This window comes from Spirosoma aureum, from assembly GCF_011604685.1.
Classification (GTDB): domain Bacteria; phylum Bacteroidota; class Bacteroidia; order Cytophagales; family Spirosomataceae; genus Spirosoma; species Spirosoma aureum.
The window spans coordinates 8,823,235-8,880,905 of the sequence record NZ_CP050063.1 but is presented as its reverse complement, the minus strand read 5'-3'; the positions used below and the strand labels follow the sequence as shown (position 1 = coordinate 8,880,905).

The window sequence follows — 57,671 nt, the reverse complement described above, 5'->3', positions numbered from 1 at the left end:
TATGATCGAATTCCTGGTAAATATATTGCCGGAAAAACGGTAGATAGTGGGGCCGTTCCGGTTAATTACCTGCACCGTGACGATGCAGTTGGTATCTTAAACGCGTTAATTCTGCAAAAAAACACTGGGATTTTTAACGCCGTCGCTCCAATACATCCTACACGCGAGGCAATCTACCGCAAAAGTTGCGCAGATTTTGGGTATGATCTGCCAACGTTTGTTGAGCCTGAAAAACCGGTCGATTACAAAATTATCAGCCCGGACAAATTGCTGAACGCTATAGAATATCCCTTCCTTTATCCAGACCCTTTGTTATTTCTGTATAAGTAGGCCTTTCGCCAGGAGCCGTGCCATGGTTATCACATTAGTAGCAGTAACCGTGGCACGGCTCCTGGCGAAAGGCCTGATAAGGCATGAGCGGTTATGACCGTAAAATATGCCTGACCCGCGTCCGGAAGAACCCTCCGTGCGATTTGCGTTTAGGTGCTATAGCCCGGTTCAATGCCGCTAGAAATAGAAAATAGCCTTGCGCGTGCCACGCCCGAAAACGCTCACTGACCTGAGCATCATAACGGGGCAAATAATCTAATAACTGGTCGAGGTCAAATCGGTCAGAAGCAATGCCAACACCTGCCCGCTGTCCATCGATTGCGTTACAGGACTGCTCGAAATGATTTGGTTGAGGAATCATAAGTGCGGGCTTACCCAGGTAAGCCGCTTCACATACTGACTCAAAACCTGCTGTTGTCACAATGGCCTTACAGCGCGACATAAAATCCAGAAACCGTTTTCCGTCAATTGCATGGTAGGTTAATGTATCATCAATCACTTCGTCAGGAACGGTCACACCCGAATGAAAGCCGTCCATCCTGACTTCAGGATGTTGCTGATGTGCTTTCATCAGTTCAACTTTCAAACCGGGCTGTGTTACATAGGCCAATAAAAAATCGCCCGTTGATGGCTTCATATCCGTGATTTCCTGGCGGAGCAGTGGCGGAACAACGCGAATACGCTGGCTCGGTTCATCGGCCTGTTTATCGAACGATAACGCTAGTAATTCATGCGCTCTGAAACAGGTTAGTCGAGTGTTTAATTTGAACGCCTGCCGGTAGAACCACTGACCTTTTGGCCGCTGAAAATTGGAATGGAAAGCGAAGTACTGATGAGCAATACAAATCATCGGCACCGAGGGGCGAAGGAATGCATAGGTTAAGCCTCCCAGCATTTCATAGAAATTGACAACTACGTCTGGTCGTTGTGTTTCAATCGTATCCCGGACCTGCTTTAGGCTACGCCAGAAAGGGCGGGCATACCGAATTGCCTGAATTGTTGTCTTACCGGGTTCGAGTTCATTCGTACCCGCATTATAAACCAGCCCAGGACTGAATATTGGTGTGATTGGTGCCGTAAATTTATCACTAAAAAACGCTGGAACACCTCTTTCGGCTGTGACGCCCACGAGCGCTCCTATGACTTCATGGCCGGCTATATTCAGGATCTGTGCCAGTGATAATGCCTGGGTTAAATGGCCTCGTCCTTCTCCCTGTACTAAAAATAAAACGCGCATGAGTATGATGTTAATCGGCCTGAACACTCAGTACTGGATCAATTCTTGTTTTGGCGCCATTCGTAAGAGTCTTTTCTTCTTCGTCTTCATCCACATCCGACGTGTAGTAGAGTAAGCTCCAGTTACCATCGTGATCTTCAACGAGGGCGCTAAGGGATTCGACCCAGTCGCCGGAGTTCATATAAATGATACCATCGAAGTTGTGGATGGCTGGCTGGTGAATGTGTCCGCAGATAATGCCATCGCAGTTTCGGGCCCGAGCTAATTCGGTGAGTTTTTGTTCGTAATCGGAGATATAGCTGACAGCCTGTTTAATTCGTCCTTTAATCTGTTGGGAAAGAGAGTAATACGGCAAGCCACGCCAGGAGCGATATTGATTATAAAATTTATTGACCCAAAGCAAAAATGTATAGCCCAGATCGCCCAGATAAGCCAGCCATTTCATTTGCGACGTAATGGAGTCAAAAACATCACCATGAGTGACGTAAAACTTTTTGGTTCCGGAAGCGAGCGTGTAATCTTTGCGTATCGAAAAATTCTTACCCACTTTAAGCGGCATTATCTGGTCCAGAAAGTCGTCATGATTACCGCGTAGATAAATGACTTTTGTATCGTAGTGAACGATTTGCTTTAAAACCGTTTTAAAAAAAGCAGTATGTTTCTTTTTCCAGGTACCATACTGTTTCAGTTGCCAGCCATCAATGATATCACCATTGAGAATAAGCTTCTGACAGGAGTAATTTCGCAGAAATTCGGTAGCCTCTTTAGCTTTCGATCCAGCGGTGCCAAGATGAATGTCAGAGAGCACGATTGTGCGAAACTGCGTACTTGATTTCATGGACGAATTTACCTTTCATGTATGAAGTAAGATTTATCCAAATGTTACCAAATTGCCAACATTAATGTCCTTATTGGATAGTTCTTTACATTGACTTAATACAATACGATAAATGGAGAATCCAGTGCTTATTTTCGGAGCCGGGAGCCTAGGCCTGACCGCTTTAGATCTATTCCAGCGTAATAACGTGGTCGTATACGGCCTTCTGGATGACAATAAAGAATTGCATGGCAAAGAATTCGGAGAAGTCTCTGTATTAGGCGAAACCGACGACGATGGCTTTCTAAAGCTTATTGGTCAGAAATGCGAAGCGTTCGTTGCGATTGGTGACGGACGTGTTCGTAAACGGCTAGTCAAGATGCTGAACGAACGGCGTAAGGTTCAGCCTGTTAATGCCATTCATGAAAGTGCAGTTGTATCACGAATGGCAACAATTGGTCACGGAAACCTGATTGCTGCCCGAGCTGTCGTAAACCCATTTGCCAGCGTTGGCCAGCATTGTATCATTCAATCGGGGGCCGTTATCGAGAGCCAGGCTAAACTTGGCGACTACGTTCAGGTTGGAACGGGAAGTATAATAAACAGCGGTGTGATCGTTGAAGAAGGGGCTTTTATTGGCACAGGAGCGACGATCATTGCCGGGGTGACCATCGGGAAGAATGCCCGCATTGGAGCGGGCTCAGTGGTCGTAGAGAACGTTGGGGCCAACACGACCGTATTCGGTAATCCGGCCAGCAAGCTGTAGCAATACTTAGTAGCCGGTTTGAGACATCAGACCGGCTACTAAATATAAATTAGTCTACTCGACGTACAGAACCTCGTTCGCCAGAAAATCCTGATAGGTACGCTCTATTCCTTCGCGAAGCTCGGTTGTATGTTTCCAGCCCATCGCGTGAAGCCGCGAAACATCCATGAGTTTACGTGGAGTGCCATCCGGTTTATCAGTATTCCAGCGTAACTCGCCTTCAAAGCCAACCGTTTCTTTGACCATTTCGGCCAGTTCACGGATGGTTACGTCTTCGCCCGTACCTATGTTCACAAACAGCTCATCGTTATAATGCTCCATCAGGTAAAAGCAAGCGTCGGCAAGGTCATCGGCATGGAGGAATTCACGTTTTGGTGAGCCTGTACCCCAAACTTCGACCGATGGCTGATCATTGATTTTGGCTTCATGGAACTTACGAATCAGAGCTGGCAATACGTGCGATCCCTGTAAGTCGTAGTTATCATTGGGGCCATATAAATTTGTTGGCATAGCTGAAATAAAATTACAGCCATACTGACTTCTGTAAGCTTCACAGAGTTTAATACCTGTAATTTTGGCGATGGCATAAGGTTCATTGGTCGGTTCCAGAAAACCGCTCAGCAAATACTCTTCTTTGAGTGGTTGCGGAGCCATTTTGGGGTAGATACACGACGAACCCAGAAATAGCAACTTGGTAACCCCTGTTTCGTAGGCACTATGAATAATGTTCGACTCAATTAACAGGTTATCGTAAAGAAACTCAGCACGATAAATGTTATTGGCCATAATGCCCCCAACTTTGGCAGCTGCCAGAAACACGAAATCGGGCTTTTCTTCGGCGAAAAAACTGGCTACAGCCGCCTGATTTCGTAGATCTAATTGAGATGACGTGCGGGTAATTATATTTTCATACCCTTCGGCATGTAACTTGCGAACAATAGCTGAACCGACCATCCCCCGGTGTCCGGCAACGTAAATGCGAGCCTTTTTTTCCACGATCTTTGTTTATATACGAATGCCGGATAGTCCGGTAATGGATTTACAAAATAATACTATATAACCAAGCGTTGCAAACTTAACAAACTTAAGGCATCAATCGTTTGTCCTGATTATGTTCGTTTTATTATTTAAACGTTTTCTTGTTGTTGTCTTATTTTTTAAAATAGGAACATCGTTTGCGCAGGTTCAAACTTCGCAACCGGCTTCACTGACAACGGCTGCGAAACCAGTACTGGCTCCTTCAGGATCGCCAGGTACGTCGTTTTCGTCAGTCACTTCATCACTTGGCCTGCCATCCATGTCGGCGCTCAAAGAGAAGAAAGAAGAATATCTATCTAAACTGAAGGGTGATAAAGAAGCACTGGTTTCTGATGCCATGCCTGACCTTGGCTTAAAAATAAAACAGTTAAAGAAGCTAAAGTCGGAGAAAAAAGACAAGAAAAAGGTATCGAAAAATGAATATGAAGGCTTAACCATGATTAAAGCCTATACTAAAATCGGGAGTGGCGACCGGACTATTGTTGAGGAGTTTCACATACTGAAAGATAATGATGCTGCCAAACCGCTGCCCTATGTGCGCGATGTATACCGCTATTATCAGCGGAGTGGCCGGGTTTCGAGCTCAATAATAAAGGATGAAGGCAACGGGTTGTTATTGCATGGCCCCTATAAGCGATACCAGAACGGCGATTTGATAGAAGAGGGTTACTATTATGCTGGCATGAAAAACGGCCGATGGGAAAAATATGATTCCCACTTTATGCTTACTGATAAAAGTCACTGGGACAAAGGCATTCCTGCTGAATCGAGAATAACATTTTACGACTCGACTCACAGGAAGGTGAAAGAAATTATACCCGTCGAGTATGGTAAAATTAAGGGCACCTACATGGCTTTTCACGAGAACGGGTTACTCGCTGAAGAAGGCAAATATGACAACGGTGTAAAAATTGGCCGCTGGACGGAGTTTTATCCAATTAGTCCAAGCGGACGCCGAATGCGCAAAAAGCTTTCTCAATATGCCAGCGATCAGTGGGATACTGATTTTGAGCCGTATACAATCAGCGAGTGGGACGAAAAAGGGAAAGTAACCTTCGAGCGTGCCAAGGAAAAAGTAATCCAGGAAGAAGAAACGGAAAATTAGGGGCGGGTAATTGCTACTTAAATACGCCTTTTGGGTCAGGACGTTTGGTCAGCAGTTCGTTTAAAAAATTAAGATCCAGCACAGAAAGATCAAGACTACGTGCCTGATGAAAATATTCCCAGGCCTTTTCGTAATCGGCTTTCAGGAAGTTCACTAAAGAAAGCTTCTGGAAAGATACCGCATTGGCCGGCCCGATCGCCAGTGATTTTTGCAGATTCTGTTCAGCTTCCATCAGAACATCCTGTTCAGCTTTTTCCTGAAACTGTTTAATCTGCACAGTTGCCAGGTCGGTCATCAGCACTGTATTCGTATCTTCTACAGCTAAGCCTTTCTTAAGCATTCGAATGGCATCAGTGAGATTTTCCTTCTGATAGCAGACGACACCCAGTCCCCAATAGGCATCCGCATTTCGGTCATTGAGCAACCAGGACAAATTGAAGCGATGGGCAGCCGTATCCAGTTGACCACTGGTGATGTAGTCCCAGCCACGGGCAGCAAAAAAATCACTGGCTTCGGACCGACTGGCAAAATTTCGGTCACAATCGTTCAGAAAGTGAATTTCCTGATCGATCTGCACGGCTGTTTTAGCCCGTTCGCCGAAAAGAGGCAACGTATTCACATCGCCAGTTGCTTCTGACGCGGCATTATCCGTAGTAATTTCAGCTTTTGACTGCTGCCGTTCAGTTACAGTTGCTGTGCTGCTTACCGTACGGGCAGTATTGGGCCGCGCCGACGTTATAAGCTGTTTGGGTTGAGCCAACGATATAAATGGCACCATTACCAAACTCCACTGCACCAGATTCATCCGGACGTTCATACTAACTAACACACTGCTGGTATTACGGTAAAACGAATGGGGAATCCAAGTTAGTACATTGTTTTGATACTACCGACGGCCTCCCCGTGCCCCCGGGCGTTTTGTTCCACCAGTTGCCCCCCCTGATTTACGCACCGATGCGCCAGAACGTGGCCCTGCGGCTCGTGATGCGGGTTTCTTGGCACCCGTCATTTTAGATTTTGCCTTTAATCGATCTTTTCCACTAGGCGTATTTTTCCCTTTTTTTTCGTGGAAGGCGCCCAAAAAGGTTGGATCTTCTTTCCGACGTTGCTCGTCAATTTCGCGCAACATAGCCTGCTGTTCGTCGAAAGGCGTTTCAACAACCTCAACCAGGCCCGGTAAAGGTTGCCGGGGAATGGTCATACGAATGATCTTTTCAATCTTCTGTATGTGATATTCCTCCGCAATTGTCATAAATGTGATCGCTTCACCGGTATGATTCGCGCGCCCTGTTCGTCCAATTCGGTGAACGTAATCTTCGTAAATAAGTGGAACATCGAAATTAATAACGTGACTTACTTCGATTACATCAATTCCCCTTGAAGCCACATCCGTGGCAACCAGCACCTGAATATTTCCTTCTTTGAAGGCCTCCATCGAATTAATTCGTGTATTCTGGCCCTTGTTAGCGTGAATGACCCGAATCTTATCAGTTTCGACCACTTTCCGTGCCAGAAACTTATAAATATTTTCAGCGGTAGTTTTTGAGCGGGCGAAGATGATAACCCGTTGAAAAGCATCTTTATTGATCAGATAATCAAGCAGGTTGATCTTCGTCCGGAAGTTTGGCACTTCATAGAGTACCTGATTCACCATTTCGGCCGTTGAAGCCTGAGGTGTTACTTCTATCTTGATCGGAGCTTCCAGAAATTCTGACGAAAGCCGTTCTACGCGCCCGCCGAATGTAGCTGAAAATAAGAGGTTTTGGCGCTTTGTTGGTATCACTTCGAGAATGGATCGAATTTGGGGCATAAAGCCCATATCCATCATCTTGTCAGCTTCATCGAGAATCATTGTCCGAATATCTTTCGTGACAATTTCGCCCATTCGGTACAGGTCCATAAAGCGACCAGGAGTTGCTACAAGCAAATCGACCCCTTTGCGAAGGGTCTCAATCTGCGTTTTAGGGCCAAGCCCGCCATACAAAGCAAGGTGCCGCAAGTCAGTGTACTTTCCCAATTCGCTTACTGCTTCGTTGATCTGCATCACGAGTTCGCGGGTAGGGGCCAGAATGAGCGCACGCGGAACTGTACCTTGTGCGTATTTTATTTTCATGAGCAGGGGTAACAGGTAAGCTGCTGTTTTGCCGGTACCCGTCTGCGCAATGCCCAGTACATCATGATTGCCCAAACTCAGCGGAATGGTCTTCTGCTGAATGGGTGTTGGTTCTGTATAACCGAGATCGGCAATCGCATTGAGCAACTGTCGGTTAAGCTCAAATTGCTCGAAAGACGTAATTTCCATGTAGTATAGCCAACAGCAAGGTGCTATCGGTGTTATGATCGCCAAACTAGTGAATGACGACTGTGTAGTTAACCAGCGCCTAGAGGCCACTGGTGCGGAGACATGCAATTGAGTAAGTTTAAAACTGATTTAACACACGCTCCACACCGCTAACGTATCCGGAGCCAAACAGATTCACATGGACCAGCAATGGATAAAGATTATAGATAGCCACCCGGTCATTGAAACCGTCCAAAAGTGGGAAAGCCTCGTCATATGCTTCGTAGAAGCGTTGGGCAAATCCGCCAAATAATTTAGTAAAAGCCAACTCGGCTTCGCGGAAACCATAGTAGACCGATGGGTCAATTAATGCGGGTTGACCGGCCTCGGTCACCATCACATTTCCCGACCATAAATCGCCATGAAGGAGGGCAGGGCGCTCATTAGGAATTAATTCGGGCAAACGAGCCTGCAATCGAAATAGAGCGTCGTAGGCCGTTTTTGATAGTAAGCCTTTATACAGCGCCAGACCGGCCTGAGGGAGCAAGCGTTGCTCAAAAAAGAAATCGGCCCCATTAACCGTAAGTGTGTTGGTCTGGGGTAGTGAGCCAATGTAGTTACTGAAATTTAAGCCGAATTTGGTTTGTGTATGAGAATGCATCACCGCCAATGCCTGACCCAGCGATTCCCAATAATTTTTAGCGGGTGAGCCTGGATCGATGTATTCAAGAATCAGGTACGATTTATCGAGCTGTTGACCATACCCAATTACCTGCGGTATGTGCAGGGCGTCGGTTTGGCGGAGTAAATCAAGACCACGGGCTTCAGTTTCGAACATATCCTGCTGGTCGGTATGATTCCATTTAATGAAAAAAACACCTTCCGAAGAAAATACCTGCGCAGCCGTGTTGATATCACCCCCAGACAAAAATTGGGTTTCTATGACCTCTACCGGCTGGCCAAGCGCCGAAAACAGAATGCTTTCAAAAAAGGAAAATTGTTCGTCACCCCAGAAATTCATGCTTACTTTCGGTTTCCGGTTAATGGTTTTCGGATTTTCGCTGTAATCAGTAAAAAAACTGGTACGCTACAAGATCCGGGCAATTACAACCATAAACTATAGATTATAAATCACAAACTTGTATGAACCCGCAGATTCAACATCTCTATGATATTGCTACAAAACCCGAACGTCGGATTATTGGTTTAATGTCTGGTACTTCGCTCGACGGACTCGATATTGCTCTGTGCCGAATTTCAGGTAGTGGACCCGCTACAGCAGTTGTGCTCGACCGTTTTACGACCATACCCTATAACGACGATTTTAAAGAGGAGATTCGAACCATCTTTGCCAAACGTGAAATTGACTTCGAGCGGTTGTGTTTATTGAACCCTTATATCGGTCGGCTACACGGCCAACTGATTCTTGATTGCCTGCATGCGTGGGAAATTGAACCAGATGCCGTTGATATCGTCGCCAGTCATGGCCAAACAGTTTATCATGCCCCCAGAAGTCAGCACCGGCATGATAGGTTTCCCAATGCCACGCTTCAGATTGGTGATGGAGACCATATAGCGGCTACTACGGGTATTATCACATTTAGCGACTTTCGACAGAAGCACGTAGCAATGGGCGGAGAAGGAGCGCCATTGGCTGTTTACGGCGATTATTTTATGTTTTCTAAAAAGGGTGAGAACCGAATCCTGCTCAACATGGGCGGTATTGCTAATTTTACCTACCTACCTGCTGATGAGGATGCCAGTAAAGTATTCACGACCGATACAGGGCCTGGTAATACGCTTCTGGATGCCTACGCCCGACGGTTGTTGAATAAGCCATACGATGAAGACGGCCAGCTTGCTGCCAGTGGCAAGGTGAATGATGCTTTACTCAATTCGCTCAAAAATAATCCATTTTTTGACGCACCTTTTCCTAAAACCACTGGTCCGGAAGTCTTCAATGTGGCTTACGTGCAAGAAGCACAGACCAGAAGTCAGACGTCCGATCTGTCATCTGCCGACCTGATGGCAACACTTGTTCAGTTTAGTGCCATCACGATTGGCAGTGCCATCCGACGCGTTATACACGAAGACGAAACGCACATCTATATGAGTGGTGGAGGTATGCATAACCCGATGCTAACCGGAGCGATCCAAAAATTGTTGCCGGGTTGCCAGTTCGACTCGACTAACAAGCTAGGCATCAATGGCGATGCTAAAGAAGCCGTATTGTTTGCCGTACTGGCGAATGAGAGTCTTGCTGGGGGGACAACCTCCTTTGGCGACCGGCAGGGCGTGCCAACCGTGTCGATGGGGAAAGTAAGTTTTCCGAGGTGAATTCGTCTGTCAAGCAGGTGATCCAGTGACGTAGCATTGGTTTCTAAAAACCGACACGGTGAGGACGAAAACGGGCAATACGAATCCACCATGGCGCGGCTATTTTCATGTTGATTCAGTCCGAGGAAAGCCATTGGATAACCGCACACGGTGGCTCAATAAACACCAAAGCTATCAATAAGGCCGTGTTTACTCTGGCCTTATTGATAGCTTTGGTGTTTATTGATTAATAAGTTGATTACTACGATTTTAATTGAATTTTTCGGCCGGTTTCTGCTGCCTGATAAATGGCCTCTAACAACTTGACATCCCGCAGTCCCTCTTCACCAGTAATGTGATCGGGTAGGTTTTTGCCATCCAGTAAATCTTTACACACACCATCCATATGTGCAGCCTGATGATTGACAACGGGTTGCTCAATGGGGCCTTTACTTGTGCGGCCTTTGAGTGGTCCGTAACCAAACGCAGGGGCTAATTCAAACCATCCTTTTTCGCAGGAAGCGTAAAGCCGTTCCACACCGGCTGCATAGCTGGTTGTCGAATTGGACATTGCCCCACTTGGAAATTGAAACTGCCAGAACATTGCTTCTTCAACATCCTTAAACTTTTGTGGATCCGTTTTAGGCGCAAACTGGGCTGTCACTGAAATTGGTTCCTCACCCGTTACGTAGCGCGCTCCTTGTATGGCGTAGATGCCTACATCCATCAGAGGACCACCACCAGCCATACTTTTCTTTAAACGCCACTGATTGGGGTCACCACTCCGAAAACCATCGCTACTTTCCACGAATTTGACAGGACCAAAAACTTTCTCCTGGCCAAGTCGCATTACTTCTTTTGTAAATGGTTCATAGTGAAGGCGATAACCGATGGCCAGTTGCTTATTTGCCTTTTTACAGGCGTCTATCATGTTCTGACACGCTTTGGGCGTAATGGCCATAGGCTTCTCACAAATGACGTGTTTGCCCGCCTGAGCTGCCCGAACAACAAATTCCTCGTGCATTGAATTAGGCAACACAACATACACGACATCGATGTCTTTGTTGTCGGCGATGCGATCGAATGTTTTATAGTCGTACACATTCGCTTGTGGAATGTTATACTTCTGTTTCCATTCTTCAACTTTTGAAGGAGTACCTGTTACAATACCTGCCAGCCGACAATTTTGGGTTTGCTGCAACGCTGGCGCTAATAGGTTTTTGCTATAATACCCCAGTCCAACTAAGGCAATGCCTAATTTTCTGCCCTGATTTGGTGAATCAGACTGAATCGGATTGCCGAACACATCGGTCAGAGCGGGTAGTGCAAGAGCCGATGCGCCGAGGCCCGCCAGGAAGTTTCTACGCGAAAGGGAGGTTGGTTGCATAACTGAGTTGATTTTATGTAACTCAATTAGAAAAGACACCCTCGAAAGTTATCTACCTAAACAAAAGAACCTCACTTATTTCGAAGTGAGGTTCTTTACCCATCAAATCTGACAGTTGGTTTCCCGATCAGAAAATATATTTGTTCTGGGCAATGATCGCATCGGCAATCTGACGACGGGCATCCTTGAGATTCATCGGCTCGATTTTAGTGAACCGTTTCAATCCCATCAACATTCCACGTAGTTCATCGCCTTCAGCAAAGGAAGTGATCGCTGCTCGTCCGGCATTATTTACTTTCTCGACAGCTTCGTGCAAATAGATCGTTGCCATTTGCTTTTGTAAGGCAACTGCATCTTCACCTTTGATGCCAATGAGCTTTTCAACGCGTAGCAGTACCGATTCGGCCACATAAATTTCGATGGCCATATCGGCAACATTCATCAGAATTTCCTGCTCGTTCGATAGGTTCATCATGAATTTCTGTACGGCAGCACCAGCTACCATGAGGGCTGCTTTTTTCAGATTTCGAAGTACTTTTTTCTCGGCAACGAAAAGTCCTTCTTCTTCCTCCGAGTTGAAATCCGGAATCGACATGATCTCTTTAGCTACAGCCATAGCCGGACCCATTAAATCAAGTTCACCTTTCATGGCACGCTTTAACAGCATGTCAACAACCAGCATCCGGTTAATCTCGTTGGTTCCTTCGAAGATTCGATTGATACGAGCATCGCGGTAGGAGCGATCCATCGGCGCATCGGCTGAATAGCCCATCCCGCCATATACCTGTACTCCTTCATCGACAACGTAGTCGAGTACTTCGGAGCCGTGTACTTTCATGATGGCACATTCGATGGCAAATTGTTCCAGGGCTTTCAACTTAGCCGGACCATCTTCCAGACCCTGACTTTTAAAATCTTCGATCAGGTCATCAATATTCTGTCCGGCACGATAACTGGCTGTCTCGGAAGCATATACTTTCAGTGCCATTTCTGCCAATTTGTGCTTAATAGCCCCAAACTGCGAAATTGGCGTTTTGAATTGCTTCCGCTCGTTTGCGTACCGAATGGCGTGATTAATGACTTCTTTTGAACCACCAACAGCGGCAATTCCCAGTTTAATCCGACCAATATTCAGAATATTTACGGCGATTTTGAAACCGTTACCACGTTCAGATAGCAGGTTTTCAACGGGCACTTTCACATCGTTGAAGAAGATCTGACGGGTGTCAGAACCTTTAATCCCCATCTTGTGCTCCGGTTCATTCATCGTAATGCCTTCATAGGCGCGCTCGACAATAAATGCGGACAGGTTTTTATCGGTTTGGCCACTGCCATCGTCTATTTTGGCGAAAACAATATACAGGTCCGCAAAACCTCCGTTGGTAATCCACATTTTCTGACCGTTCAGCACGTAGAATTTACCGTCTTCAGTCAACGTAGCTTTCATTTTACCCGAATTGGCGTCTGAGCCTGAGTCTGGTTCCGTCAGGCAGTAAGCCGCTTTCCATTCGCCCGTTGCCAGCTTGGGTAAATACTTCGATTTTTGATCGTCGTTGCCGTAGTAAACGATCGGCAAGGTACCAATACCGGTGTGGGCTGATAACGCGACCGAGAACGAATGACCTGCGCCCGTCACTTCGGCTACCAGCATAGACGTGTTAAAGTTCATGCCGAAACCACCAAACTCCTCAGGTACGGATGTTCCGAGTAAGCCCAGTTCACCTGCCTTGTCCATCAGCGATGAAATCAGCTCGGGCGACTTGGCATTATCAATTTCATTCAGGCGAGGCCAGATTTCGCGTTCCAGAAATTCGCGACTGCTGGCGGCAATCATCTGTTGTTCTTCAGTAAATTCTTCAGGAATAAAAACGTGTGCCGCTTCAGTTTCTTTGATCAGAAATTCGCCACCTTTAATGGAGGCTTTGGGTTCTGTCGAAATCATATCGAAAGGAGGTTATTATGCGTGCATACTAATTCTTAAACAAAGAAAATCATTTAAAAAGTAGTATGCAAGCATACTAATAATAATTTGCAAATAGAAATACGCTTAAACGAAAACATCCCGAAAGTTGTGAACTTTCGGGATGTTCATTGGCCAGGTTTCTAGCTATTTAGCGTAATATGACGAGTTAATTCAGGCGCTCGAAAATACCAGCAACCCCTTGTCCTCCGCCTACGCAGGCGGAGACCATACCGTATTTTTGATTGCGACGGCGCATTTCGTTCAGCAATTGCACGGATAGCCGGGCACCTGTCGAACCAAGTGCATGCCCAAGCGCAATGGCTCCGCCGTTCGGATTAATCTTACTTCGGTCCAGGCCTAATTCCTGAATAACTGCCAGAGACTGGGCTGCAAAAGCCTCATTTAGCTCAATCAGCTCAATGTCATCCTGCTTCAGCCCTGCCTTTTGCAAGGCGATCGGGATGGCCGCTACAGGACCAATACCCATAATGCGGGGCTCAACACCGGCCGTGGCATAGGAAACCATTCGGGCAATGGGTTGCAGGTTCAATTCATTGACAAGCCGCTCCGACATAACGATGACAAAAGCTGCTCCGTCTGAAGTCTGCGATGAATTACCCGCCGTTACCGATCCGCCTGCGGTGAAAACAGGTTTCAATCTCGCCAGTCCTTCGGCACTGGTATCCTTGCGTGGCCCTTCGTCCTGAGCAACGGTCCATTCGCGGGTTTTCTTTTTATTGCTTTCTGAGTCGAAATAGGTTTCGCTCACCTTAATTGGAACAATCTCATCCGCAAACTTTCCGTCTTTCTGAGCGGCCAGCGCTTTTTGATGGGATTCAAGGGCGAATTCATCCTGTGCGTCACGGCTAATCTTAAACTGCTGAGCAACCTGCTCGGCCGTTAAACCCATACCAATATAATAGTCAGGATGTGCCTTCGCGATTTCGTAATTCAAGGCTGTTTTCCAGCCCATTACCGGGACAAGTGACATTGACTCAGTACCACCGGCTATGATGCAGTCTGCCAGACCAGCATGAATCTTGGCGGATGCAATAGCGATGGCTTCAAGTCCAGAACCGCAATAGCGATTGATGGTCATACCCGGCACACTGTTTGGCAGCGATAATAAGGCAATATAACGGGCGATCTGCATGCCCTGCTCAGCTTCGGGTACGGCGTTTCCAACGATAAGGTCTTCAACGCGGGCAGGATCAAAATTAGGAACCTGACTGATTAAATGCTTAATGACTTCAGCCGCCAGATCGTCGGGGCGAGTGAAACGGAGACCTCCGCGTGGGGCTTTACTCACGGCAGTACGATATCCGGCTACAATGTATGCGTCCATAAAACAGACTGTTGATTACTGGTTAAGCAGGAAACTCACTGCAATAACTCAATTTTTACGGGAATAATTACAGCCTGAACAAAAATTATTATGCAAGCATACTACCTGATTGACTATAAATTAATGTTGCCGGTTAGACGGTTGGCCTGAACGCACTATTGTTTTCTGCTGCACACATTAGGTGGAGTTTTTTAGAAAATGCACTGGCCTGTTGAACTACGAAAAGTGGCCTCAGGGAATCAGTTGCCGTTTAAAGAAATTCCAGGATTCGAGATAAACATTTATATCGTTGGGGTAGTCATGTTTGCCTCCAAGGACTTTTAGCAGCGTGATTTCGGGTTTGCCCTTTAATTTGTAGGTATACCGCTCAATCGTTTTTCCATCGGCTGGGTCAGTGTCAGGAAGGGTTTCCTTTAGTGGTTTATTCTGATAGCCTGCGAGGGAGGCCCAGTAACTGAACGTGCGGTCGGTGGATCGAACGAGGCCCAGGCTAATCGTTCCGGTAATAACCTCTCCACCATTGTAGGGATTAACTTTGTCGTCGGTGCCGTTGACAATCATGACGGGAATCGGAACTCGTTTCTCGGGGCAATCCAGATTGTTTGTGTCCGGAAGGTTCGCGATCAGCGCGGATATGGCCCGAAACTTTTCGGGCATGGTTAGAGCAAGCTTATAGGCCATATGGCCACCTCCCGATGTGCCTATGGCAAAAATCTGCTTTGCATTGATTTTGTATTTCGCATCGAAATAGGTGATCATTTCTCCGAAGAAAGTATTTTCGTCGATATTCTCCAGGTTAGCCGCCGAATTAGCCGTTTTTCTACATTCATTCCAGTAACGTTTGTAGCCGTCTGGATAGACAAGCAAGAGGTTTTCAGTATCTGATTTTTCCTCCAGTTTGCCGGCTCCTTTTTGAATGCCCAACCCGTCTCCTCCCGAACCATGCAGCACAAAAATTAATGTTGAATTGGGTTTCGGCGGTTTAAGGAAATGGAAGGTTCGATAATGACCTTCTACCAAAATGGAGTCGGTTAGTAGTGGCTTTTGGGCAAATGAAGTACCGATTCCGAAAAGAATAAAAAGGCAGCTGAAGCGAAGCATAGGTTAAAAGTATATAGTGAGCAATTGCCCGGCTTTGAAGTTAAGGAGCTATATGTGGCTATGTACGTTTCAGGAAGTTAAATGATCGAATAATATACTTTTTAAGCACACTTACCTTTCATAAAAATAGCCGCTTTCTAAGCGGCTATTAAAATCAAATTCGATAAATCGTATAAACCCTGAAAGTAGACCTGTAAGGCTAGAAATGTCGGTCGCCTGCTTCGCGCTTGCCCAGCATAACGGCGCCAACCATAGCGACCAGAAACAGGACCGACGCCAATTCGAAGGGCAGAATATAATCGCTATAAAGAAGGTTGCCCAAGTTCTCGACCAGGCCCGTTTTAGCACTAAATGACACCGGATTAACGGTAGGGACCTGTGCGCTTTTAGCCCGGAAAATAGTAATGAGCATCACCATTAGTAAACCGCCTACAACAACGGAAGCCATCTTAGTGAGATTCGTCTTCGATTCTTCGTCATCCTTCCGTAGGTTCAGGAACATGATGGTGAACAGAAACAAGACCATAATCGCACCCGCATACACGATAATGTTGACCGCTGCCAGAAATTGGGCATTCAACAAAATGTAATGGCCTGACAGGCAAAAAAACGTGGCAATCAGTGCCAGAACGCTGTAGATCGGATTCCGAGCTGTTACAACGCCAATTGCACTAAACAGTGTAATGGCTGTCAGAAGCAGGAACAGATAGCCAGTAGGAGTAAGGGCTTTAAAGAAATTTATAAATTCTGTCATAGTTCAGGTGAATGAAGAACGATGGTGGAGATGATTGGCTAGGTAGCAGCCCGCGTCAGGCTAGGTTCTGTTGGCGTGGCTTTCACTTCTGAGTTAGCAACCCGAATATAGCGGTCATCCATCTTTTCGACGAGCCGCTCTTTTCCATAAATCACTTCGTCGCGCTCCTGAAAAACAGGCACCATTCGATCGTGACGGAGGTAAACAGCCTGTTTGGGACACGCTTCTTCGCATAGGCCGCAGAAGATGCAACGTAGCATGTTGATTTCGTAAACAGCTGCGTATTTCTCTTCACGATACAGGTTTTCTTCTCCCTTTTTACGCTCGGCAGCTACCATCGAGATGGCTTCGGCTGGGCAGGCAACGGCGCATAAACCGCAAGCTGTACAGCGTTCACGGCCCTGCTCGTCGCGCTTCAGAATATGATGCCCGCGGTAAACGGGGCCGAGGTATTTTTTTACCTCCGGGTATTGAATCGTCGGCTTTTTCCGGAAAAAGTGACGAATTGTGATGGCCAGTCCACCAACAACGGCAGGCAGATACATCTTCTCCGCCAGCGTCATTTCCTTATTGCTGACTTGTTTGGAGCGATTGGTTAGTTGCATGTTTTGTCCGTTTTCGATTTTCAGTTTTCAGTGATGAACCATCGGCTACACTGAAAACTGAAAACCATAAACTATTAAGACCGTTGTGGAATAACTGCTTGTTTCGGCGCACGGGCAGTAGACATTACTGCCAAAACGATCATCACAATGGCGATAAGCCAGGTTGCATACTTAAAGTTATACAGCAAACCTGCGCCAGTTACGACAACATTCAGGATGGAGAGCGGAATGAATGTCTTCCAGCCCAGGTTCATCAGTTGGTCGTAACGGAACCGTGGTAGTGTCCAGCGAACCCACATGAAAAAGAAGATGAAGAAGAAGATCTTCCCGAAGAAAACAACAAACTGGATTGCCGTTGCCAGGTTATGACCAGCTATAGCTCCCAGTGATTTTTCTAACGCTGATCCTACTTCGTTCATAAATGGATAATGGAAACCACCGAAATAGAGCGCCGAGATGAACGCGGATGAAACGAACATGTTGATGTACTCAGCAAACAGATAAAAGCCAAGTTTCATGGAGCTATATTCAGTATGGTAGCCGCCAACAAGCTCCGTTTCGCACTCGGGCAGGTCGAATGGTGTACGGTTACATTCAGCAAAGGCGCAGGTCAGGAAGATAACAAAGCCGAGTGGCTGGGTAAACACGTTCCACTCGAAGAAACTGGCTTGCTCGGCAACGATCGCCCGAACCGACAATGAACCCGTCATCATCAAAATAGCAATCATCGACAGACCCAGCGCAATCTCGTAGCTAATGTTCTGAGAGGCTGCCCGAATAGCGCCCAATAGCGAAAACTTGTTGTTCGAAGCCCAGCCTCCAACCATAATGCCATAAACACCCAGCGACACGACGCCAAAAATGTACAACACACCAATGTTAATTTCGATGGCTTGTACCGGAATTTCGTAGTTTACTTTATTCCAGGCGAACCTGATACTATCGGCAAATGGAATAACCGAACTCGACATCAGGGCTGTTAACATAGCCAGGCATGGTCCCAGGATAAATAGCCATTTGCTAGCCTGCGATGGAATGAAATCTTCTTTGAAGAACATCTTTCCAGCATCGGCAATTGGCTGAAGCAGGCCCCAGGGTCCCGCACGATTGGGGCCGATGCGGTCTTGCAGAAATGCGGCCACCTTACGCTCGGCGTAAGTGGAGTAGGTCGCAATGAGGAGCGTTATCCCGAAAATAACGAGGATAATGATTCCTTTAACGATTAATATGGTTAGGTCCATTGGTGAACGTTTCGGTTTATAGTTTTCGGTTATACTTACTGGCAAATACCAATTAGGAGAACCGTAAACTAGTTAACTATAAACTACTCAAGGTTCGGGTTCCATTGCCGATGGCAACTTCGCAAAACGCTCGGGTGGTAATTGTTGAATTGTCAATTGCGACGTATCGCGCTCATCATCAATGGGCTTATACTCTGCCGCTGCCAGCCGTTGACCGAAACTTGGCTTTATGGTGTCAGCCCGGTACTTATTGGCCGAAATTACAGAACTGCGTGAGATTTTTGTCGGCCCTTCAATCGTCCAGTCGCTGGTTTTTTTGGTTTCGAAGCGGCAGGTATTGCAGATAAACTCCGTTACCTCGTTCCACTCGTTTTTGCGGGCCGTTACGCGAATCACCTCTTCACCCCGATACCAGAGCGTTACTTTCCCTGAGCAGGTTGGGCAGTCGCGGTGAGCATCGACAGGTTTCGAGAACCATACGCGATTCTTGAACCGGTACGTTTTATCCGTCAGCGCACCTACCGGGCAAACATCGATAACATTACCCGAGAAATCATTGTCAATGGCTTTCTCGATGTAAGTTCCAATTTCAGAAGCATCACCACGCCCTAATACACCATGAACGCGTTTTTCGGTAATCTGGTCGGCAGTATAAACACAACGGTAGCATAGAATGCAACGCGTCATGTGAAGCTGTATGAAGGGCCCAATGTCGTGTTTCTCGAACGTCCGGCGATCCTCTTCGTAACGTGTCGTAACCTTACCGTGATCGAAGGCAAAGTTCTGGAGATCACATTCGCCTGCCTGATCGCATACCGGACAGTCGAGCGGGTGGTTCAGGAGTAAAAACTCAACGATTCCGTTCCGCGCATCAATGACCTGCGGATTCGTGGTATTTTCAACAACCATTCCGTCCTGTACCGCCGTCAGACACGACGCCACTAGTTTAGGCATGGGTCGTGGATCTTTAGCAGAACCCGCTGCCACCCGAACCAGACAAGCCCGGCATTTACCGCCACTACCTTTCAATGGCTGATAGTAGCACATGGCAGGAGGAGCCACATCCGGGCCGATCTTGCGGGCGGCCTGCAAAATGGTCGTTCCCGGTTCCACCTCGACTTCGATTCCGTCGATAGTGACTTTCAACAGTTGCGGCTTTACGTCTTCCATATATCAGTATTGCGGCCGAAAACCGCTCAGTATTAATTGGTTTGCAGCTTTTCAGCCGCACTAGATTTATACCAGAGCCATATCGCCCCGATAAACAGCGCCGGGCTGAGTTGCTTCTGAAGGATTGTCAATATGCCATTGGAACTCATCACGGAAATGCCGGATCGCGCTGGCAACAGGCCAGGCGGCCGCATCGCCAAGCGGGCAAATGGTATTCCCTTCTATTTTCTTGGCTACATCGACCAGCAGGTCAATATCCTGCTGATGGCCGTGCCCATATTCAATCCGGTGCAGAACTTTCTCCATCCAGCCCGTACCCTCGCGGCAGGGACTACACTGACCGCAGGACTCGTGGTGATAGAAGCGGGAGAAATTCCAGGTATTACGAACAATGCAGGATGTTTCATCGAAGACGATAAAACCACCGGAACCCAGCATTGTACCCGTCGCAAATCCACCATCCGACAGCGACTCATAAGTCATCAGTCGCTTATCGCCGTTGGCGAGCGTTAGAGCCAGATTAGCGGGTAAAATGGGAACAGAAGAACCACCGGCTACCAGTGCTTTGAATTTATGGCCTGGCCGAATTCCACCACACCATTCATCGGCATAAATAAAATCCTCGACCGGAACACCCAATTCAATTTCGTAAACGCCCGGCTTGTTAATATGACCTGATGCTGAAATTAATTTTGTACCCGTACTTCTGCCAATGCCGATGGCGGCATAAGCATCCCCACCGTTATTGACAATCCACGCTGCGGTTGCAATCGATTCTACGTTATTGACTACGGTCGGGCATTGATATAAACCCTTGACCGCCGGAAAGGGCGGCTTGTTCCGCGGATTACCCCGTTTGCCTTCGAGCGATTCGAGCAGGGCTGTTTCTTCACCACAAATGTAGGCTCCACCACCTGGTTGTACGACCAGTTCGAGGTCATAGCCCGTACCTAAAATATTTTTACCCAAAAAACCTTTTGCTTTTGCTTCGGCAATGGCTTTTTCGAGAATGCGGATAACGTACATCAGTTCACCCCGAACATAGATGAACGACTTATTGGCTCCGAGCGCAAATGATGAAACAATCATTCCTTCAATCAATAAGTGAGGAATGTGTTTCATCAGGTAATGGTCTTTGAACGTTCCGGGCTCCGATTCGTCGGCGTTGCAGACAAGATACCGCGGAACGCCCTCCGGCTTGGCCAGAAAGCTCCATTTCATACCCATCGGGAAACCAGCGCCACCACGGCCACGTACGCCCGCTTTTTTCACTTCTTCAACAATGGCTTCGGGGGTCATTGTTTTAAGTGCTTTCTCAACGGCCGTATAGCCGCCCTGTTTCCGGTATACATCGAAGGTTTCGATGCCGGGAACGTTAATATGTTCGGTCAGTATTTTGGTAGCCATGGGTTACTTCGACAACTCGTCAATGATCTCGTCTACACGCTCGTTCGTCAAATTCATATAGTATTTTTCACGAATCTGAAACACTGGGCCCATTCCACAGGCGGCAAGGCACTCAACTTCTTTGAGCGTAAACTGTCCGTCGACGGTTGTCTGGCCAGTGTCGATACCAAGGCGTTGTTTCAGATGGGCATACACCTCTTCGCCACCCATCAGGCAACATGGACCTGTACGACAATACTCAATAACATGCTTACCGACCGGGTCAATGTGGTACATGGTGTAGAATGTTGCTACCTCATAAACCTCAATTGGCTGGATGCCAAGCAGCCGGGCTACGTAGTCCATACCTTCGGGACTGGTCCAGCCTTCCTGCTCCTGTAGCAGATGAAGCAGCGGCAATAGCGCTGACTTCTGCCGCCCTTCAGGATAATTGGCAATAATTTCCTGCGCTTTCGTTAAACGCTCTGGGGTAAAAACCACCGGTTTATTTTCAACAGTCGTGCTCATAAACTGAAAACTGTACTATGCATCTAACTCACCTGCAATGACATTCATACTACTCATAATGACAATGGCATCAGATAGCGTGAGGCCTTTACACATTTCCGGGTAAGCCTGGTAATAGATAAAACATGGACGACGGAAGTGTAGGCGGTATGGTGCGCGACCTCCATCGCTGATCAGATAGAAGCCAAGTTCGCCGTTACCGCCCTCAACAGCGTGATAAACTTCACCAACGGGTGCATCGATCTCGCCCATCACAATCTTGAAGTGATAGATGAGGGCTTCCATGTTTTTATAGACTTCCTGCTTTGGCGGTAAGTAATATTGAGGAGCGTCGGCATAATAAGGACCCTCAGGCAGGTTGTCCATCGCCTGCTGAATAATCCGAAGACTTTGCCACATTTCTTCATTCCGAACCATGAACCGGTCATAGGTATCGCCACTTTGTCCGACAGGAATGTCAAACTCAAAGTCCTGATAGGATGAATACGGGTTCATAACACGAACGTCGTAATCAACACCAGCGGCTCGTAGGTTTGGGCCAGTAAAGCCATAGCTGAGGGCGCGTTCTGCCGAAATTGACCCAACGTTTATGACGCGATCCATGAAAATCCGGTTGCGATTAAACAGATTTTCAAACTCGCGTAATATTTTGGGGAAACGTACCAGCAGCTCTTTAATCTTACGGATGGCAGTAGGAGAGAGGTCTCGCTCCATGCCACCAATTCGACCCATATTAGTTGTTAAACGAGCTCCACAGATCTCTTCGTAAATTTCGTAAATGTTTTCACGCTCCTGATAGATATACAAAAAGCCAGTAAAAGCTCCTGTATCAACACCTAAAATGCCATTACAAACGACGTGATCAGCAATCCGGGCCAATTCCATCAGAATGACGCGGATGTATTGGGCTCGTTTCGGTATGTCGATGCCCAGTAATTTTTCGACTGTCATGTGCCAACCCATGTTGTTAATGGGCGACGAACAGTAGTTCATCCGATCGGTAAGCGTTGTAATCTGGTAGAACGGGCGACGCTCGGCAATTTTCTCGAAAGCCCGGTGGATATACCCGATCGTCTGCTCGCTCGATACAATTTTCTCCCCGTCCATCTGAAGGACGTTCTGGAAAATACCATGCGTAGCTGGGTGGGTTGGACCGAGATTGAGCGTAGTCAGTTCATTAACATACTGAACCGGACCCTGTTCGGCAGGCAGGTTTTTGTTGGCTATATCGAGATCTTCAGAAACCATTTCTTAAAGAGTAAAAGAGAGAAAGAGTAAATGCGTATTTACGCATTCGCTCTTTCGCCAGTATTTATCGTCCAAACAATGCGTCAATTTTATCTTCGCGGGTGGCGTCTTCGAGTGGATATTCTTTGCGCATCGGGAAATAATCCATTTCCTCCATGTTCAGGATTCGGCGCAAATCAGGGTGTCCATCGAAAATAATCCCAAAAAAGTCGAAGGTTTCGCGTTCCATCCAGTTTGCACTAGCGAAAACGGGACTCGCAGTCGGAATGTGAAGATCATCTGCTGACAGAAAGACTTTGACACGCAACCGGAAGTTGTTGGTCAGACTGTGTAGATGATAGACTACACAAAACTCTTTACCCACTGAATCCGGGTAATGTATGCCGGTTATATCAGTCAAAAAACCAACCTGAAATGTCTGATGGTCTTTTAGGTAAGTGATCAGCGGGATAATCGTTTCCCGAGTAGTCGAAAAGGTTAGCAGGTCATACGGATCATCAAAATCACTGACAGCCTCGCCAAACTGATTAATAATGGTCTGCGCAACTTCTTCGTTGGTCAGCATCTTCAATTAGTGAATGAGTGAACGAGCGAATGAGTGAATGAGTAAAAAGAAGCTGGTTGCTTGTTCACCCATTCACTCATTTACTATTTATTGTATGCTATACGAATTCAGCAGTTTCTGATACTCTTCAGTATTTCGACGACGCAGCGATTCGTTCTTGGCGAGTTCCTGCACCTGCATCACGCCATCCAGAATCTGCTCGGGGCGAGGGGGACAACCCGGTACATACACATCGACAGGAATTATGCGGTCGATGCCTTGCAACACGCTATACGTATCGAAAATGCCACCACTTGACGCACAGGCTCCAATAGCAATTACCCAGCGTGGTTCGGCCATTTGCAGATACACCTGCTTAACAACCGGTCCCATCTTTTTAGCAATTGTTCCGGCTACCAATAGCATATCGGCCTGGCGAGGTGAAAAACTTGGTCGCTCCGACCCGAAGCGAGCCAGATCGAAGGTTGAGGCCATGGTTGACATGAACTCAATGCCACAACAGGAAGTTGCAAATGGAAGTGGCCAGAGTGAATTTGCCCGAGCCAATCCAATAATTTTATCGAATGAAGTGGCGGAAAATCCCGGTCCATCGTAACTCGCGGGTGCTTCGGCCAGCTTAATGTCAGTTGCCATAAGATACGTTGTATTTGCTTAGTATAACAACGAATAAATATGCTCGAAAATTCATTTGTTGAGGCCTATTCCCAATTCAGAACACCCTTACGGATGATGTAATAGAAACCCGCCAGTAATAAGCCCATAAACAGCACCATTTCGATAAAACCGGTTAAACCCAGTCCTTTAAAATTTACTGCCCATGGGTACAAAAAGATTACTTCCACATCGAACAATACGAACAGGATAGCAATCAGGAAATACTTGATGGAAATTGGGGTACGGGCATCACCATGAACAGGAATCCCACACTCAAAGGGATCGTCCTTTTTTTGACTATGACGCTTGGGGCCAATTGAGTGGGTTACAAGCATCGTTGTGACGATGAAACCAAGGGCCAAACCAAGCTGGATTAGCACCGGCAGATAGTCGGCCGGGAGGTAGGTTGCGTTCATACAATGAATTGAAAATATCGGCGCAAATGTAGCGATAAAACCAATAGACACATTTAGTTGCCATTGAACCTTAGCCCGAACATCTTCCAAAGATACAGAATAACCATCGTTTTTTCAAGATCAAGCAACTCTGCGTTTATCCTCAGCTGGGTGTAAAACAAAATAAGACCTTTTCCGGAAAAAGGTCTTATTTATGTATAAAAGAGTATTGCTTTACTTCTATCGGGCGATGATAATACGACGGGAGACGTTAAAACCCACCGATCGAACGCGTATAATATATTCACCCTGAGCAAGCCCCGATAAATTAAGCAATTTGCGCTCATCAAAAATTGGAACCACATATGATGAAAGTTGCTGCCCTGTTAATGAAAAAACGTCGACAAGGGCGTCTTTCAGGTTTTCAATCGTTTCGATTGTCACAACACCATCGTTTGACGGATTTGGATATACACTTACTCCGCCGGTGGTCTGATCGAACGTAAATTCTTTAGGCGCGCTGTAGTCGGAGTAACAAGTCAGATTTGAGCTATTATTCAAGGCGAATGTCGTTTTATCGCGAGCCGAATAACTACCGCTTACAATAACTTTTACGACTGGACCATTCTGTGGAATAACTTCGCCTGACCGACGCCAGTCAAACTGATCGATCTGTCCACCTGTTGGTGTGGGTAGCGTTGCCTGTAGCGAGTAAGTACCTACCTGTTCGACCGTAGGTGCCGGTAATTTAGGACGAGCCGTTAATGTGATGGTTGGTGATTGTGCCGATTTACAGCCATATACATTTACTGACTGAGCCGAATAAACCCCTGATGTTCCTACCGTAATTGATCTGCTGGCAATGCCTGTACTCCATACCGGAATACTGCCCGTGGAAGAAGAAGCTACCAGTGTTAACGTCGAATCTGCACAAATTTGTTGCTGAGAAGTGGCCGGTTGCCCTGGTTGTTTACTCAGCGAAATTGTTGGAACTGTTGGCTGGATTACGCCCTGGACGTCAATAGCGGGTGATAAATAGGTATTTCCATATTTATCTTTCAGGGTTGCGCGATAAACTCCTGACTTATTGATCGTAATAGCTTGCGTCGTTTGCCCACTGTTCCAAACATAAGATTTATACAGATCAGGCAATGTAACTGTCAAGGCGTTATTGGCTGCACAAGTTACCTTAATGGCGGGTGAAGGGAGTGGTGTTAATGGACGCGATGTTGCGAAGAAAATAGAATTCAGGCTGTTGAACCAGGCCTGCCCTAATTGCTTTAAGCCATCTCCACCAAAGTGAACATCGCCTTCATAACGGGGAATCTGAATATTATCGGTAAATGGGCCCGCAAAAACATTGTTGTTATAGGTGTTGATAACGTCATTTTGGGCTTGAATAATGTCTTCACTTACCTGGCCAGTGTTGTATGATGATCGTGCCAGAACCCAGGCCGGATAACGATCTGTATCTGAGCGCGTTTTGTTGATCAGATACTGCATGTCGTCAGCGTATACTTTGCGCGTGGAGTGTATAGGAAAGTTATCATTTTCGCCCTGTTGCCACAAAACAGCGCGTAATCCCTGAAGAGAGCAATAATAACGAAGGGCGATCAGTAAGTTGGCGTAAGGCATTCCAGCTGGAAACGGCTGGCTATTAAACCACTTGAGGGTTGTCTGGTTGTTTGAACTTTCTACCCAGTTTTTGATGATTGTAGCTTCCCAGGCTGTATTGATGAATAGGACGGGAACATTATATTGTTTCGCAATTAAATCGCCCAGTACACCCCAGCACCAGGCACTTTGGCCACGGGGGCCAATCAGTGAAGCAGCACCAAGCTGCTGAAAGGAAGGGGCTGGTGGATCGGCCAGCGAGTTTGCGGTCGAGTTATCATAGGTAACGCAGTTGACCCGGTCATCGGCTGCCCCTACTGCACCGAAGTTCTGAAAACCTTGTGCATTTGACTGACCCGTGATGATGAATACTTCGCCAACACCAATTTTGCGGATGACATCACTACCCACTATGGCTCCTCCCGAAAAGGCCTGGATCTCCAGGCGATACCAACCACCCTGTGCCCGGATAGAGCTTTGAAAGATTCCTCCCTGTGGATTTCGCTGGATGGTAGCCCACTCGGTGTTTATACCTTGCCCTGCAACCTCAGCAATAACACGAGCCTGGACGCTATCAACTGGCTGGTAGTAGTTACCCGATACGTAAATTGTACTCGTGTTATCAGCTCCCCGTTGGAAAATGGCCCGGCTTTCGGGATACGTGATCTTTATTGCCTGACCGGTAGTCTGCGCTTTAGCATTGGGAAGCATAGCCCTCTGACTAAACAGCAGAAAAATGTACAGGATATAATAGTTTTTCATGTGTCAGTTTTCTTCAGTCCTGTTGCTAGTAGGCATGCTGATCAAGGCGTAATTTATTTCTTATAGCAACAATCAGACCTTACTTATTAAATATACCGTTCAATCATAAAATCCCCGGCAAAATACAAATTTTGCCGGGGATTTTATGATTGAACGGTATATTTGGCAATAATATTACAAACCGAGCAAAATTCGTTTAGACCCGGCAAAGCCAGAAGCTTCAACTCGTAGAATATAAACACCAGCTGGTAAGTCGGTTAGGGTAAGTTGCTTCCGCTCATCAAATACTGCAATGTTTCGAACCAGAACTTTTTGGCCAGTCAACGTATATAACGTGAGCGTAGCGTTTGTTAGGTTTTGCTGGGTTTCAACAATGACAATTTTATTTGGATTTGGGTTTGGGTAAACGCTAAGTCCATTAAAACTTGGATCGATTGTAAGCAGATAGGCTGCCGAAGGTAACGAGAAACACGTGAGTGTATTTGAATAAACGATCGATGACCGGGCTGTATAGTTGCCTGATGTTCCTGCTTTAATAATGGCAGTTTGAACGGCTAAAGAATCATTATCCCGACGCCACAGAAAACGATCGCCATTGGTCGAACTAACTGCTTCAAGCGTATAAGTTCCAATCGAATTTATGGTTGGAGCAGGTGGTAGCGCTTTAACATCAACAACAGTAGGATTTGATTGTGTCGAAACACAACCATTTACATCGCGAACTCGTGCGGAGTAGTTACCTGCCTGCCCGGTTGTAATGCTTCGGGTGGAGTCGCCGGTTGACCAGAAGACTGTATAGGGGCCCTCTACGGTAAATGTTACTCTATCTCCCTGGCAGATTGTTGGAGAACGACTGGATAAGATGGTTGGAGCGTTAGGTAAAGGATTCACCCGTACATTGATAACCGACGAGAAGACAGATAAACAGCTATTCTGGTCACGAGCCTGTGCTGCATAATTGCCTGATTGACTTACCGTAATTGTTTTACTCGCCTGCCCGCTTGACCAGACTACGTCGAAAGGCGATGTTGCATTTAAAGCAACACTATTGCCTGCGCAGAAAGTTGTAGCTCCACCAGCCGATACGGAAGGTGTGGGAGGAAGCGGGTTTACCTTGACTGTAACAATATCGGATGGCACAGATGGGCAACCAAACTGATTCCTGGTGGTGAGGGAGTAATCGCCAGACTGAGTAATGGTCAGGCTCTGAACCGTCTGCCCATTTGTCCAGAAATAGGCCGCTTCAGTTGAAGCAGTCAATATAACATTCCTGTCTGCACAGAAAGTAGTAGCACCATTCGCCACAATGGTGGGTTTCGCAGGCAACGGATTGGATACTACCTGAAGCACATTAGATGGTTTTGATGTGCAACCGTTCTGATCGGTTACGGTAGCCGTATAGGAACCTGATGTAGTGACGGTAATTTGCTTAGTTTTCTGCCCATCACTCCAATTATAGACTACATTATCGCTGGAAGCCAGTAAAACAGTATTATCGCCCTGACAGAAGGTAGTTGGCTTACTGTTCGTTATAGTTGGCGTTGCCGGAAGAGGATTGAGTGTAAGCTGGAGGGTATTTGAAACAAAATCGCAGCCACTGACGTCCCGGTATCGAACCGAATAGGCACCTGCCGCGCTGGCATTGAATGTTTTCCCTGAAGCAACACTGGTATTGTTGGGCTGACTAAGCCAGGTTACATTATCGTAATTAGCCGTAAGAGCGAGCGTACTTCCATCACAGATCGCAGGTGGCCTATTGCTGACTATTGAGGCCACTGGAGTATCGGAAACGCGGAGGTAACTGGTAAAATGTGTATTCCCCAATGCATCTTTAACCTTGGCTCGGTATAGCGTACCGGGCCCTTTTGTTATGCTTTGGGTTGTTTCGCCTGATTCCCACTGAATGGACGAATAACTACCATTAATTGTGAACGTTAAGTTATTGCCTGCACACGCTACTGTAACCGTTGGGGCCAAAGCGGGGCCATGAGGAGTCGATGTCTGGAAGAAGGCATCACTTAAACTACTATTCCAAAGATTAGAGACTGAGATTAATCCATTAAAATCGAAATGAACACGATCAGGATCAAAAAGGGGCGCCCGATAACGTGGCACCTGAACGGTGTCTGTTGCGGGACCTGCAAATACATTGGGCGTTGTCGCAATAACCTGATCCTGGGCCGCGATTATTTTGCTGCTGGGCCCTAAAGGATCATAATGAGAAGCTCTGGCAACCACCCAGGAAACGTTTCTGCCAAAATCCTGTCGGGTTTGATTAATAACGAACTGAAGGTCGGTGACGTAGCTTTGGGTCGTTGTATTGAATAAATTGTCAGCTTCGCCCTGGTGCCATAAAACAGCCCGTATGCCAAGCATATTGCAATAATTCTGTAAGGCAATTTTGAGGTTTATATAAGGTTGCCGGGCCGGATAGGGTGATCCACCATACCCGTATGCCGCACCACCTGCTGGAGCACTATCACTCCAGTTTCGAACGGATGTTCCCGTAAAAGCTGCATTAAAAAACATAACCGGAACGTTCAGCCTACTGGCCAAAAGATCACCCAGGCGGCCCCAGCACCAACTTCCCATGCCACGAGGGGCAATCGTAAAACCAGCCCCATTGTCTAAGTGTGAGAATTGAGGTACGGGCGGATCGTTCGGGAAGCCGTTGTCAGGGTATCTATAGTTTACACAATTAACCCGGTCATCTGTTGAGACAGGTGCACTGTAGTGAACGCCCTGCGCGTTCGATTGGCCGGCTATGACAAATACTTCTCCAACACCAACGCGTTCAACCGTAATGACCTCACCTACTTGCTGACCGCCGTTCATACCTCGTACCTGAAGATCATACCAACCGCCCGATACAGTAAGATCGCCTGCATACGTTCCACCACTTGGCGTATTCTGGATTGGCTGCCAGTCTACCGTAGTGCCTTGACCGTTACGGGCCTGTACGCGGGCCTGTACCTGTGTGATCGCGGCCGAGTAGTAACCGGTGATCCTAATGATCGCCTGATTAGCATTATTACGCTGAAAAACAGCCCGGGTAGTAGGAAACGATACTTGAATCTGAGCCATCAATAGAGTTGGCAATAAAAGCCACACTGCCAGATAGCAGGCCAACGAAATATGTTTCATAGTGCGTATAGATGCGGCCAGGTTGTATTCTTGGCGGCCAGATTTACTAAATTCGAAACTATTTACTCGGCTGGCTCTGGATTTGCTGTTAAGCGCTGCCAGATGCTGTCCTTTAATTCATCTAACCCAAGTTGGCTGACCGCCGATATAAATGTTACTGGTAATTTCTTTGGTAATGTTTCTTTAATCCGTGCGATGTCACTCTGGTCAACCAGATCTATTTTTGAGATAGCCAGTAAGCGATCTTTATCCATCAATTCTGGATTATATTCACGTAATTCATTCAGTAGCGTATTATACTCCTGACGAATATCATCGCTATTGGCTGGTATTACGAACAAAAGGACCGAGTTTCGTTCAATATGTCGTAAAAAGCGTAAACCGAGCCCCTTCCCTTGAGACGCTCCTTCTATAATGCCCGGAATATCGGCCATTACGAACGATTTATAATCTCTATACGCTACGACACCTAAATTAGGTACAAGGGTTGTAAAGGGGTAATCAGCAATTTCGGGCCGGGCTGCCGATAATACAGATAACAGCGTGGACTTACCAGCATTAGGAAAGCCAACCAGGCCAACATCGGCCAGAAGTTTTAATTCCAGAACAACCCATTCTTCAAGGCCTGCTTCTCCTGGTTGAGCATAATCAGGTGCCTGCTGGGTGGCTGATTTAAAATGGTCGTTGCCTAAGCCACCTCTGCCGCCAGGAAACAGAATGATTTCTTGGCCGTCTTCTGTAATTTCAGCTAATTGCTTGCCTGTATCGGGATTCCGGGCAATAGTTCCCAGTGGTACTTCTAAAATAACGTCCTGCCCCTGCGCACCGCTCCGTCGGCCTCCTTCACCGGCTGTTCCGTTCTCTGCTTTGACGTGTTTGCGGTATTTTAAGTGAAGCAGCGTCCAGAGTTGAGCGTTTCCTTTTAAAATAATATGGCCTCCCCGACCACCATCACCGCCATCAGGGCCACCTTTAGGGGTATGCTTTTCGCGTCGGAAGTGAACAGATCCAGCTCCGCCCGCGCCCGAACGACAGTTTATTTTTACGTAGTCAATAAAATTGGATGAAGCCATATGTTATATACTCCCTATACCTACAGTTCAGGTATTCTTCTGGGTTAGTAACGAAAATCTAACTAACGGCCTGCTCAATCTTACTACAGATAAGACTGAAGATCGTTTCAATATCACCGATACCATCGATGGCGGCAAACTTTCCCTGCTGATTATAGTAATCGGCTACCGGGGTAGTTTTGTCGTTATATTCTTTAACACGCCGTCGAATGAGTTCTTCATTCTGATCATCTGGGCGGCCAGAGGTTTGCCCTCGCAACAATAAACGCCGGGTTAACTCTTCATCGTCTACAACGAGAGCAATCATGGTCGTAATCTGAGTATCGTGCTGATTCAGCAGTAGATCCAGCGCTTCTGCCTGAGGAACAGTTCGTGGAAATCCATCAAAAATGAATCCTGCGGCAGATTGATTCTCTTGTAACTTATTTTCAATCATGCCAATCACTACCTCATCTGGTACTAACAAGCCCTGATCCATTAATTGCTTTGCCCTCTGCCCTAATTCTGTACCAGCAGCAATTTGAGAACGTAATAAATCGCCAGTAGATAAATGAACCAGATTGTATTTGCGGATTAATTTCTCGCTCTGAGTTCCTTTGCCAGCACCTGGAGGGCCAAACAGTACAAGGTTAAGCATACGGCTTCTATAAGGTAGTGTCGTCTGGGTAAAAATTTGCGCCCGCAAAGTTACGATTCCGCCCGGAAAATAATATACGCACTGGAAACGGGTAACAGGTTTTTATTAACTGGAAATCAAATAAAAAGCGCAGACGGTCGCCTGCGCTTTTTATTTGATTCATTAGTCCGTGAAATTATTTACCGGCTGTACTCTTTTTGGCAGGAGTCTTGGGTTTAACGGCAGGCTTAGCCGGAGTAGCTGGTGCTGGTGCTTCTTTCGGGCCTTCCAGCGCTTTCTTCACACTTTCATCATTTGGATCAATGGCCAGCACCTTTTCGAAATACTCCTTCGCTTTGGCGTCGTCTTTCTTTAAAATACTGAATCCGGCCAAGGCTTTATAAGACGTTACTAAGTATCTCTTATAGTCCGTTTTATCCGAAGAATCCGGAGCCATTGCCTGCTCAATGAATTTTTCATAAAGCGGACCAGCTAAACTAGCAGCTTTCTCCTTATCGTTCGGGTAAGCATAGTAGTTAGCGCCGGCACGATAGTAGTAAGCTAATGGATACTTCTTACCATCTGCTTCAATTCGTTGCGCCATTTGTGTAAACGCCGAATCTGCTCGTAGGTAATACTGTTGCTTCACCTGCTTAATCTGCGCAGTGTCCATCTGCGCTACTGTGCTATCCCGACCTACGCGTGGTGCATATTGATAATTGGCAAGACCTAACCACAAGAAGTCATTGTTTTGTGGTTTTTTATCGTTCGCGATCGTCTTCGCGTAATACGTTGCTGCCTTGTCGTACTTCTTGGTCTTGTAAAGCTTCTCGCCAATCTCACGGTACAGATTCTCCGTTGTATCCTGAGGAGCTGCTTTCTCCAGGTTAATAATGCTAAGCGAATCGCCTTCTGGTGTTCCTAGTTGCGCATATGCCCGTCCTAGATACTTGTAATCGTCATAAATTACTTTCTGAGGAGCGGTCGAGATGAACCGGTTCAATGATTCGACCGATTCATTGTTTTTACCCAGTGCCGAGTAAGCCCAGCCATACATCCGATCAATAATTGGGTTGTTGATCTTTCCTTTCAATTGGTCGAGATAGGCAATGGCTCCCTGATAATCCTGAGCCAGGAATTTGTAACGAGCTACATCAAGCAATTGCTCTGGATCGGTTGTACCACTCTTCTGCACGTACAGTTCGTAGTTTGTAGCAGCCGCTTTATAGGCACGGGAGTTGGCAAGTGCATCGGCATAGGCCCGATACGTAGGGGCAAACTCTGGATCGTTCTGGACGGCCAGTTTAAAGTACTCCTGTGCTTTTGCATAGTTCTTCCCGCGGAGATACAACCGGCCAATTTTGTAGTTAGCCTCTGCCAGATTTGGCGTAATCGTTAATGCATTTTCATATTTTGAGATTGCATTACCACCATCATTTTTCAAAAAATACGCATCGCCCAGAAGCATCTCGATCTCGGCGTTTTCGTTCTTTTTGTCTTTTTCATCAGCAATGGTGAGTAGGCGAATCGCTTCTGCTGGATCATTTGTTTCCTCCAGGGTGTACATTTCACCCGCCCGGATCAACGCATTCTGATCTTTGCTCTTCGTTGCGGAAATAGCATTATCAATCAACGTTTTGGCCGTGGCCCGATCTTTTTTTGCTAAGGCTACGCCAGCCAGCCCAATATTATTTAATTGATTTTTAGCATCGGCAGCTGCTCCCTTTTCGAAAGCTGCTTTAGCCTGATCGATTTGTCCACTTCTCAGGTAATAATAACCCAGGTAGAATTGATTCTCAGCCGATGGCGAACTGGTGGCTAACTGCGTAAGAGTTTGGCCTGCTTTCGCAAATCGCTCAGCCTCCACGTCTTTCAGTGCCGTTTGGACGTCCTGCGCCATCAATGGAGCAGTCATGGCCCCCACGAACAGGATGGTCAACAGCGATTTTTTCTGGTTGTTCATCATGTATTTCAGGTTGGAAATTAGAAAAAAGGTTTTGTGAGTATTAAACAATTAGCAAAACTAAAAAATTGCTTTTAAATCAAAAAACTTGCTTTTACGTTTGTCCGTTTAGCGATCTGCCAAACACCGCCTTTTTTACACATAACTATATAGATAGGGGATTTGTATGCCCGTATGTGGTATTTTTTTTGAATTATATATTTCCGGATCGTTCACAATATTTTTAGTTAGGCCATAAATGAATGTGGTTCAGTAGCCATAATGACCAGAAAACAGCAGAATAGCCTTTTTCCTTTGTGTTTATACTGTTGTTGTTAATTACATATGAGTGAACATTAGATTGAGTAATTTATACTTGTAGCAGGAAGAAACTTGGTATTGTAAATAGTGATACCTTAGCTTTGTGCATAAAGCTTTAAAAGCTAGCATCTACTCTTCTATCACACACCGGAATGTTGGAACGAACCTGAAAATAGTTTTTGGGGTCAATTGTATTTCGGGGATTTCAATAACCCAGAAAATACAGTCCAACTTCGTTTAAATAAAAACTAATGCAAACGATATTGACAGATGAACTGCCTGCCCTGAACAAAGACCTTCTCCGTATATCGCGTCAAAAAAAAGCGTTTACATTTTGGGGGCTGATCATACTTATAACGTTAAGCCTACTACTAATCTGTTATGTATATGATAATTTTATCACTAATGGAGATGGATTAGTTGCCAACTTCGCCTATAAAAATATTGCGAAACTTAGTATAATAGTTACCCTAATTGGATTCTTTCTGCATTTAATGCTGCTAGCACGGCATAAATTGATACAAAACCTTTCGCTTACTTTACTATCTGCCCTTTTTTTCCTGATGCTGTTAGAGACAATAGGGCATATAGTATTAGGCCTACAGCTTGTCAAAAGCTCTCCATTTGTATTTAGACGATTTTATGTTTCTCCGGGTGTTATCGCAATTCGCCCCTTTCCGGCTGGAGATTTAAATCCAATAGCAGGGCGCTCTCATTTGCCAAATGGTAATGATCGATTTGTGAATTGTGAAGGGGATTCGATTCAACGTTCCTATAACTCTGTTGGGGCTATGGACCGTGAACGGTCTTTAACCAATTTATATCCGCAAAGAAAACGAGTAGCTATAGTAGGTGATTCGTTCATGGAAGGATATCTGGTTAATGAGCCTTATCGATTCTCATCTATATTAGAACGCGAGACCGGGGCTGAACATCTGAATTTTGCCGTAAATGGCTCTAATCCTGTTCATTATTTCCTCATGTACAAAGGAGTTGTCAAACAGTTCGACCATGATATTGTAATTGTGGGTTTTTTGCCTGCCAATGATTTTGAAATCCTAGATGAACGACAGGATTATACGCGTGTAGATTGGCCAAGTTATGTACCTTACTGGCATGGTAAAGCACCTGATTATACACTTAAATATAGCCTGGCCAATACGAGTCAGGCTCTGTCTAGTGGTCATCAGACTAACTCGAAAGTATTGAAAGTTGTTGATTCATTGTATTCTTCACTGTCATTTGGCAATAAACTAAAAGCTGATTTATTGGCTCATTCCAGTTTGTTTCGGCTATTGGGAGAAGCTAATGCTAAAAGCTTTCAAAGTGGGCAGATGACCAGATATCAGTCATTTAATGAAGAGCAGTGGCAATATGTTCGTCAGTCGCTTACCCAATTGATCAAAGAAGCCAAAGGAAAACAAGTACTAATTCTCTCATTACCTACTTTGGCCGATCTTTCGGCATTGAAACAAGGGGCCGAAAATCGAATTGATCCCCTTTTGTCCGATTTCTGCCGTACAAATGGAGCTACTTTTATTTCTCTTGCTCCAGCTTTTCTGACTTATAAAGGCGCTTTAGCCAGTTTATACATCAGTTGCGATGGTCACTGGTCGAAACAGGGAGAAGCTTTTGCGGCCGATTTTGTATTGCACCATCCTGCGTATCGTAATTTGCTTACTATGCCCTAATCGAAGCAATTTTCACCACTATCTTCAACTTTAACGTTGAAGGGTGAATTACTGTGAGTTTGGATAGATACAGTGCAGTAGTGAATAGGCAATTAGTATCTACGTCAGGTAGCGATAGTTGGGATACAAAAATCCCCCACATGTAAAGCAAACATAACATATGGGGGAGAAAAAGAAGTATACCTAACTCTCTAAGAATTGTAGTCTCAAAACACAATATTATTTCCTGAGGTTTACCTCCCGATTATAAGCAATTGAAGGCCAGAGTCCAAGTTTGTAAATAATAAGTGACCCCGCATCCCGCATAACGTAATTTACGAGCCCTCCACCCAACCCCGGATGTGATTCACGACTCAGTACGTAGACAGGTCTTCGTAAAGGATATCGCTGCATCCCTAAATCTTCCTGAAATGGTTGAAAGTAATCAGCTCGTTTTGTTGGGTTCTCTTTTGACGAAATACCAACAACGCGCAGATCTTTAGAAAGCTCGGCCGTGAGTGGTTCATCGCCGTCACTAATCCAGTTTACACCAATAAAGCCTAATGCGGATGGATTCTTTCGGACAAAATCTATAACCTCCCGGTTTGATTTCGTCGTGAAAATGCGCAGCCCTCTAACATCAGTAATTCCGAAGGTATGCAGGATAAAATCCAGATTACTGGAGTTATTATTATCAAATACCAGCGTAATGGGACCTGACTGATTTCCATCTTTCAATTGCGACCATTGAGCGAGCTTTCCGGTGAAGACCTGTTTCAGCTCACTCATTGTTAACAAACTATCGTTGTTGGCTTTGTTGATTATAAGCGCTACACCATCGGTGGCCAATTTGGTTGTTGACCCGACAATCTTCCGTTGATTTAAAACCGCCTTTTCGTTGGTCGATAGCATTCGGGTCGTAAAAGCAATCCGGGCGCTATCCTTTAGCATTAGGTTAATTGCCTCCTGTTCAGGCGTATAAATTATTTTAAAATGGGCGTCAGGATAAATGCCTGAGTAGGCCGACGTTAACTGGGTAACCAATGGCCGGAATGACTCGTCGGCTGCTATTACGATAGAGCCTCTGGATGGATTATCCAAAGCTGGCTTTCCACTATCACAGCCAAGCAATCCTAGTAGAAGGGCGAACCCTCCAATTCCTGATCTAATCATTTGCTCGAAAACCTTGATAGGCACGATAAGCCCGAAAACTTCCATAAATCAGCAGGAGTGTTGCTAACCCATACCGCAAAAATCCGGTCTCAGGAAACACTCCAAAAGACTGAGAGGAGGCAATCAGTGCGATGCCTCCTCCCAAGTATGCCAGCGAAGCTAGTACTGAAATGTATAGTGTTAGCTTCTCTGGACCTCGATTTTGTCCGCGCATAGATTGATTATTCCAGCGTGAAGTTGATCGGTAGATTATACTTTACCCGAACTGGACGGCCTGACTGTTTGCCTGGGCGCCACTTTGGCATACCCTTTACCACACGCTGTGCTTCTTCATCTGTACCGAAGCCCAGACCTTTCAACACCTGTACGTCCTGAATACTACCGTCGGTATTAACAACGAAGCTAACGAACACACGTCCTGAAACGTTGGCCCGCTGAGCGGCTGCCGGATAGCGAAGGTTTTTGCTCAGGTATTGGCCTAATGCGGCCATACCACCCTGGAATTCTGGTTGTTGTTCTACGACCGTAAAGATTTCTTCTTCTTTCGGTGCAGCTTCAACAGCAGCTTCAACTTTGGTAGGGGCTGCCGAAGCTTCAGGAGCAGCAATTACTTCCTCAGCATTCGGGTCACCTTCCTGGGTTTTTTCAGCAGCAACGGCTTCTTTAAGCTCTTCAACGGCTGGTGGCGGAGTTTCTTCCGGTACTTCCTCATCCGGCTTTACTTCCGGCGGAAGGAATTTCACTGTATTCACCTTCGGTAGTTCGACCGGTGGTGGTGGCGGTGGCGGTGGTTCATTCGGGTCAATTGGCGGTGGTGGGAGCTTCATCAGATCCACCTCAACCATTGCCTGCTCTTGTTTTTCCGGGGTCAAAGCCGTAATGATGGTCGGTGTCAGTACGCCAAGCGTAAACAGAATACCACCAATAATTAAGGCACGCGTAACGGTCTTTGGATACGATTTCCGCAGATCGTAGGCACCATATGCTTTGTTCCGATTGGCAAACACGATATCATCGAGCGTTGCCTGGGATTCTAGTTCTGCCATGGTGTTAGGTGTCTAATTTTGCTTTGTCTTTGAGCAGCTTCTTCTCGTCCGCGGTCAACTGGTCTACCAGCGCGTAACGCTTAAGTTTGGTAATTGCCATTTCATCCAGTACATCAACCATATTCTTGTAAGTTGATAGTTTCGTTGGCTTGATAACGACGACAAACTTTTCGCCACCCACTTTTTTTGCGTTTTCCTGAAGTGCCTGCCGGAATTCGTACCCGTAGCCAACAGTCTTTACTTCGGGATCTTCATTGGCAGCCTTACCAAAAATATAGTGGGCTTTATTGTCTTTCCCGAGAAAGATCGTCATTACGTTGGAGGCTTTGATTGGCTCCGTTTCTTCTGTTTTGGTTTTATCCGGTACGTTGAGCGTCATCGAAGATGGCTTGCTCAAGGTGGTGGCTAAGATGAAAAAGGTGATTAGAAGGAAGCCCAAGTCTACCATTGGCGTCATATCCACACGGGTAGACGCCTTCTTGGACCGTACCTTACCACCATCATGCTTACCACCACCACCACCGGTGTTAATTTCTGCCATGGCTTATTTTGTTTGTGGTTTGTAGTTTGTGATTTATTGTTCGATTGAAGAACTGTAAACCACGAACCACAAACTTGGTTAGTCTGCTTTCCAACCCGCTGGAGGAGCTTCTGTTCCTGTTATCAGGTTGAATTTGTTAATATTTTGCGCTTGAAGCGTAGCTAATACGTTCTTGAACTCGGGGAATTTAGCGAGGTTATCACCTTTCAGCGCAATTCGTAGTCCGTTATTAGCCTTACGGGCATTGAAAACCCAGTCTTTCAGTTCATTTGTAGGAGCAGCACCCGTCGAATCAGTCGGAATGCCAGGCTGTTTGACTTTTGCCTGTTGTTCCTTAGGTAGGCTCAGATACGATTTTAACTGATTAATGGGTAATCCAAAGTTTGACATCAGCGAGAACTCTTTCTTTTCATTGTTGGTGAACGTAAGACCTTTCGCTGCAGCAATGTTATCCAGCATGGCAATGCGGTTCTGTGCATTGTCGATACCGAAATAGACTTTACCATCCCGGCCGAGTCCAATAGTCATAATATCACTATCGGGAACTTTAATGCCGGAGATCGACGACGGGGTTTCGATGGTTGCTGCATCCTGCGACCGGAATTGGGCAGTCAGGATAAAGAACGTCAGCAACAGAAACGCCACGTCGCACATTGCCGTCATGTCCACTGTGGAACTGGCACGTTTAATTTTAACTGCTGGCATGAGTTATTTTGTTTCTACCTGCCCGGTTTAAACCGGGCAGGTGGTTTAAATACACTGTCTCGACTAATAGTGAGCAGCAAAGTTCTGCTGGATGCTCAGGCCGATTTCGTCGATGTTGTAGGTCAGAACGTCAATCCGGCTGGTAAAGTAGCTATACATGATCGTTGCAATAGCAGCAGTACCGATACCAAGAGCCGTGTTTACAAGGGCCTCAGAGATACCCGTCGAAAGAGCACCTGTATCTGGTTGACCCGTAGCACCCATGGCTGCGAAGGCCCGGATCATACCAAGTACCGTTCCGAGCAGGGCGATCAGTGTAGAAACCGAAGCCAGCGTAGCGATGATCGTCAGGTTCTTTTCCAGCATTGGCAATTCGAGCGTGGTAGCTTCTTCCACTTCTTTTTGCAGAGCTACCAGTTTTTGCTCTTTGTCTAACTGGGTATCCGTAGCCAGTTGTTGATATTTCAGCAAGGCTGTTTTAACAACGTTGCCGATAGAGCCTTTCTGCTTGTCGCACTCCTGAATAGCCGCAGCTACTTCATTGCGGTCGAGCAGGGACTTCACCTTACGGACAAAGTCATCAATCGAACCAGTGCCATTTGCACGGCCGATGGTGATAAAGCGTTCGATCGAGAACACCAATACGGTTAAGAAACAGGTAAACAGAATCGGTACGATAAAGCCGCCCTTGTATACGGTACCGAAGTAGTCGCCGGGTAGTGGTTCTTTCGTATTGTCACCTTCCTGAAAGTGGCTGCCATCACCAAAGACGAACATGTACGTCAGGATACCAATCACCAGCAGAACTGGAATTACGAGTGCGGGATTTAAGCCACCTGACTTCTTTTTTGGTGCCGCTGCTTTGGCTGGTGCTGGAGAAGGAGTTTGTGTTTTCATTGGAACTGGACTGTAGGGTTAAATTTGAAAGTTGGTTTGCCCGGTAAAAAAAGCAAAAAATTTAGACTCTTTCGGTTTGTTCAGTTAAAAATTTGAGTGAAAGCCGTCGAAACCTCTACAAAACTATGGTTTTTCCGACGAATACAACGCAAATGTATTAGCCAAATTTTCTTTGCTTAAAATTAGCCATCAATAATTTCTTAGGCAGGTCTTTAAGGGTAAAATCTGCACTTTACTGATGTTTTAACCGGTAAAACCTTGTTTTTCAAGTGTACCATATTGGGCGTTTCCAAGAGCGGTAAACCACTAAGTTGATAGATGGAGGGGCTTTGTTCATAAAATAATTGTTAAGGCATCTTCAGTAAAGGGGAATCCATGTGCTATCTCTTTCTTGTAGATGCCACTGTTGGCAAGATTCCATATGGATAAAAAAATATTTTTTGTTTACTGAAAATCCAACCTGATTACCAAAACGTATATACTTTCATTGTTGGGATAAATCAATTAAAAATTGTTCTTTTGCATTTATAAAAAAAACTAAATATTGGATAAATTCAATGAAAGGTGATTTGTTAATTCAAACCCTATTGCTATTGACAATTAGTTTTTTTATACCATGTTGTACATTTATTATATCCGTGCAGCAACTGTGCTAACCACCTGGGGGGTAACTACCTTCGATTTTTTCCAGTGGTTCGTCACATTTTCGAAAGGATGGCTCCTGGCGGAATGGCTTTTCTTTACTTTTTTATTAATAATTGCTGCAGTAGTGTGCGGGGCATTGACGGCTCATGCATTATTGTCATTATGGCAGGGTACATCGTTTGTTCGTGACTTAGTCGACTATGAACCAGACCCTTCTCTAAGTAATTAAAATAGTGCTAAACGAAAAAACCTGCTCAGAGCAGGTTTTTTCGTTTAGCACTATTTTAATTGATCTTATAAAAAAAAGCCACCGAGAGCTCGGTGGCTTTTTTAGTAGTGTCGGGAAGGCGGGATTCGAACCCACGACCTCTTGCACCCCATGCAAGCACGCTACCGGACTGCGCTACATCCCGAATTGGATTGCAAAAGTAATGGATAATGGATAATGTACAATGGCTAATGATGTAAATTATAAACACCACTAGCCATTGGGCACGATTACTTAATTTTTGCCGCTTCCCTGGGTAGCAGGTGGCGGAGTAGCCCGACGCTGTTGCTGCATCGGGTTAGGCCCCTGTGGACCAAACCGTTGCTGTTGTTTGAACAACTGGAAGCGCGTAGGCTGAGCTACACGCGGGAACGAGTTGTTTTCAGCATCAATGTCCGCAATCTCCTGATACGGGTCCAGCGTCCATTGAGTCACTTTCTTTGGAGTAGCAATGACCTTTTTGATAGATACATCATTGAAGCGCCAGATTTCTGCCGGGAAACGAGCTACCGAGTCGGTGCCGTCTTCAAATTGCATCCGGATGATAACCGGCATGGGTATGCCACCTTTGTTCTTGAGTGATAGGGTATAAAAATTAGTGCCAGCATTCGCTTCAAGGGACTTGCGTTCATCTTCGCTTAGCGTTGCCAGATAATCCTGATATTTCTTTTTATCAGTATCCGTAACGGCATAAGGATCGTAGCTGTTATAAAAATCCTTCATGGTCGAATCTTTCGCGACAACCGTCTCTGCCTTGGTGGCTGCATCACGCTGTTTGCTGATAGTTCCGGCCCGACGCTGGGCTTCGGCTTTTGCTGCCGCTTTTGTTGCTACCGGATCGCCGGCATCTACTTTAAACCAGTCGACTTCCACAAGATCCTGATCGACGGGTTCAACACCGTAAAACCAGCCTTTCCAGAACCAGTCGAGGTCAACTCCCGACGCATCTTCGAGGGTTCTGAAGAAATCGGCCGGCTCGGGCGATTTGAAGGCCCACCGACGGGCATATTCTTTGAAGGCATAATCGAACAGCTCACGGCCCATTACCGTCTCCCGAAGAATGTTCAGTGCCGTAGCAGGTTTTGCGTACGCATTAGGGCCGAGGCTAATAACGTTATCGGACGAGGTCATAATGGGCGAGAGCACCGATTTGTCGGACTTCATGTAGTCGACAATATATTGAGGTTCGCCCCGGCGGCTTGGAAAATTGTAATCCCATTCTTTCTCAGCCAAGTATTGACAGAATGTGTTCAGCCCTTCGTCCATCCAGGTCCATTGCCGTTCGTCGGAGTTGACGATCATCGGGAAGAAGTTATGCCCAACCTCGTGAATAATCACACCGATCATACCCGCTTTCGTTTGTTCAGAATAAGTCCCATCGGCTTCCGGGCGACCGCCATTGAACGAAATCATGGGATACTCCATACCGCCACCAGACGTGGCATGGCAAGAAATTGCTACTGGATAGGGGTATTTGATCGTCCGATTTCCGTATGATTTCAGCGTGTGTTCAACTACGCGTGTCGAATACTGTCCCCAAAGCGGGTTACCTTCTTTGGCATAATAAGACATCGACCAGATTTTTCGTCCATCGCCATAAACATCGGTCTGCATAGCATCCCAAATAAACCGACGGCTACTTGTGAAAGCAAAATCGCGTACGTTTGTTGCGGCAAACACCCACGTCTTCTTGCTTACCTTGTCGCTTGGTTTGGTTTTTAGAGCTGCCTCGGCTTCGTCCTGCGTCACGATAACAACTGGGTTTTTAGACGTAGCGGCTTGTGCCAAACGCTTCTGTTGGGTAGCCGAAAGTACCTGCTTATAGTTCTGGCACTCGCCTGTTGCACCAACAATGTGATCGCCGGGAGCAGTAATGGCAACTTTGTAGTTGCCAAAAATCAGGGTAAACTCGCCCTGACCCAGAAACTGTTTGTTCTGCCAGCCGTTCACGTCGTTATACGCGCACAAACGGGGAAACCAGTGGGCAATGAAGTAGTTGTAGTTCCCATCTTTCGCGAAAAACTCCATACCGCTCCGACCGTAGTATTCGGTGACGAAGTAGTTCCAGTCTACGTTGAATGAATAGCTGGCACCGGGTTTCAAAGGGGCTGGCAGATCAATTCGCATCATGGTTTGGTTGATCGTATATTTAAGCGGGCTGCCTGATTTCGAGTCCTTAACGGAAGTAATCTTGTAGCCATACTTATCAGTAGCCTGCTGGCTGCTGCGCTCGCGAACAGACGTCAGATTCTGCAACTGGGCGAAACTCATTCCGCTTTCGTTAACGCCACCTGTGCGGGTTACACTACCAGTCGACCCTTTGGCGAATAGATTCTGGTCGAGCTGAAGCCAGATGAAGGGCAGCTCATCGGTTGAATTATTATGATAGGTAACGGTTTCTGTACCGATAATTTTCTGATTCGCATCATCGAGTTCGACCTTGATGTCATAATCGGCACGATTCTGAAAATAGTCTTTTCCAGGTGCACCAGCGGCCGTACGGAAGGTGTTTGGCGTAGGCAGCGTTGGCCCGAGCTGTTCAAAACGCGTATTGGCGTTTTGGGTCGGAGCGGTTGGGGCCTGGGCCAATAAAGCTGCCGACCAAAGGGTCAGACCAGCCATCAACACTGTTTTTCTCATAGTCTATTGGAAGTTAAGTTCTTGGTTAATTTCGACCGGTTCCTTGCCTGGCCGGTGATTGTTGACGTTGTTGCTGCATTGGATTAGGTCCAGCTGCTCCTCCACCCTGTCGTTGCTTAAACAACTGGAAGCGCGTTGGCTGTGCCATTGGCGGGAACGTATTGTCTTCAGTATTGATGTCTGCGATCTCATAATAAGGGTCGAGCGTCCATTGCTTCACTTTCTTAGACGTTGCGATTACTTTTTTAATCGATACGTCATTGAAGCGCCAGATTTCGGCCGGAAAGCGAGCTACTGAGTCGGTGCCGTCTTCAAACTCCATCCGGACAATGACCGGCATGGGTATGCCGCCTTTATTTTTGAGTGACAGTGTGTAGAAATTTGTACCGGCTTCGGCCAGTAGACGTTCTTCGGCCGAGAGCGAGGCCAGATAATCCTGATACTTTTTGCGATCTTCATCGGTAACCGCATAGGGATCATAGCGATTGTAGAAGTCACGCATGCTGCTGTCCTGCGCAACGACGGTCTCATCCTTGCTCAGCGCGTCGCGTTGTTTGCTGATCGTATTTAATCGTTGTTGAGCCGCTTTCCGGGCTTCGGCCTTCGTTATTTCCGGATTCTGCGAATTAGTCTGAAACCAATCAACTTTTACCAACGACTGATCAACGGGCTGAACGCTAAAGAACCAGCCTTTCCAGAACCAGTCGAGGTCAACACCCGATGCGTCTTCCAAGGTTCTGAAAAAATCGGCCGGCTCGGGCGATTTGAAGGCCCACCGACGGGCATATTCTTTAAAGGCATAATCGAACAGCTCACGGCCCATTACCGTCTCCCGAAGAATGTTCAGTGCCGTAGCAGGTTTTGTATAGGCATTTGGTCCGAACGTATTTCTCGGAATATTATCCGAGCTACTCATGATTGAGACCTGTTGCGTGGAATCGAGCTGCATATACGGCACAATATATTGAGGATCGATACCGTGTGCAGGGAAATCAGCATCCCATTCCAGACAGGCTAGCCCCTCCAGAAAACTGTTTAAGCCTTCGTCCATCCACGACCATTGCCGTTCGTCGGAGTTGACGATCATCGGAAAGAAGTTATGCCCAACCTCGTGAATAACGACCGAAATGAGGAAATTTTTGGTGCCCTCCGAATAGGTGCCATCTGACTCAGGGCGAGCGCCATTGAACGAAATCATGGGATATTCCATGCCGCCAACGGGTCCGTGAACGGAGTAGGCTACTGGATACGGATAAGCAATGGTCCGACTTGAGTAGGAGCGGAGCGTATGGGCCACAAGTCGGGTAGAATACTGGCCCCAAAGTGGATTGGCTTCTTTAGGGTATAATGACATTGCCCAAACTCGTTTCCCTTCTACGTTTGGTTGAAGCGCATCCCAGATGAATTTCCGACTGCTGGCAAAGGCAAAATCACGGACGTTATCAGCCTTATAAATCCAGGTTTTGGTCCCTTTAACATCACCTGGCTTGGCTTTTTCGGCCGCTTCAGCTTCGGCCTGTGTCACAATCTGCACGGGATTTTCGCCCGGCTTATCGCCCCGACCTTTTGCCTCGTTCCAGCGTTTTTGCTGCGTGGAGGTCAGAACCTGTGTTGGGTTCTGAAGTTCGCCGGTAGCGCCAACGACATGGTCGTTGGGAACTGTCAGTGCAACTTTATAATTGCCAAAAATCAGCGTGAATTCTCCCTGGCCCAGAAACTGCTTGTTTTGCCAGCCGGTCACATCGCTATAGGCACACAGCCGTGGAAACCATTGAGCAATTTCATAGACGTAATTGCCATCTTTTGGGAAGAATTCATAACCCGACCGGGCGCCAACACTTTTAACGTCAACAATTTTGAAGTTCCAGTCGATTGAAAAGACAAACGATTTCCCTGGTGCCAGTGGCTGCGGTAAATCGATCCGCATCATGGTCTGGTTAATGGTATATTTAATTGGCTTCCCGGCCTGATCGCGAACAGAAGTGATTTTCTGCCCGTAATCTTTATTAGTGAGAGCCGTCATGGCACCCAGTTGCTGAAACGATGATCCGCGTTCGGCACTGATGCTATTGGTTTGTGATGTTCGGCCAGTGGCATCAGGCTTGAACAGATTCTGATCGAGCTGAAGCCAGATATAGGGAAGCGCATCCGTCGAATTATTATGGTAAGTAATCGTTTCAGATGCAGTTATTTTCTGATTGGTATCGTCGAGCGTAGCTTTAATATCATAGTCGGCACGATTTTGATAATAATCCTTTCCGGGCGCACCAGAGGCTGTTCGAAATGTGTTGGGTGTAGGCAATATCGGCCCAAGCTGCTCAAAGCGCGTGTTGGCATGTTGGGTCGAAGGAGTTGGTGCCTGAGCTTGCGCATACCATGTTGACATGGTTAAACTCGTTACCAGCAAAATTATCTTTTGCATAAATTGGATTATAGTTGTTGACAGAAGGGCTAAAAATACAAAAAAAAGATGTATACCCGATCTGTATTTTGATGAGAATAAGGTGCTAAAGGAGGAGCGGTAATCTTATTTCAGTAACTCGCTCAAATACTCGTTATTAATAATGAGCGATAAAGCCATTCCGGCCACCATACCCGATACAATCAGTGTCCAGCGAAGTCGGCTGCTTCGGAGTATGTCAAGCACGATATAGGCAATCGCCAGTATGATACTGACAATAACCAGTTGCCCAAGTTCCAGCCCAATATTAAATGCTAGTAATGGCTTAACGATATCGGCTTCTCGACCTAACAGACTACGCAGATAATTGGAGAATCCCATGCCGTGAATCAGCCCGAATGCCAGTGCCAATCCATAGCGCCAGGGACGTCCCGATTGTTTCGACGAAACCAGCGACCGCGATTTCGTCTCCTGAAAAAAGAAATTCGTAATGGCTGTGATAAGAATTGTGATCGGGATCAGTAATTCGATCAGCGCGGTTTTGTAGGTAATGAGCTGGAGTGTAGCCAGCGCTAAGGTAATCGAATGACCTATTGTAAAAGCGGTCACTAAAATAAGTACCTGTCGCCATTGTCTGAGTGTATAAACGGCGCAAAGGGCAATGACAAATAAAATGTGATCATAACCACTGGGGTCCGTAATATGGTCGAAACCCAAGCGGAGGTAAATTAAAAAGTCATCCATGTGCTGAGAAGGGTACGCAGGATTCAGTTTGCGCTGGGCTGACCGGTAGCCAGAGCAGCAATAATGCTGACGTTTTAGCTGCCATGAGCCTATTTAAACCAACCTGCGTACATGACATAGTTATTGGCAGTACGCATGAATATTTCTTCCTGTTCGGGCGAAACTGCTTTCAGGTATCGGGCCGGATTTCCGGCGTAGATTGAACCGGGTGGTACTATTGTATTTTGGGTAACGATAGCTCCGGCGGCAACGATGCTTCCTGTTCCGATTACGGCTCCATCCATAACTATCGCTCCCATTCCGATCAGCACTTTGTCTTCGATGGTGCAGCCATGTACGATCGCATTATGGGCGATCGATACGTAGTTGCCGATTGTGGTCTTATGCCGTTGGTACGTACAATGTATTACGGCTCCATCCTGAACGTTACAGCGGTCGCCAAATATGATCGAATTAACATCACCCCGCACAACAGCGTTATACCAGACCGTACAATCGCGGCCCATCGTGATCTGGCCAACAAGGGTAGCGTTTTCAGCAAACCAGCAATTGTCGCCAAACGTGGGATGAATCCCATGAACAGGTTTTATTAATGCCATACTGCAAATATAGCTTGTGGTTTGTGGTTTGCAGGACATTGATACGTTCAGGCAAAAAAAAGGACTGGCCTTTCAGACCAGTCCCGACGGATAGTACCAACAAATGATTACTTTTTGTCAATCTTATCGCCCATTTTTTCAATGGCATCTTCAATATCGTCGACTGTGCGGTTGGCTTCGCGTTTCACTTTTTTGAAATCATCTTCGCCCGACCGCTGAACTTTGTAATAGGAGTCTGACAACTGGCGACGTTTATCCTCGAGATCGTTGATCCGGTCTTCACGTGCTTTCCGATCTTTACGGCTTTCGTTTTTTACCTCGGCTTTGGCATCTTCGAGTTGGTCGTCGAGCTTGTCCATCTGCTCCGAAATACGGTCAGACAGATCCTTTCGATCGTCACTGTATCGATCATTATTGCGGCTGTTTCGGCTATCACGATCCCTATCCTGGCGCCGGTCGCGGTCGTCGCGTTGACTGTCGCGATCATCATTCCGGCTGTTCTGACTGTTTCGGCTGTCGCGGTCGTCGTTCCGCTGATCATCGCGACGGCTATCTCTATCCCGATCATCATTCCGGTTGTCGCGATCATCCCGATCCCGACGATCAAACAGATTGCTTAAACCACCCCGATTATTACGGTCACTATCGTTGTTATAGCGATCATCATCCCGACGGTTGTCCCGATCGTCGCGTTGATAATCCCGGTCATCATTGCGGTTACTGCGATCATCATAACGCTGATCGGAATCACGTCGATCATTGCTGCTGGATCGATCGTTTCGGTCATCATAACGGCGCGAATCCCGGCCATTATCCCGGTTGTCGTATGTGCTGCCATAATTATTTCTATCCCGATAACTGTTGTTATCAGAGCGGTAGCCATACGAGTCGCGTGAGTCCCGATCATCGTAATTGCTGCGGTTGTTGGAGTAGCGGTCGTTATAAGAGTCTCTTGAGTTGGAGTTGCGATCGCGGTCGTCATTGCTGTAGGAATCACGGCGATCATACGATTGATCATTGTAGCGATTGTTGTAAGAATCGCTATCAGATACACGATTTGGCCGGTCGTCCCGGTCATCAGATGACCGATATGGGTTTCGGTAAGAATTCGACGAGTTATAGTCGCGCGAATCATTCCGACTCACACGTTCATCTTGCCTATCGTCACGATTCCGGCTGGTGCGTTCGTCCATATCATCCGACGAACGTCGTCGCGAGTCACGGGTATCACTCGTGCGATCCCGCTGTACCATATCCTGTCGACTGTTTTTCGAGCCGCCATAGAGCCAGCTTTCAAACGAAGCGCAGGACGACAAACTTGTCATAGCTGCCAGCATAGCGGCTACAACCCATGTTTTCCTTTCCATAACGTTAGTATCATTTGTTGGTATGTTGTCAAAAAAGGCTCAAAAAACGTACCACACCGTTTTTTGAGCCGTCAGGCACAACTAAGCACTAAACTGGGGAAGCTATTGCCCTAAAAACTGTAGAGATAAATGAACACTCCACAACGAAACGCATGGCCAAAAGCAGGCACATTAATTGACCACTAAAACACCTGCTCCATTGTAGCTTCGGTAATCGCCATTATACATCGCATCGGCCGAAACAGGGCCTAGTACGAATCGGCCTTTTGAAACGGCTCGGGCTAGGTAATAGAAGGTTCGTTCCTTGCCGCTGGCCGTAGTGTAGAAATTAATTCGATCGTCGCGTAAGTCGAAATGGTCAGGATTGGTCGGGCTCTTGATCCAGGGCATATCGCGCTGTTCCGTCAGTCGTGGATTTTCCACCTCCAGCCCGGCAGGTAGCAAGTCGGTTACAACGACATTCTCGACCTCTAAGCCGTTGGTGCTTGCCAGTGTGATTTTTACAACGACCAGATCATTCTGCCGAATCTCATGTTGCGGATTCCCGTCGCGATCAAGAAACTCCCGACGAACATGCAGACCATTATCCTCTTCGGTAATCCTGCCATTTTCCGGAACGCCTTCACTCTGGACAAAATAATACACATTGCCAGCGCCTTTGGTACTTAAAGTCAATGGTTGACTGCCTGGTACACGTTTAATGTTCAGAAATGCATCGTTCATCGCACCGAGCGATTTTCCGCCAGCTGTTAAAGTCGCCGTAGCGGTGCTGTTGGCCGTTTGACGAGCCAGTTTACCCAGTGCTAAAAAGGCGAAGGCTGCTTCCTGTGTGTTGAGGTAACTCGACTGGCGCAATGCATTTGAGAGCTGACGAGCCAGCGCTGGTACCTGCAAATTATCGCGATCGGTGTCTACAAGGGCGTCGAGCACAAGGGCGAGGTTCCGCAGGGGTGAGGCATAGCTGCCACCCGTTTGCCGTTCGGTTGTGTTGTCCGTGAATCGTTTTGGTAATAGCGCTGTAAAGCTGCGCGTATCGCCAACCCGAAAGAATGCCGAAGCCAGCAGATAGCGGCTATCGGTTGTTAGCGAACCCGCATTCTGTTTGTAATAATTCATGGCCGAGCGGTTTGGCTTACCTGCCACAGCCAGCGCGTAGAGCGCATAAATACTGGTTCGGCTGGCTACTTTTTTCACCGTTCGTCCACCAGCCTCATCGAAAGAAATGGCATTTTCAGTCGCGGGGTTGTTGGCGAAGTTGGTTAAATGCTCGAGAGCCGAACTGAGCACCGAACTCCGAACCTCATAACCTGCTTCCTGGGCTTCGCTCAGGAAATGCACGGCGTAGGCTGTGGCCCACTCATCGACTTCTGTTTGACCAGACCACATCGAAAATCCGCCATTCTGAGCCTGTAATCCCTCAATCTTCTGAATGGCCTGTCTAACGTTGGTAGATGGATTCAGGTCACTATCACCAGCCCGAACGAAATACGTATTGGCCCCAAGCTGTTTGGTTAAATCGGCGAAATAGATCTGTGGAAAAGCTTTGGAAATCGTCTGTTCAATACAACCATGCGGGTACCCTAGCAAAAACGACAGCTCTTTGCCGTACTGAGCCACTGGCGACCGACTGAGTGTAACGCTCGTCCGGGATGTTCCGGGCAGGAAACGGTCCGTCGCACGGTTGCCGGGCAATGTCAGGGTTTGCGTTTTTCCACCGACAACGGCACCTGATAGCGTAAATTTCTGTAACGAAGCCGCCGGGCGAACAGTTATGTCCGTTTTTTCGGTGAACGTTTCGCCCCGCATGGATGTACCCAAGCCATTAACCGTAACCGTAATGGCGCCAGGGCCAATAGTCTGGTTTGCCTTGATCCGGAAGATGGTACGGCTTTCGCGGCCGGGCTGAATGGTTAGTTTCTGCGTGGTCAGGCTATCCGCTGATAGGGGACCGGTCAGGGTAAGCCGGGCCGTAACAGTGGCCGGTTGTTTGGTTGTATTGCTCAGATTAACGGGCAATTCTACCTGGTCGCCGGGGGTAAGAAAACGGGGTACGCCAGTGCTGATCACAATTGGATCGGCTACTTTCATGTTGGTGTTTGCCGATCCGAAGGCGTTGTCTTTGTAGGATACCGCCATTACTCGCAGATCACCCGAAAATTGGGGAATATCGACGGTGAACTCGGCTTCTCCATCCAGTCCGGTATCCAGAATTCCGCTCCAGAGCGCAACCAGCTTCACCCGGCCATTGCTGAGTGGATTGACCCGCCGTTCAAGATCATAGCCATCGCCCCCAACGCTGGACGACGAAAGAAGCGAGAGTTCGGGGTAAAGCAACGCATACAGGTCATGGCTACCTACTTCGAGCGCCCGTTTCTGGTAATAGAATCCGTGTGGATCAGGCGTTTTAAAATTCTTCAGTTGCAGAATTCCTTCGTCGACTACGGCAACTGTTACCTGTGCATTCCGAGCGGTCTTGATCTTTATCGTTTGTTTCGTTTTCGAGCGCGATTGCGTGGCTGCGGTAATCGTGATGGGTAGTTTCGTATCTGCATCTTCAACCGATACGGGAGCAAAACCATGGGCTACTGTCAGAGGCAGATTTGTACCCGCGCCCGAATCAATGGCCCGAATCAGTGTTGCCGTAACGTATACATTGGGCAGATGCTCAGCCCCGACCGAAAAACTCCACTCGGCTGATTTATTGGTCGTTGTTAACCAATGGTGTTCGATCACACGGTTTCGTTCGACAGTTACCAAAAGTTTACCATCGAAGGGGGCCTTGAAAAGAACGCTGGCCTTATCGCCCGTTTGGTAAATGGGTTTGTCCAGCGTCATCAGTACCTGTCCTTCCTGACTTACTTCAAACGACGAAGCCGACGTGCTGCCATAGCCATAAGCATAAAAGCCCGTAGCGGCATAACTTATTGCCGAAGCATCGGACTGGCCCGGCCGACGAACACGTATTTCGTATTCGCCCGAAGTCGTTGGCACATACCTGAATCCCGCTTTACCCGCTTTAAAAATCAATGTATTGCTATACACGGATTTCTCGCGCCGTTTGGTCGTGTATTTGATCTGATCATTCTTTTTCTCGATAACCGTCTGGTAATCGTACCGAATTACCTCTACACTGGCGGAAGCCGACTGTCGGATGGCACCCGTTGGATCGACGGCAACCAGTTCGGCGGCAACAGGCGCGTTGGTTGCCACATACCGATCGGGCAATCGGACCCCAAAGAATGTATCCTGAGTGAGTACATCGAAGCGCCGAAGCCGATTGACAGGTCGGCCATTTTCGTCAAAAACGGTTACGAACAACTTTCCTTCAAGGACGCCAATGTCCTGATAAAGTGCCGGAATCGGGAATCGTTCGGTTGCCTGTCCATTGGCATTCGTACGACCCTGCCGGAGATCTTTTGGGAACGTCGTTTCGTTTGGAATATCGAAATTGTAGTCGCCAAATCCTTTTGGTGCAAACACCTTCCGTTTAAGCTGCAACTCCATTTCATAGGCGCGGTCAGAAGCGGGCGGGCCAAACAGGTTTAAAGCCGTAGCTGAGAGCGTGATCGTCTGCCCCGATTTATAACTGGTTCGATCACTCAGCACATCTACTTTGATGCGATCGGGTATAAACTCTTCGACACTCACGGCCTGAGAGGTTAACAATACGTTGTTTGCATTCAGCACTTCAATCGTATAACTGCCCGTTACGGCGGCTGGATCAAGTGGAATGTCGGTTGTTACGGCTCCCTGCGCATTGGTCGTTTTGCGGAACGCCCGGAATTCACGGCCATTGGGCATAAGGAGACGAATCAGAACAGGAATTTCGCCCACGCTCGCCCAGGTCTGCGACCGGATTACGGTGTTAAAGTGAATGGTTTCGCCGGGCCGGTAAATATCACGATCGCCATATACGAACGCATCGAATCCTGATTCATTATCGCGTTTGCCTTCTACGTCAAAACGCGATGTTTCGACCTGCGTGTCAGGTAAGAAAAGAAAATTAAAGTCGTCGTTGTCGGGAGCCTCCAGTTTTGCGGTAATCAATGCGATTTTGAAACCGGGGGCTTTTTCGGCAACTTTCTCAAATCGGGCGAACCCACTGCCATCGGTTTTTAGCGTATAGACGGACTGATTATTACTGCTAACCAGCGTTAGTTCAACACCTTGCAATGGTTCGGCCGTTTGAATTGAATTTGCCCAGATCAATACTTCGTCTTTGGTCTGGCGAGCTACCAGGCCAATATCCGACACCGATACCAGCTGACTGGCCCGCAGATAGGCTTCGTCTTTAGAGCCAACCGTTACCAGATAAACCCCGCGGAGGGGATGCTCGCCGAGGTTTTTAGTATGCTCGGGTAAGGCCAGGTTTAGAGCCGACACGCCCCGAACTTTAGGCAGGTCGGCCGTTTCGACGGTCTTGCTGACGAGTACATCGCTCAGGTCACCCGATTCGTCATCGCTGTAGTTGAATGCACCAGAAGGTTTCCATTGACCATCGGCATTTTCGGCGTATTCTTCATAGCGATCTGAGCGAAGGTAGTTCAGGATGTTATTTTCGTAGAGCTTCGCAATCTTGATCTGCACTTTGGGTACGTTAACAATAGCCAAACCAATATTTCTGGCCCCTTTCGACGATAAATACAGAGCTTGTTTGTTGGCAAACTGAATGCTTGCGGGCATTTTTCCGAAAAACAAATCGCGGGTTACGGGCTCGTTGAGCTTTGTGCCCAGCGTGCCCCGGATCTGATCGGTAAGTGTTAACACATACGTATCGGTTTCACTGAAATTGCCGTGGATAATAAAACCATTTTCAGTTAGTTCAACGGTTGTTTCGACCTGCGGCTGAATGGTGTAGTATCGACTAAGCTCACCGGGTTGTAATTCCTGGGTTGTAATGACCCGTACAACGCCCTGCGGTCCTGCGCCAGCGCGGTTATTTTCGAAACTCGTCTGTACATCGACAATATCGATTTTGTAGCGCGATGGGAGCGTTCCGGTCTCTTCAATCACGTCCTTACTAACATAGGCAGTGTTTGGTATTTTGATCCCTTTATCGAGCTTGATCGTCAACGGTTGTTCATTCTTTTGTGCGGGCGCATTCGCCAGAATCAGGGCTACACTAGTTGGAGCATCACTTTGGGCAACCTGTGTTGTTAAGGGTTTATCTTCTGACGAAATGCCGAGTTTGGTTGATACTTCAGCCGAACTGATGGGGTAATTGAAGTTAAGCCGGGTCCTGGCTACCGGCTGCCCGGTTTCCTTCGATTTGGCCCACCAGCTTTCGGTACCAGTCAATTGCAGGTAAGGCGTATGAAAGGCAATGTCATCGCCAGACACTTTCAGGTCTTGCTGATCAGACCGTTTCAGAATATCATCGGTCAGCTCGGCTCGGTAATCGGTTGCCGGGTTAAAGGCGACTGCTGGCGAAAATACCAGCTCGTTCGGGGCGGTCCATTTGAATTTGCCGCGTACGGCCGGAATGAATCGCACATACTGAGTCGAATCCCATTCGTCAAGTTTTGCGGTGGGCCCAACGTTCTTGTTAAACGAGAAGGTGAGGTTTTGTGTCTGTTGTACTTCGTCGCCAAAATTGCGACCGACTACCGTTACTTCATTGAATGAAAGCCGGGAACAGTTCAGTAGAAAAAGGAAGGGCGTAAGGATTAACAGGAATAGTCCGCCAATGCGAGAAAGACGGAACAGACGCGTTTTCATATAGTGTAGTAATGAATGGTCAAAGATTGACGAAAAAACCCACTCAAAATTCGTGAGTGGGTTGGTTTTTCAATCTTTGACTTATTGAGCGGTTATCAGTGCGTCGGTGTGAACTGAACATTCGCAATTTTCCAGGAGCCACCCTGCTTGGCCGATACGATAGAAAACGATACCGTGGTGTCAAATCCCTGACCCTGAACACTACCTTTCGCTTTCCAGGTTCCTGTCATTATAGCTGCGTCGTTGTTATATTGGCGTGTCCGCGTGTTTGAAACAGTAGCGGTTTCGACCACGACATACCCACCAGAAACACCCTGAGCTAACAAGTCTCCTTCAACCGCATTACCGTCGAAACTGGTAAGGCTGAAATCACTGGCGAGTAGCTTTCCGATTGTAGTACCATCTTCATCGAGCATCGCTTTAAAGAATGCATTCCCAAGAGCCGTTGGATCTTGCGCTGGGTCGGTGGTTTGTTGGGCAAAACTGACTGTGGTGAACAATAAAGCCGTAGCGAATACAAGTAAAGTTTTCATTGATCGTATGATTGAATTTTCCAACGGAAATGTGTTGATAAATAGTGGAAAAGCAAAATGAAGAAACTATTACTCATTTTTTATCATCACCCGTAAATCGCTATAACGTCCTTTGTCGTCGGCGCAGGAGATTTTTAACGGGCCGGGCTGAGGTTTGAAAAAAATGGCTTCGGTTGGTTTTGCTTTTCGATACAGTTTGTCATTCAGGTACCAGAATACGGTTTCTACATCGTTGGCCGCCTGACAGCCCAGTTCCAGATCGGCCGGTTGTTTTGGATTGATGAAATAATCGCTGCCATCGTTTAGGCTCGTTATCAGCGGCCCGGCGTTGCCGCCGAAAACTCGTTCACAAGCCGGATTATGGGGAGGCATTTTATCGAAGGGAATATGCCTGCTCTGATAAAAGACGGCAACTTCCGGCGATAAATTGGCGTATGACCGGCGTACGGCACCAGAATCTGGACGACAATGGGCGCAGTAGGATAGTGTTCCTGCCGCATTCGTAAAAACGGCTTTTCGATGCTGGCACCGTCGATAATGGGACACACCCATGATGCAATAGTCGGTGATCGGATTGGCGCAGAATTCGCCGGGTATGTCGCCGGTTTCGGGGCAGACGAGCCGCATCGACAAACTACTTGCTGGCTTTCGGAACCATCCATTGGGCGAGTTATAATCCAAGGCATTGAAAAGCTGAAACAGCAATGGCGTTGCCGTATTGGCACCACTGAGTTCAGCGACCCCAATACCCGAGAAATTACCCACCCATACGCCAATGGTGTAGCGCTGATTATAGCCAATACTCCAGGCATCGCGCCGACCGTAGGATGTGCCCGTTTTCCAGGCAATTCGGGGGAGGTGATAACTATTGTCGAAATTGTTGGGCAAATCAGGTCGGGTAATCTGTGTGAGTGTGTTGGTGATGAGATAGGCAGCTTCCTTTGACACTACACTGACTCCTTTCTCCTGATTTGGACGAGGGCGGGCGGTTGCGGGTTGAGTGGTAAAATGTAACTCGTTTACTGAGCCTCCATTGGCCAGTCCTGTATACAATCGGGTCATTTCTTCGAGTGTAACACCGCAACCGCCCAGAATCATGGAAAGCCCTAAATCTCTGGCCTGCTTCCTGATCGTTGAAAAACCAGCTTTACGCAACGTTGCAATTAAGACCGGTGTACCCACTTCTTTCAGCAACGCTACTGCCGGAATGTTGAGGGAATTGGCCAGCGCAAATTCGGCCGTAACGGGCCCATTGAATTTCCGGTCATAATTGTCGGGCTCGTAACCACTGAAATTTGTCGGTACGTCGTTGAGTTTCGTTTTAGGAGTAATAGCGCCTGCATCGAAAGCCAATCCGTATAACAAGGGCTTCAAGGCACTACCCGGCGACCGTATGGCCCGAACACCATCCACCTGACCACCGTCAAATGCATTGCCGAAATCAGACGAACCGACATAAGCGATTACCTCTCTGGTTCGGTTATCCACAACCAGTACGGCCGAATTGTGGATATTATGCGCTCGAATGCGATTTGAATAGTTTCGAACTAACTGCTCGGCGGTAGCCTGCGTTGCCGGTTGCAGCGATGCGTGAATAATGGGTGAATCGGGATTTTCGGCCCGAAGTCGACGCGATAGATGAGGAGCCAGTTGCGGGGCTGAACGTCGGTAAGCAATGAGTGGCTCATTCAGCGCATCATTAATGGTTTCATCGTTGAAGAGGTGATTCGTGCGGAAGCGGGTAAGCCAGCGGTTTCGTTCCTGAACAACGAAAGCATTGTTCGTGCCGAGCCTGAGGCTCGACGGTCTATTCGGGATAATAGTTAAGGTGGTTAGTTCGGCCAGACTGAGCAGCTTGGGCGGTTTGCCAAAGTAGAGTAGCGATGCCGATTTCAGGCCTTCGATATTTCCGCCATACGGAATCAGATTCAGGTACAGTTGCAGAATTTCATCTTTGGAATAATGGACTTCCAACTGTACGGCCCTGAATAGTTCGATGAGCTTGCTCCGGTAGGTTCGTTGGCGGGGTTCGAGCAGTCTTACGGTCTGCATCGTAATGGTCGACGCGCCCGATGTGCGTCGGCCCGACAGAAGATTTCGCCCGGCGGCCCGAACCATGGCCACTGGATTAAATCCGAAGTGATACCGGAAATACTTGTCTTCCTTGAACAAAATAGCGTCGCGGAGAGTAGGAGTTATTTCGGGCAGTTCGGCATACATCCGCCATTTGTCGTCGCGACTTAAAAAAACGTGCAGGATTGAGCCATCACGAGCCGTAATCAGGGTAGAATACGGAATCGTTGTTTTGACGGGAAATGAAAAATCGACGCAGAAAAATAGTACTAATGCAACCAGAAGAACTTTCACGGAGGGTGATTGCCAGATTCGTTTGGCGATGACGCGAACGTTTCCCAATATTGATCCAATCATTGCTTTGTTCTTCGTGACTTCTCTACGCTTTTGGGTCTGGAAAGTAAACGCAAAAATCAGTGAATTCCCTTAATCAACGAAACCATACGTTAAAACGATGACCATTCAGTTCTTTGGTGCCGCTCGTACCGTAACAGGTAGCAAACATCTGCTTACAATCGCATCGGGTAAGCAGATTCTGCTCGACTGCGGGCTATTTCAGGGCATTAATACCGACGAGCTTAATCAGCAGTTCGGTTTCGATCCCGCCCAGGTAGATTATATGGTGCTATCGCACGCCCATATCGATCATACGGGTTTAATTCCCCGGCTCGTGCGAAAAGGTTTCCAGGGGCCAATTTATACCACATCGGCAACGATCGACCTTTGCGAAGTCATGCTTATGGATAGCGCACGCATACAGGAGCGTGACCTCGAACGGGTCAATGAGCGACGCCAGCGACGGAGCCAGCCCGAACTTGAAGCGCTTTATGACGAAGATGATGTTCGGCGGGCATTAGATCAAATGGTCGCTGTTAACTATAATACACCTTTTGTTATCTGTGACGAGGTAACTGGTTTATTGACCGATGCAGGTCATCTGCTCGGAA

At 47.1% G+C, this 57,671-nt stretch carries 45 protein-coding genes and 1 tRNA gene (2 of these 46 only partly in view); 7 read left to right on the top strand and 39 right to left on the bottom strand.

From position 1 onward, the window contains the following. Window positions 1–330, top strand: partial view of a Rossmann-fold NAD(P)-binding domain-containing protein gene (locus tag G8759_RS35550; RefSeq protein ID WP_167218552.1) — the 3' end only. It extends 492 nt beyond the left edge of the window; only the last 330 of its 822 coding nucleotides appear in the window; its start codon lies beyond the left edge, outside the window; the stop codon is at window positions 328–330. Between the two features lie 91 nt (window positions 331–421). Here the strand turns inward: G8759_RS35550 and G8759_RS35545 are convergent, their stop codons facing one another. Together G8759_RS35545 and G8759_RS35540 are read right to left on the bottom strand one after the other, a co-directional pair. Continuing rightward, on the bottom strand, window positions 422–1,567 hold the full coding sequence (locus G8759_RS35545) for a glycosyltransferase family protein (RefSeq protein ID WP_167218551.1): 1,146 nt from the start codon (window positions 1,565–1,567) through the stop codon (window positions 422–424). A 10-nt stretch (window positions 1,568–1,577) separates the two neighbouring features. Then, the gene (locus G8759_RS35540) at window positions 1,578–2,405 is read right to left on the bottom strand and encodes a UDP-2,3-diacylglucosamine diphosphatase (protein ID WP_167218549.1); all 828 of its coding nucleotides are present in this window, start codon (window positions 2,403–2,405) and stop codon (window positions 1,578–1,580) included. A 112-nt stretch (window positions 2,406–2,517) separates the two neighbouring features. On the opposite strand from G8759_RS35540, the gene G8759_RS35535 reads away from it, so the two are divergent. Beyond that, window positions 2,518–3,150: an acetyltransferase gene (locus G8759_RS35535; protein ID WP_167218547.1), complete on the top strand. Its 633-nt coding sequence runs from the start codon at window positions 2,518–2,520 to the stop codon at window positions 3,148–3,150. A gap of 54 nt (window positions 3,151–3,204) precedes the next feature. Here G8759_RS35535 and fcl read toward each other — a convergent pair whose 3' ends face one another. Next, window positions 3,205–4,146, bottom strand: a complete 942-nt coding sequence (gene fcl, locus G8759_RS35530; RefSeq protein WP_167218545.1) for a GDP-L-fucose synthase — start codon at window positions 4,144–4,146, stop codon at window positions 3,205–3,207. Window positions 4,147–4,261: 115 nt separating this feature from the next. Here fcl and G8759_RS35525 point away from each other — a divergent pair, with 115 nt between their 5' ends. After that, window positions 4,262–5,293 carry a toxin-antitoxin system YwqK family antitoxin gene (locus G8759_RS35525; protein ID WP_232074076.1) on the top strand — a complete coding sequence of 344 codons (1,032 nt, stop codon included), beginning with the start codon at window positions 4,262–4,264 and terminating at the stop codon, window positions 5,291–5,293. A gap of 13 nt (window positions 5,294–5,306) precedes the next feature. Here G8759_RS35525 and G8759_RS35520 read toward each other — a convergent pair whose 3' ends face one another. The 3 genes from G8759_RS35520 to G8759_RS35510 form a co-directional block, all read right to left on the bottom strand. Then, window positions 5,307–6,110, bottom strand: a complete 804-nt coding sequence (locus tag G8759_RS35520) for a tetratricopeptide repeat protein (RefSeq protein ID WP_167218543.1) — start codon at window positions 6,108–6,110, stop codon at window positions 5,307–5,309. Window positions 6,111–6,179: 69 nt separating this feature from the next. After that, window positions 6,180–7,595 carry a DEAD/DEAH box helicase gene (locus G8759_RS35515; protein WP_167218541.1) on the bottom strand — a complete coding sequence of 472 codons (1,416 nt, stop codon included), beginning with the start codon at window positions 7,593–7,595 and terminating at the stop codon, window positions 6,180–6,182. A 118-nt stretch (window positions 7,596–7,713) separates the two neighbouring features. After that, window positions 7,714–8,595 carry a fructosamine kinase family protein gene (locus tag G8759_RS35510; RefSeq protein ID WP_167218539.1) on the bottom strand — a complete coding sequence of 294 codons (882 nt, stop codon included), beginning with the start codon at window positions 8,593–8,595 and terminating at the stop codon, window positions 7,714–7,716. A 122-nt stretch (window positions 8,596–8,717) separates the two neighbouring features. Between G8759_RS35510 and G8759_RS35505 the strand changes: the two genes are divergently transcribed. Next, on the top strand, window positions 8,718–9,911 hold the full coding sequence (locus tag G8759_RS35505; protein ID WP_167218537.1) for an anhydro-N-acetylmuramic acid kinase: 1,194 nt from the start codon (window positions 8,718–8,720) through the stop codon (window positions 9,909–9,911). Window positions 9,912–10,152: 241 nt separating this feature from the next. Here G8759_RS35505 and G8759_RS35500 read toward each other — a convergent pair whose 3' ends face one another. The 19 genes from G8759_RS35500 to G8759_RS35410 form a co-directional block, all read right to left on the bottom strand. Beyond that, window positions 10,153–11,277, bottom strand: coding sequence for a Gfo/Idh/MocA family protein (locus G8759_RS35500; RefSeq protein ID WP_167218535.1), 1,125 nt, complete (start codon window positions 11,275–11,277; stop codon window positions 10,153–10,155). Window positions 11,278–11,404: 127 nt separating this feature from the next. After that, entirely contained in the window at window positions 11,405–13,219 is a 1,815-nt protein-coding gene (locus G8759_RS35495) for an acyl-CoA dehydrogenase family protein (protein ID WP_167218533.1), read from the bottom strand. Window positions 13,220–13,406: 187 nt separating this feature from the next. Beyond that, window positions 13,407–14,585 carry an acetyl-CoA C-acyltransferase gene (locus tag G8759_RS35490; RefSeq protein WP_167218531.1) on the bottom strand — a complete coding sequence of 393 codons (1,179 nt, stop codon included), beginning with the start codon at window positions 14,583–14,585 and terminating at the stop codon, window positions 13,407–13,409. A gap of 231 nt (window positions 14,586–14,816) precedes the next feature. Then, window positions 14,817–15,686, bottom strand: a complete 870-nt coding sequence (locus G8759_RS35485; RefSeq protein WP_167218529.1) for an alpha/beta hydrolase family esterase — start codon at window positions 15,684–15,686, stop codon at window positions 14,817–14,819. Window positions 15,687–15,885: 199 nt separating this feature from the next. After that, window positions 15,886–16,440, bottom strand: coding sequence for an NADH-quinone oxidoreductase subunit J family protein (locus G8759_RS35480; protein ID WP_167218527.1), 555 nt, complete (start codon window positions 16,438–16,440; stop codon window positions 15,886–15,888). Window positions 16,441–16,478: 38 nt separating this feature from the next. After that, a complete protein-coding gene (locus G8759_RS35475) occupies window positions 16,479–17,045 on the bottom strand; it encodes a NuoI/complex I 23 kDa subunit family protein (protein ID WP_167218525.1) in 567 nt (188 codons plus the stop codon). A gap of 74 nt (window positions 17,046–17,119) precedes the next feature. Then, window positions 17,120–18,286 carry an NADH-quinone oxidoreductase subunit NuoH gene (nuoH, locus tag G8759_RS35470; RefSeq protein WP_167218523.1) on the bottom strand — a complete coding sequence of 389 codons (1,167 nt, stop codon included), beginning with the start codon at window positions 18,284–18,286 and terminating at the stop codon, window positions 17,120–17,122. 87 nt (window positions 18,287–18,373) lie between these two features. Next, a complete protein-coding gene (locus G8759_RS35465; protein ID WP_167218521.1) occupies window positions 18,374–19,456 on the bottom strand; it encodes a 2Fe-2S iron-sulfur cluster-binding protein in 1,083 nt (360 codons plus the stop codon). A 66-nt stretch (window positions 19,457–19,522) separates the two neighbouring features. Then, window positions 19,523–20,863: an NADH-quinone oxidoreductase subunit NuoF gene (gene nuoF, locus G8759_RS35460; protein ID WP_167218519.1), complete on the bottom strand. Its 1,341-nt coding sequence runs from the start codon at window positions 20,861–20,863 to the stop codon at window positions 19,523–19,525. 3 nt (window positions 20,864–20,866) lie between these two features. Continuing rightward, window positions 20,867–21,370, bottom strand: a complete 504-nt coding sequence (gene nuoE / locus G8759_RS35455; RefSeq protein WP_167218517.1) for an NADH-quinone oxidoreductase subunit NuoE — start codon at window positions 21,368–21,370, stop codon at window positions 20,867–20,869. 15 nt (window positions 21,371–21,385) lie between these two features. Then, window positions 21,386–22,618 (bottom strand): NADH dehydrogenase (quinone) subunit D, encoded by a 1,233-nt coding sequence (gene nuoD / locus G8759_RS35450; protein WP_167218515.1) that lies wholly within the window; start codon window positions 22,616–22,618, stop codon window positions 21,386–21,388. A gap of 64 nt (window positions 22,619–22,682) precedes the next feature. Next, the gene (locus tag G8759_RS35445; protein ID WP_167218513.1) at window positions 22,683–23,183 is read right to left on the bottom strand and encodes an NADH-quinone oxidoreductase subunit C; all 501 of its coding nucleotides are present in this window, start codon (window positions 23,181–23,183) and stop codon (window positions 22,683–22,685) included. A gap of 87 nt (window positions 23,184–23,270) precedes the next feature. Next, window positions 23,271–23,816, bottom strand: coding sequence for an NADH-quinone oxidoreductase subunit B (locus G8759_RS35440; protein ID WP_162388844.1), 546 nt, complete (start codon window positions 23,814–23,816; stop codon window positions 23,271–23,273). A 65-nt stretch (window positions 23,817–23,881) separates the two neighbouring features. Beyond that, a complete protein-coding gene (locus tag G8759_RS35435) occupies window positions 23,882–24,253 on the bottom strand; it encodes an NADH-quinone oxidoreductase subunit A (protein WP_167218511.1) in 372 nt (123 codons plus the stop codon). A gap of 219 nt (window positions 24,254–24,472) precedes the next feature. After that, window positions 24,473–26,608 carry a T9SS type A sorting domain-containing protein gene (locus G8759_RS35430; RefSeq protein ID WP_167218509.1) on the bottom strand — a complete coding sequence of 712 codons (2,136 nt, stop codon included), beginning with the start codon at window positions 26,606–26,608 and terminating at the stop codon, window positions 24,473–24,475. Window positions 26,609–26,782: 174 nt separating this feature from the next. Next, on the bottom strand, window positions 26,783–29,752 hold the full coding sequence (locus tag G8759_RS35425) for a T9SS type A sorting domain-containing protein (protein ID WP_167218507.1): 2,970 nt from the start codon (window positions 29,750–29,752) through the stop codon (window positions 26,783–26,785). A gap of 62 nt (window positions 29,753–29,814) precedes the next feature. Next, a complete protein-coding gene (gene obgE / locus G8759_RS35420; protein ID WP_162388840.1) occupies window positions 29,815–30,825 on the bottom strand; it encodes a GTPase ObgE in 1,011 nt (336 codons plus the stop codon). A 58-nt stretch (window positions 30,826–30,883) separates the two neighbouring features. After that, window positions 30,884–31,462 carry an adenylate kinase gene (locus G8759_RS35415; protein WP_167218505.1) on the bottom strand — a complete coding sequence of 193 codons (579 nt, stop codon included), beginning with the start codon at window positions 31,460–31,462 and terminating at the stop codon, window positions 30,884–30,886. A gap of 175 nt (window positions 31,463–31,637) precedes the next feature. Next, window positions 31,638–33,407: a tetratricopeptide repeat protein gene (locus tag G8759_RS35410; RefSeq protein ID WP_167218503.1), complete on the bottom strand. Its 1,770-nt coding sequence runs from the start codon at window positions 33,405–33,407 to the stop codon at window positions 31,638–31,640. Between the two features lie 548 nt (window positions 33,408–33,955). On the opposite strand from G8759_RS35410, the gene G8759_RS35405 reads away from it, so the two are divergent. Next, window positions 33,956–35,395 carry an SGNH/GDSL hydrolase family protein gene (locus G8759_RS35405; protein WP_167218501.1) on the top strand — a complete coding sequence of 480 codons (1,440 nt, stop codon included), beginning with the start codon at window positions 33,956–33,958 and terminating at the stop codon, window positions 35,393–35,395. A gap of 219 nt (window positions 35,396–35,614) precedes the next feature. Here the strand turns inward: G8759_RS35405 and G8759_RS35400 are convergent, their stop codons facing one another. The 5 genes from G8759_RS35400 to G8759_RS35380 all read right to left on the bottom strand — a co-directional run bounded on the left by G8759_RS35400 (window position 35,615) and on the right by G8759_RS35380 (window position 39,736). After that, the gene (locus G8759_RS35400; protein ID WP_232074075.1) at window positions 35,615–36,547 is read right to left on the bottom strand and encodes a PstS family phosphate ABC transporter substrate-binding protein; all 933 of its coding nucleotides are present in this window, start codon (window positions 36,545–36,547) and stop codon (window positions 35,615–35,617) included. A 221-nt stretch (window positions 36,548–36,768) separates the two neighbouring features. Then, window positions 36,769–37,593, bottom strand: a complete 825-nt coding sequence (locus tag G8759_RS35395) for an energy transducer TonB (protein WP_162388835.1) — start codon at window positions 37,591–37,593, stop codon at window positions 36,769–36,771. A gap of 4 nt (window positions 37,594–37,597) precedes the next feature. Continuing rightward, complete coding sequence (locus G8759_RS35390) at window positions 37,598–38,134, bottom strand: ExbD/TolR family protein (RefSeq protein ID WP_167218497.1); 537 nt, start codon at window positions 38,132–38,134, stop codon at window positions 37,598–37,600. A gap of 78 nt (window positions 38,135–38,212) precedes the next feature. Beyond that, a complete protein-coding gene (locus G8759_RS35385; RefSeq protein WP_162388833.1) occupies window positions 38,213–38,839 on the bottom strand; it encodes an ExbD/TolR family protein in 627 nt (208 codons plus the stop codon). Between the two features lie 63 nt (window positions 38,840–38,902). Then, on the bottom strand, window positions 38,903–39,736 hold the full coding sequence (locus G8759_RS35380) for a MotA/TolQ/ExbB proton channel family protein (protein WP_167218495.1): 834 nt from the start codon (window positions 39,734–39,736) through the stop codon (window positions 38,903–38,905). A 616-nt stretch (window positions 39,737–40,352) separates the two neighbouring features. Here G8759_RS35380 and G8759_RS35375 point away from each other — a divergent pair. Then, a complete protein-coding gene (locus G8759_RS35375) occupies window positions 40,353–40,610 on the top strand; it encodes a hypothetical protein (RefSeq protein WP_167218493.1) in 258 nt (85 codons plus the stop codon). A gap of 110 nt (window positions 40,611–40,720) precedes the next feature. Here G8759_RS35375 and G8759_RS35370 read toward each other — a convergent pair. The 9 genes from G8759_RS35370 to pbpC form a co-directional block, all read right to left on the bottom strand. Further along, a tRNA-Pro gene (locus G8759_RS35370) sits at window positions 40,721–40,794 on the bottom strand. A gap of 89 nt (window positions 40,795–40,883) precedes the next feature. Beyond that, window positions 40,884–43,289: a M1 family metallopeptidase gene (locus G8759_RS35365; protein ID WP_167218491.1), complete on the bottom strand. Its 2,406-nt coding sequence runs from the start codon at window positions 43,287–43,289 to the stop codon at window positions 40,884–40,886. 25 nt (window positions 43,290–43,314) lie between these two features. Then, window positions 43,315–45,711, bottom strand: a complete 2,397-nt coding sequence (locus G8759_RS35360) for a M1 family metallopeptidase (RefSeq protein WP_167218489.1) — start codon at window positions 45,709–45,711, stop codon at window positions 43,315–43,317. A gap of 105 nt (window positions 45,712–45,816) precedes the next feature. After that, the gene (locus G8759_RS35355) at window positions 45,817–46,434 is read right to left on the bottom strand and encodes a HupE/UreJ family protein (RefSeq protein ID WP_167218487.1); all 618 of its coding nucleotides are present in this window, start codon (window positions 46,432–46,434) and stop codon (window positions 45,817–45,819) included. Between the two features lie 89 nt (window positions 46,435–46,523). Then, a complete protein-coding gene (locus G8759_RS35350; RefSeq protein ID WP_167218485.1) occupies window positions 46,524–47,033 on the bottom strand; it encodes a gamma carbonic anhydrase family protein in 510 nt (169 codons plus the stop codon). Window positions 47,034–47,140: 107 nt separating this feature from the next. Continuing rightward, window positions 47,141–48,400, bottom strand: a complete 1,260-nt coding sequence (locus G8759_RS35345; RefSeq protein ID WP_167218483.1) for a hypothetical protein — start codon at window positions 48,398–48,400, stop codon at window positions 47,141–47,143. A 171-nt stretch (window positions 48,401–48,571) separates the two neighbouring features. Further along, window positions 48,572–54,118 carry an alpha-2-macroglobulin family protein gene (locus tag G8759_RS35340; protein WP_167218481.1) on the bottom strand — a complete coding sequence of 1,849 codons (5,547 nt, stop codon included), beginning with the start codon at window positions 54,116–54,118 and terminating at the stop codon, window positions 48,572–48,574. A 95-nt stretch (window positions 54,119–54,213) separates the two neighbouring features. Further along, window positions 54,214–54,651: a nuclear transport factor 2 family protein gene (locus G8759_RS35335; RefSeq protein WP_167218478.1), complete on the bottom strand. Its 438-nt coding sequence runs from the start codon at window positions 54,649–54,651 to the stop codon at window positions 54,214–54,216. 69 nt (window positions 54,652–54,720) lie between these two features. After that, window positions 54,721–57,081, bottom strand: a complete 2,361-nt coding sequence (gene pbpC, locus G8759_RS35330; RefSeq protein WP_167218477.1) for a penicillin-binding protein 1C — start codon at window positions 57,079–57,081, stop codon at window positions 54,721–54,723. 97 nt (window positions 57,082–57,178) lie between these two features. Here pbpC and G8759_RS35325 point away from each other — a divergent pair, with 97 nt between their 5' ends. Further along, window positions 57,179–57,671: the 5' portion of an MBL fold metallo-hydrolase RNA specificity domain-containing protein gene (locus tag G8759_RS35325; protein WP_167218476.1), read on the top strand. Its footprint extends 902 nt past the window's final position; 493 of the gene's 1,395 nt are visible here — the first part of the coding sequence; it begins with the start codon at window positions 57,179–57,181; its stop codon lies off the right edge, out of view.

Excerpts from the sequence above, each read along its gene's own strand:
- G8759_RS35500 (WP_167218535.1), bottom strand. The coding sequence starts at position 11,277 with ATGCAACCAACCTCCCTTTCGCGTAGAAACTTCCTGGCGGGCCTCGGC.
- G8759_RS35535 (WP_167218547.1), top strand. The coding sequence starts at position 2,518 with ATGGAGAATCCAGTGCTTATTTTCGGAGCCGGGAGCCTAGGCCTGACC.
- G8759_RS35525 (WP_232074076.1), top strand. The coding sequence starts at position 4,262 with ATGTTCGTTTTATTATTTAAACGTTTTCTTGTTGTTGTCTTATTTTTT.
- G8759_RS35380 (WP_167218495.1), bottom strand. The coding sequence starts at position 39,736 with ATGAAAACACAAACTCCTTCTCCAGCACCAGCCAAAGCAGCGGCACCA.
- G8759_RS35510 (WP_167218539.1), bottom strand. The coding sequence starts at position 8,595 with ATGAATTTCTGGGGTGACGAACAATTTTCCTTTTTTGAAAGCATTCTG.
- G8759_RS35415 (WP_167218505.1), bottom strand. The coding sequence starts at position 31,462 with ATGCTTAACCTTGTACTGTTTGGCCCTCCAGGTGCTGGCAAAGGAACT.
- G8759_RS35505 (WP_167218537.1), top strand. The coding sequence starts at position 8,718 with ATGAACCCGCAGATTCAACATCTCTATGATATTGCTACAAAACCCGAA.
- G8759_RS35540 (WP_167218549.1), bottom strand. The coding sequence starts at position 2,405 with ATGAAATCAAGTACGCAGTTTCGCACAATCGTGCTCTCTGACATTCAT.
- G8759_RS35515 (WP_167218541.1), bottom strand. The coding sequence starts at position 7,595 with ATGGAAATTACGTCTTTCGAGCAATTTGAGCTTAACCGACAGTTGCTC.
- pbpC (WP_167218477.1), bottom strand. The coding sequence starts at position 57,081 with ATGATTGGATCAATATTGGGAAACGTTCGCGTCATCGCCAAACGAATC.
- G8759_RS35445 (WP_167218513.1), bottom strand. The coding sequence starts at position 23,183 with ATGCTGACCAACGAAGAAGTTGCGCAGACCATTATTAATCAGTTTGGC.
- G8759_RS35395 (WP_162388835.1), bottom strand. The coding sequence starts at position 37,593 with ATGGCAGAACTAGAATCCCAGGCAACGCTCGATGATATCGTGTTTGCC.
- G8759_RS35355 (WP_167218487.1), bottom strand. The coding sequence starts at position 46,434 with ATGGATGACTTTTTAATTTACCTCCGCTTGGGTTTCGACCATATTACG.
- G8759_RS35425 (WP_167218507.1), bottom strand. The coding sequence starts at position 29,752 with ATGAAACATATTTCGTTGGCCTGCTATCTGGCAGTGTGGCTTTTATTG.
- G8759_RS35475 (WP_167218525.1), bottom strand. The coding sequence starts at position 17,045 with ATGCAACTAACCAATCGCTCCAAACAAGTCAGCAATAAGGAAATGACG.
- nuoD (WP_167218515.1), bottom strand. The coding sequence starts at position 22,618 with ATGGTTTCTGAAGATCTCGATATAGCCAACAAAAACCTGCCTGCCGAA.
- G8759_RS35360 (WP_167218489.1), bottom strand. The coding sequence starts at position 45,711 with ATGCAAAAGATAATTTTGCTGGTAACGAGTTTAACCATGTCAACATGG.
- obgE (WP_162388840.1), bottom strand. The coding sequence starts at position 30,825 with ATGGCTTCATCCAATTTTATTGACTACGTAAAAATAAACTGTCGTTCG.
- G8759_RS35365 (WP_167218491.1), bottom strand. The coding sequence starts at position 43,289 with ATGAGAAAAACAGTGTTGATGGCTGGTCTGACCCTTTGGTCGGCAGCT.
- G8759_RS35350 (WP_167218485.1), bottom strand. The coding sequence starts at position 47,033 with ATGGCATTAATAAAACCTGTTCATGGGATTCATCCCACGTTTGGCGAC.
- G8759_RS35335 (WP_167218478.1), bottom strand. The coding sequence starts at position 54,651 with ATGAAAACTTTACTTGTATTCGCTACGGCTTTATTGTTCACCACAGTC.
- nuoF (WP_167218519.1), bottom strand. The coding sequence starts at position 20,863 with ATGGCTACCAAAATACTGACCGAACATATTAACGTTCCCGGCATCGAA.
- nuoE (WP_167218517.1), bottom strand. The coding sequence starts at position 21,370 with ATGAGCACGACTGTTGAAAATAAACCGGTGGTTTTTACCCCAGAGCGT.
- G8759_RS35485 (WP_167218529.1), bottom strand. The coding sequence starts at position 15,686 with ATGCTTCGCTTCAGCTGCCTTTTTATTCTTTTCGGAATCGGTACTTCA.
- G8759_RS35520 (WP_167218543.1), bottom strand. The coding sequence starts at position 6,110 with ATGAACGTCCGGATGAATCTGGTGCAGTGGAGTTTGGTAATGGTGCCA.
- G8759_RS35385 (WP_162388833.1), bottom strand. The coding sequence starts at position 38,839 with ATGCCAGCAGTTAAAATTAAACGTGCCAGTTCCACAGTGGACATGACG.
- G8759_RS35390 (WP_167218497.1), bottom strand. The coding sequence starts at position 38,134 with ATGGCAGAAATTAACACCGGTGGTGGTGGTGGTAAGCATGATGGTGGT.
- G8759_RS35495 (WP_167218533.1), bottom strand. The coding sequence starts at position 13,219 with ATGATTTCGACAGAACCCAAAGCCTCCATTAAAGGTGGCGAATTTCTG.
- G8759_RS35440 (WP_162388844.1), bottom strand. The coding sequence starts at position 23,816 with ATGGCAACTGACATTAAGCTGGCCGAAGCACCCGCGAGTTACGATGGA.
- nuoH (WP_167218523.1), bottom strand. The coding sequence starts at position 18,286 with ATGGACCTAACCATATTAATCGTTAAAGGAATCATTATCCTCGTTATT.
- G8759_RS35490 (WP_167218531.1), bottom strand. The coding sequence starts at position 14,585 with ATGGACGCATACATTGTAGCCGGATATCGTACTGCCGTGAGTAAAGCC.
- G8759_RS35400 (WP_232074075.1), bottom strand. The coding sequence starts at position 36,547 with ATGATTAGATCAGGAATTGGAGGGTTCGCCCTTCTACTAGGATTGCTT.
- G8759_RS35545 (WP_167218551.1), bottom strand. The coding sequence starts at position 1,567 with ATGCGCGTTTTATTTTTAGTACAGGGAGAAGGACGAGGCCATTTAACC.
- G8759_RS35480 (WP_167218527.1), bottom strand. The coding sequence starts at position 16,440 with ATGACAGAATTTATAAATTTCTTTAAAGCCCTTACTCCTACTGGCTAT.
- G8759_RS35340 (WP_167218481.1), bottom strand. The coding sequence starts at position 54,118 with ATGAAAACGCGTCTGTTCCGTCTTTCTCGCATTGGCGGACTATTCCTG.
- G8759_RS35375 (WP_167218493.1), top strand. The coding sequence starts at position 40,353 with ATGTTGTACATTTATTATATCCGTGCAGCAACTGTGCTAACCACCTGG.
- G8759_RS35405 (WP_167218501.1), top strand. The coding sequence starts at position 33,956 with ATGCAAACGATATTGACAGATGAACTGCCTGCCCTGAACAAAGACCTT.
- G8759_RS35435 (WP_167218511.1), bottom strand. The coding sequence starts at position 24,253 with ATGAACGCAACCTACCTCCCGGCCGACTATCTGCCGGTGCTAATCCAG.
- G8759_RS35410 (WP_167218503.1), bottom strand. The coding sequence starts at position 33,407 with ATGATGAACAACCAGAAAAAATCGCTGTTGACCATCCTGTTCGTGGGG.
- G8759_RS35430 (WP_167218509.1), bottom strand. The coding sequence starts at position 26,608 with ATGAAAAACTATTATATCCTGTACATTTTTCTGCTGTTTAGTCAGAGG.
- G8759_RS35465 (WP_167218521.1), bottom strand. The coding sequence starts at position 19,456 with ATGGAAGACGTAAAGCCGCAACTGTTGAAAGTCACTATCGACGGAATC.
- G8759_RS35345 (WP_167218483.1), bottom strand. The coding sequence starts at position 48,400 with ATGGAAAGGAAAACATGGGTTGTAGCCGCTATGCTGGCAGCTATGACA.